General features: G+C 66.0%; 44 protein-coding genes (1 of these 44 only partly in view). 9 read left to right on the plus strand and 35 right to left on the minus strand.

The genetic code is table 11. The features are described 5' to 3' along the window. Window positions 1-1,193: the 3' end of an efflux RND transporter permease subunit gene (locus tag ASD15_RS16045; protein WP_057155936.1), read on the plus strand. The gene continues 1,945 nt to the left of window position 1, outside the view; the window shows 1,193 of its 3,138 coding nt (coding positions 1,946-3,138); the start codon falls outside the window, past its left edge; it ends in the stop codon at window positions 1,191-1,193. Here the strand turns inward: ASD15_RS16045 and ASD15_RS16050 are convergent. From ASD15_RS16050 to ndk, 17 genes are all read right to left on the minus strand, one after another. Continuing rightward, window positions 1,190-2,233, minus strand: a complete 1,044-nt coding sequence (locus tag ASD15_RS16050; RefSeq protein ID WP_057155937.1) for a DUF4034 domain-containing protein — start codon at window positions 2,231-2,233, stop codon at window positions 1,190-1,192. The genes ASD15_RS16045 and ASD15_RS16050 overlap by 4 nt on opposite strands. Before the next feature lie 189 nt (window positions 2,234-2,422). Then, window positions 2,423-2,968, minus strand: coding sequence for a phosphoribosyltransferase (locus tag ASD15_RS16055; protein WP_057155938.1), 546 nt, complete (start codon window positions 2,966-2,968; stop codon window positions 2,423-2,425). 14 nt (window positions 2,969-2,982) lie between these two features. After that, window positions 2,983-4,296: an adenylosuccinate synthase gene (locus ASD15_RS16060; RefSeq protein ID WP_057156118.1), complete on the minus strand. Its 1,314-nt coding sequence runs from the start codon at window positions 4,294-4,296 to the stop codon at window positions 2,983-2,985. 4 nt (window positions 4,297-4,300) lie between these two features. Then, on the minus strand, window positions 4,301-5,470 hold the full coding sequence (locus ASD15_RS16065; protein ID WP_057155939.1) for an ATP phosphoribosyltransferase regulatory subunit: 1,170 nt from the start codon (window positions 5,468-5,470) through the stop codon (window positions 4,301-4,303). Window positions 5,471-5,674: 204 nt separating this feature from the next. Next, window positions 5,675-6,574, minus strand: coding sequence for a protease modulator HflC (gene hflC, locus ASD15_RS16070; protein ID WP_057155940.1), 900 nt, complete (start codon window positions 6,572-6,574; stop codon window positions 5,675-5,677). After that, the gene (hflK, locus tag ASD15_RS16075) at window positions 6,574-7,869 is read right to left on the minus strand and encodes an FtsH protease activity modulator HflK (RefSeq protein ID WP_057155941.1); all 1,296 of its coding nucleotides are present in this window, start codon (window positions 7,867-7,869) and stop codon (window positions 6,574-6,576) included. The genes hflC and hflK overlap by 1 nt, the downstream gene beginning before the upstream one ends. Window position 7,870: 1 nt before the next feature. Further along, window positions 7,871-9,052, minus strand: coding sequence for a GTPase HflX (hflX, locus tag ASD15_RS16080; protein WP_057155942.1), 1,182 nt, complete (start codon window positions 9,050-9,052; stop codon window positions 7,871-7,873). Window positions 9,053-9,096: 44 nt separating this feature from the next. Then, on the minus strand, window positions 9,097-9,333 hold the full coding sequence (hfq, locus tag ASD15_RS16085) for an RNA chaperone Hfq (RefSeq protein WP_008450615.1): 237 nt from the start codon (window positions 9,331-9,333) through the stop codon (window positions 9,097-9,099). Window positions 9,334-9,507: 174 nt separating this feature from the next. Continuing rightward, the gene (gene der / locus ASD15_RS16090; protein WP_057155943.1) at window positions 9,508-10,851 is read right to left on the minus strand and encodes a ribosome biogenesis GTPase Der; all 1,344 of its coding nucleotides are present in this window, start codon (window positions 10,849-10,851) and stop codon (window positions 9,508-9,510) included. A gap of 4 nt (window positions 10,852-10,855) precedes the next feature. Then, the gene (bamB, locus tag ASD15_RS16095; protein ID WP_057155944.1) at window positions 10,856-12,013 is read right to left on the minus strand and encodes an outer membrane protein assembly factor BamB; all 1,158 of its coding nucleotides are present in this window, start codon (window positions 12,011-12,013) and stop codon (window positions 10,856-10,858) included. Between the two features lie 123 nt (window positions 12,014-12,136). Next, window positions 12,137-12,793: a tetratricopeptide repeat protein gene (locus ASD15_RS16100; RefSeq protein WP_057155945.1), complete on the minus strand. Its 657-nt coding sequence runs from the start codon at window positions 12,791-12,793 to the stop codon at window positions 12,137-12,139. A gap of 43 nt (window positions 12,794-12,836) precedes the next feature. Continuing rightward, window positions 12,837-14,195 (minus strand): histidine--tRNA ligase, encoded by a 1,359-nt coding sequence (gene hisS / locus ASD15_RS16105; RefSeq protein WP_057155946.1) that lies wholly within the window; start codon window positions 14,193-14,195, stop codon window positions 12,837-12,839. Continuing rightward, window positions 14,188-15,447, minus strand: coding sequence for a flavodoxin-dependent (E)-4-hydroxy-3-methylbut-2-enyl-diphosphate synthase (ispG, locus tag ASD15_RS16110; protein WP_057156119.1), 1,260 nt, complete (start codon window positions 15,445-15,447; stop codon window positions 14,188-14,190). Before ispG ends, hisS begins: the two co-directional genes overlap by 8 nt. A gap of 40 nt (window positions 15,448-15,487) precedes the next feature. After that, window positions 15,488-16,519 carry a RodZ domain-containing protein gene (locus tag ASD15_RS16115; RefSeq protein WP_057155947.1) on the minus strand — a complete coding sequence of 344 codons (1,032 nt, stop codon included), beginning with the start codon at window positions 16,517-16,519 and terminating at the stop codon, window positions 15,488-15,490. A 13-nt stretch (window positions 16,520-16,532) separates the two neighbouring features. Then, the gene (gene pilW, locus ASD15_RS16120) at window positions 16,533-17,357 is read right to left on the minus strand and encodes a type IV pilus biogenesis/stability protein PilW (RefSeq protein ID WP_057155948.1); all 825 of its coding nucleotides are present in this window, start codon (window positions 17,355-17,357) and stop codon (window positions 16,533-16,535) included. Then, window positions 17,357-18,529 (minus strand): 23S rRNA (adenine(2503)-C(2))-methyltransferase RlmN, encoded by a 1,173-nt coding sequence (gene rlmN / locus ASD15_RS16125; RefSeq protein WP_057155949.1) that lies wholly within the window; start codon window positions 18,527-18,529, stop codon window positions 17,357-17,359. Before rlmN ends, pilW begins: the two co-directional genes overlap by 1 nt. A 103-nt stretch (window positions 18,530-18,632) precedes the next feature. Beyond that, window positions 18,633-19,058 carry a nucleoside-diphosphate kinase gene (gene ndk / locus ASD15_RS16130; protein ID WP_057155950.1) on the minus strand — a complete coding sequence of 142 codons (426 nt, stop codon included), beginning with the start codon at window positions 19,056-19,058 and terminating at the stop codon, window positions 18,633-18,635. A 208-nt stretch (window positions 19,059-19,266) separates the two neighbouring features. Here ndk and ASD15_RS16135 point away from each other — a divergent pair, with 208 nt between their 5' ends. After that, complete coding sequence (locus ASD15_RS16135; protein ID WP_057155951.1) at window positions 19,267-19,950, plus strand: Bax inhibitor-1/YccA family protein; 684 nt, start codon at window positions 19,267-19,269, stop codon at window positions 19,948-19,950. A 57-nt stretch (window positions 19,951-20,007) separates the two neighbouring features. On the opposite strand, the gene pbpC is transcribed toward ASD15_RS16135, so the two are convergent. Continuing rightward, the gene (pbpC, locus tag ASD15_RS16140; RefSeq protein ID WP_229418212.1) at window positions 20,008-22,167 is read right to left on the minus strand and encodes a penicillin-binding protein 1C; all 2,160 of its coding nucleotides are present in this window, start codon (window positions 22,165-22,167) and stop codon (window positions 20,008-20,010) included. Further along, the gene (locus tag ASD15_RS16145; RefSeq protein WP_057155953.1) at window positions 22,164-27,881 is read right to left on the minus strand and encodes an alpha-2-macroglobulin; all 5,718 of its coding nucleotides are present in this window, start codon (window positions 27,879-27,881) and stop codon (window positions 22,164-22,166) included. The genes pbpC and ASD15_RS16145 overlap by 4 nt, the downstream gene beginning before the upstream one ends. 172 nt (window positions 27,882-28,053) lie before the next feature. Between ASD15_RS16145 and ASD15_RS16150 the strand changes: the two genes are divergently transcribed. Beyond that, entirely contained in the window at window positions 28,054-30,744 is a 2,691-nt protein-coding gene (locus tag ASD15_RS16150; protein WP_057155954.1) for a TonB-dependent siderophore receptor, read from the plus strand. Window positions 30,745-30,757: 13 nt separating this feature from the next. On the opposite strand, the gene rlmD is transcribed toward ASD15_RS16150, so the two are convergent. From rlmD to ASD15_RS16185, 7 genes are all read right to left on the minus strand, one after another. Then, window positions 30,758-32,191, minus strand: coding sequence for a 23S rRNA (uracil(1939)-C(5))-methyltransferase RlmD (gene rlmD / locus ASD15_RS16155; RefSeq protein WP_082551870.1), 1,434 nt, complete (start codon window positions 32,189-32,191; stop codon window positions 30,758-30,760). A 110-nt stretch (window positions 32,192-32,301) separates the two neighbouring features. Then, complete coding sequence (gene rpoS, locus ASD15_RS16160) at window positions 32,302-33,324, minus strand: RNA polymerase sigma factor RpoS (protein ID WP_057155955.1); 1,023 nt, start codon at window positions 33,322-33,324, stop codon at window positions 32,302-32,304. 5 nt (window positions 33,325-33,329) lie between these two features. Continuing rightward, complete coding sequence (locus ASD15_RS16165; RefSeq protein WP_057155956.1) at window positions 33,330-34,292, minus strand: peptidoglycan DD-metalloendopeptidase family protein; 963 nt, start codon at window positions 34,290-34,292, stop codon at window positions 33,330-33,332. Between the two features lie 32 nt (window positions 34,293-34,324). Further along, a complete protein-coding gene (locus tag ASD15_RS16170) occupies window positions 34,325-35,242 on the minus strand; it encodes a protein-L-isoaspartate(D-aspartate) O-methyltransferase (RefSeq protein ID WP_057155957.1) in 918 nt (305 codons plus the stop codon). Beyond that, the gene (surE, locus tag ASD15_RS16175) at window positions 35,239-35,976 is read right to left on the minus strand and encodes a 5'/3'-nucleotidase SurE (RefSeq protein ID WP_057155958.1); all 738 of its coding nucleotides are present in this window, start codon (window positions 35,974-35,976) and stop codon (window positions 35,239-35,241) included. The genes ASD15_RS16170 and surE overlap by 4 nt, the downstream gene beginning before the upstream one ends. Before the next feature lie 126 nt (window positions 35,977-36,102). Continuing rightward, window positions 36,103-38,052, minus strand: a complete 1,950-nt coding sequence (locus ASD15_RS16180; protein ID WP_057155959.1) for a KGGVGR-motif variant AAA ATPase — start codon at window positions 38,050-38,052, stop codon at window positions 36,103-36,105. Between the two features lie 8 nt (window positions 38,053-38,060). After that, complete coding sequence (locus ASD15_RS16185) at window positions 38,061-38,669, minus strand: toll/interleukin-1 receptor domain-containing protein (protein ID WP_057156120.1); 609 nt, start codon at window positions 38,667-38,669, stop codon at window positions 38,061-38,063. 198 nt (window positions 38,670-38,867) lie between these two features. On the opposite strand from ASD15_RS16185, the gene ASD15_RS16190 reads away from it, so the two are divergent. Then, complete coding sequence (locus ASD15_RS16190) at window positions 38,868-39,848, plus strand: NADPH:quinone oxidoreductase family protein (protein ID WP_057155960.1); 981 nt, start codon at window positions 38,868-38,870, stop codon at window positions 39,846-39,848. A 285-nt stretch (window positions 39,849-40,133) separates the two neighbouring features. On the opposite strand, the gene ASD15_RS16195 is transcribed toward ASD15_RS16190, so the two are convergent. Both ASD15_RS16195 and ASD15_RS16200 read right to left on the minus strand, forming a co-directional pair. Further along, window positions 40,134-42,191: an ATP-dependent DNA helicase gene (locus ASD15_RS16195; protein WP_057155961.1), complete on the minus strand. Its 2,058-nt coding sequence runs from the start codon at window positions 42,189-42,191 to the stop codon at window positions 40,134-40,136. Between the two features lie 41 nt (window positions 42,192-42,232). After that, a complete protein-coding gene (locus ASD15_RS16200) occupies window positions 42,233-42,433 on the minus strand; it encodes a YdcH family protein (RefSeq protein ID WP_056394845.1) in 201 nt (66 codons plus the stop codon). A 139-nt stretch (window positions 42,434-42,572) separates the two neighbouring features. Here ASD15_RS16200 and ASD15_RS16205 point away from each other — a divergent pair, with 139 nt between their 5' ends. Beyond that, the gene (locus ASD15_RS16205; protein ID WP_057155962.1) at window positions 42,573-43,379 is read left to right on the plus strand and encodes a PP2C family serine/threonine-protein phosphatase; all 807 of its coding nucleotides are present in this window, start codon (window positions 42,573-42,575) and stop codon (window positions 43,377-43,379) included. Window positions 43,380-43,399: 20 nt separating this feature from the next. Here the strand turns inward: ASD15_RS16205 and ASD15_RS16210 are convergent, their stop codons facing one another. From ASD15_RS16210 to ASD15_RS16240, 7 genes are all read right to left on the minus strand, one after another. After that, window positions 43,400-44,119, minus strand: a complete 720-nt coding sequence (locus ASD15_RS16210) for a hypothetical protein (protein ID WP_082551888.1) — start codon at window positions 44,117-44,119, stop codon at window positions 43,400-43,402. A 13-nt stretch (window positions 44,120-44,132) separates the two neighbouring features. Next, entirely contained in the window at window positions 44,133-45,230 is a 1,098-nt protein-coding gene (gene zapE, locus ASD15_RS16215; protein WP_057155963.1) for a cell division protein ZapE, read from the minus strand. Between the two features lie 83 nt (window positions 45,231-45,313). Continuing rightward, on the minus strand, window positions 45,314-46,747 hold the full coding sequence (gene lpdA / locus ASD15_RS16220) for a dihydrolipoyl dehydrogenase (protein ID WP_057155964.1): 1,434 nt from the start codon (window positions 46,745-46,747) through the stop codon (window positions 45,314-45,316). Window positions 46,748-46,782: 35 nt separating this feature from the next. Beyond that, window positions 46,783-47,118: a PspC domain-containing protein gene (locus tag ASD15_RS16225; protein WP_057155965.1), complete on the minus strand. Its 336-nt coding sequence runs from the start codon at window positions 47,116-47,118 to the stop codon at window positions 46,783-46,785. 59 nt (window positions 47,119-47,177) lie between these two features. After that, entirely contained in the window at window positions 47,178-48,431 is a 1,254-nt protein-coding gene (gene odhB / locus ASD15_RS16230; RefSeq protein WP_057155966.1) for a 2-oxoglutarate dehydrogenase complex dihydrolipoyllysine-residue succinyltransferase, read from the minus strand. Between the two features lie 72 nt (window positions 48,432-48,503). Beyond that, on the minus strand, window positions 48,504-51,359 hold the full coding sequence (locus ASD15_RS16235) for a 2-oxoglutarate dehydrogenase E1 component (protein WP_057155967.1): 2,856 nt from the start codon (window positions 51,357-51,359) through the stop codon (window positions 48,504-48,506). A gap of 211 nt (window positions 51,360-51,570) precedes the next feature. Beyond that, complete coding sequence (locus ASD15_RS16240) at window positions 51,571-52,512, minus strand: LysR family transcriptional regulator (RefSeq protein ID WP_057156122.1); 942 nt, start codon at window positions 52,510-52,512, stop codon at window positions 51,571-51,573. A 103-nt stretch (window positions 52,513-52,615) separates the two neighbouring features. On the opposite strand from ASD15_RS16240, the gene ASD15_RS16245 reads away from it, so the two are divergent. The 4 genes from ASD15_RS16245 to ASD15_RS16260 all read left to right on the plus strand — a co-directional run bounded on the left by ASD15_RS16245 (window position 52,616) and on the right by ASD15_RS16260 (window position 57,533). Next, entirely contained in the window at window positions 52,616-53,479 is an 864-nt protein-coding gene (locus tag ASD15_RS16245; protein WP_057155968.1) for an MBL fold metallo-hydrolase, read from the plus strand. A 117-nt stretch (window positions 53,480-53,596) separates the two neighbouring features. Then, the gene (locus tag ASD15_RS16250) at window positions 53,597-54,895 is read left to right on the plus strand and encodes a leucine-rich repeat-containing protein kinase family protein (RefSeq protein ID WP_057155969.1); all 1,299 of its coding nucleotides are present in this window, start codon (window positions 53,597-53,599) and stop codon (window positions 54,893-54,895) included. Window positions 54,896-54,928: 33 nt separating this feature from the next. Beyond that, window positions 54,929-55,309: a BlaI/MecI/CopY family transcriptional regulator gene (locus tag ASD15_RS16255; RefSeq protein WP_082551871.1), complete on the plus strand. Its 381-nt coding sequence runs from the start codon at window positions 54,929-54,931 to the stop codon at window positions 55,307-55,309. A 157-nt stretch (window positions 55,310-55,466) separates the two neighbouring features. Continuing rightward, window positions 55,467-57,533, plus strand: coding sequence for a bifunctional diguanylate cyclase/phosphodiesterase (locus ASD15_RS16260; protein WP_057155970.1), 2,067 nt, complete (start codon window positions 55,467-55,469; stop codon window positions 57,531-57,533). Window positions 57,534-57,671 lie beyond the last annotated feature (138 nt).

A 57,671-nucleotide genomic window follows, 5' to 3' on the forward strand; every position in this document is an offset into this window, starting at 1 on the left:
AGGCGGCCATCCGCGCCAGCGTGGAGCAGCTGCCCGGCAACAGCTACGAGTTCTCGCAGCCCATCCAGCTGCGCTTCAACGAGCTGATCTCGGGCGTGCGCAGCGACGTGGCGGTCAAGGTGTTCGGCGACGACATGGCGGTGCTGAACGGCACGGCGGAACGGATTTCGTCCGTACTGGAAAAGGTGCCGGGCGCCAGTGAAGTGAAGGTGGAGCAGACCAGCGGCCTGCCGGTGCTCACGGTGGCCGTGGACCGCGCCAGGCTGGCGCGCTACGGCCTGAACTCGGCCGACGTGCAGGAGACGGTGGCGGCGGCCGTGGGCGGCCAGCAGGCCGGCGACGTGTTCCAGGGCGACCGCCGCTTCGACATCGTGGTGCGGCTGCCGGAGCAGATGCGCAGCGACCTCGATGCCATCCGGCGCCTGCCGATCGCGCTGCCGGGCAAGGGTTTCATTGCGCTGGGCGAAGTGGCGGCGCTCGACATTGCGCCGGGACCGAACCAGGTCAGCCGCGAACAGGGCAAGCGGCGCGTGGTGGTCAGCGCGAACGTGCGCGGGCGCGACATCGGCTCCTTCGTGGCGGAGGCCGGGCAGGCCATACGGGAGCAGGTGAAGCTGCCGCCGGCCTACTGGATCACCTGGGGCGGGCAGTTCGAGCAGCTGCAGTCGGCCGTGCAGCGCCTGAAGCTGGTGGTGCCGGCGGCGCTGCTGCTGGTGCTCGGACTGCTGTTCGCCATGTTCGGCAACCTGAAGGACGGCCTGCTGGTGTTCAGCGGCATTCCATTCGCGCTCACCGGCGGCATCGCGGCGCTGGCCATGCGCGGGCTGCCGCTGTCGATTTCGGCAGCGGTCGGATTCATCGCGCTGTCCGGAGTGGCGGTGCTGAACGGGCTGGTGCTGATTTCCTTCATCCGCAGCCTGCGCGAGGAAGGCAGGACGCTGGACCAGGCGGTGCGCGAAGGCGCACTGGGGCGCTTGCGGCCGGTGCTGATGACGGCGCTGGTGGCCGCACTGGGCTTCGTGCCGATGGCGCTGGCCACCGGCACCGGTGCCGAGGTCCAGCGGCCGCTGGCCACGGTGGTCATCGGCGGCATCCTGTCCTCCACCGCGCTGACCATGCTGGTGCTGCCGCTGCTGTATCGGCTCGCGCACGGCGGCAAGGCGGGCGGGCCGAAGGCCGCCGCCGAGGCTTAGGCAGGCTTGCCAAAGCGCCTGTCGCACACGTCCATGGAGTAGGACGCGGGCCACAGCGCTTCGTAGACTGCGCCCTGCAGTGCGGTGCGCAGTTTCAGGTAAGTTTCCTTGTCATTCGCGCGACAGGCGAAGGAAGCGAATTTATTGGCGTTCCACGTGCTGTTCGGATAGCGCTTCAACAAGTCCTCGAAGCCGGCCTTCATCACCTTCCATTCCGGGCCGGTACCGTCGCTAGCGAAGGGCGGCGCCGAGTCGCAGTTGCAGTCCTCGCCCCAATACAGGCGCGCGTACATGCCCTGCCCTTCGGCACTGCGCGTGATGGCGGCGGCACGTCGCGCGAAGGCATCGAACTCGCGCGCGCTGCCGCCCCAGCGCGGACTGTAGACGCGCGCCATTTGCGCATGGATCTGCAGGTCGAATGGGAAAGCGGCCACGGCCTGCTTGTAGGCAGCCTCGATGACCGCGCGCGGCGCGCCCGTTTCCATCAGATTGGCGATGCGCAGGCTGTGCCACAGCGGACAACTGTTCGATAGCGCCTTGCTCTCTTCCAGCCGCGCGCTGGCCATGGCCATGCGCTCATGGAACAGCTGCCAGGCTTCCTGCGGCACCCTGTGCGCGTAACCGCCACCGCGCGCTTTCCACGCGTAGGCACTCCAGTACATGGTTTCCGCCAAGGCCTGCGCCAGCGAATCGGGATACTGTGTGCGCCACTCCTGCAGCTGCCTGGGATACGCGTCCCAGGCGTTCCACGCGCCGAAATAGTGGTTCAGCGCCGATTCGTAGATCATTATTTTCGGCTGGCCGTCAGAGAAGCGCTCGCTGGCGCCGCACAGCGACTTGAAGCTGGCCTCCAGGCCACCATGGTCGCGTTCCTGCCATTGCGCCTCGATCGGCAGCACGGCCAGGTTCACGATCGTCTGCATGTTCTGCGACGCCGCATCCGGCAGCGGCGCCGGCCGCTGCCCTGCGGCCCCGGCGCTGCAGGCCGCTCCAAGCAAGCCCGCAATCGCACCCGCCCGCCACACGTTCATCCAGTCCATGCGCTCTCCCTGTGGCGGCACAGCGCCGCGTCAGGAGCAGTATAGGATAATTTCCCTTCTGCAATATACCCAATTGTCACGGGCGAAAAAAAACCGCCGCAAGCGCCGTGCGGCGAAACACCATCCCGGAAATCCGCGATGAACCAAAAAAAAAGCGGCCCGCAGGCCGCTTTGTACCGGGAACGCCGATTACTTCGACGCTTCGCCCTTCTTGATCCAGGCCGCCAGCTGGTGCGGGCGGATGCCGTCGTAGTCTTCGAACGGCTGGTGGATCCATGGATTGTGCGGCAGTTCTTCCATCTGGTAGTCCGGACGGAATGCCGAGCTGCCCTTGGTCCAGATCACAGCCGACTTCACCTCGGTCACGCCTTCGAAGTTCTGCTTCAGGTGCTCCATGACCTTGATCAGGGTCACGCCCGAATCGGCCAGGTCGTCCACCAGCAGGATGCGGCCCGACAGCGGGCCCTTGGTCATCGTCATGTATTTGGCAATGTCCAGGTCGCCCTGCACGGTGCCCTTGTCGGCGCGGTAGGAGCTGGTCGACAGGATCGCCAGCGGCACGTCGAAAATACGCGAGAACACGTCGCCGGGACGCACGCCGCCGCGCGCCAGGCACAGGACCATGTCGAACTTCCAGCCCGATTCATGCACCTTGAGCGCCAGGCGCTCGATCAGGCGGTGGTATTCATCCCAGGACACCCACAGGTGCTTGTCATCGGATTGAGGGGTGTTCATCAGTTCTATCCTTCTTACTCGTACGGATGGCGCAGTACGATGGTCTCTTCGCGGTCCGGGCCGGTCGACACCATATCCACTGGCACGCCAACCAGTTCTTCGATGCGCTTGATATAAGCGCGCGCGTTTGCAGGCAGCGCGGCCAGCGATTTTGCGCCGACCGTGCTTTCGCTCCAACCAGCCATCTCTTCGTAGATAGGCTGGCAGCGGGCCGCGTCCTCTGCGCCGACCGGGAAGATGTCCACGGTGCGGCCGTCCAGCGTGTAGCTGGTGCAGATTTTGATGGTTTCCAGGCCGTCCATGACGTCCAGTTTGGTGATGCACATGCCCGACACGCCGTTGATCTGGACCGAGCGGCGCAGCAGCGCGGCGTCGAACCAGCCGCAGCGGCGGGCGCGGCCCGTCACGGTGCCGAACTCGTGGCCGACCGACGACAGGTGGTGGCCAACGCCGGCATCGGTAGGCAGTTCCGACGGGAACGGGCCGGAGCCGACGCGGGTGGTGTAGGCCTTGGTGATGCCCAGGATGTAGTGCAGCATGCCGGGACCGACGCCGGCGCCGGCGGCGGCGTTACCGGCCACGCAGTTCGACGAGGTGACGAACGGATAGGTGCCGTGGTCCACGTCCAGCAGCGAGCCTTGCGCGCCTTCGAACAGCAAGTTGCCGCCGGCCTTGTGCGCGGCGTACAGGGCGCTCGACACGTCGGTGACCATCGGGCGCAGGCGCGGCACGTAGGCCAGCGCATCGTCCAGGGTCTTCTGGTACTCGATCTTCGGCGCCTTGAGGTAGTTCTCCAGCACGAAGTTGTGGTAATCCAGGTTTTCCTTCAGCTTCTCCGCGAAACGCTCTTCGTTCAGCAGGTCGGCGATGCGGATGGCGCGGCGCGCCACTTTGTCTTCATAGGCCGGGCCGATGCCCTTGCCGGTGGTGCCGATCTTGGCGGCGCCGCGGGCCGCTTCGCGGGCCGCGTCGAGCGCGCTGTGGTACGGCAGGATGACCGGGCAAGCCTCGGAGATCTTCAGGCGCGAAGCCACTTCCACGCCGACCGCTTCGAGCTTGTCGATTTCGCGCAGCACGTCCGGCACCGACACCACCACACCGTTGCCGATGTAGCAGGCCACGCCTGGACGCATGATGCCCGACGGGATCAGCTGCAGCGCGGTCTTCACGCCGCCGATGACCAGCGTGTGGCCGGCGTTGTGGCCGCCCTGGAAGCGCACCACGCCCTGGGCGTGATCGGTCAGCCAATCAACGATTTTACCTTTGCCTTCATCGCCCCATTGGGTGCCGATGACAACCACGTTCTTTGCCATATTTTTTTTCGACATCACACTAACCTAAGTTTTTAAGAATCCAGTTGCTACCACTATCGTCGAGCACCAGCGCGCGGTCGCACTCGAACTCGTCCTGTTCATTGCTGTGACCCGGCAGGCTCTGGATCACAACTTCGCCGGCTTTGCGCAGCTCGGCAATCTTGTCTTTCAGTTCAGGCGCATTGCCCCACGGCGCGCGGATCGAGTGCTTGCGCTCGGCCGTGGGCAGCAGGCGCGCCAGTTCGCGCAAGTCCATCGAGAAGCCGGTGGCGGGACGGGCCCGGCCAAACGCTTCGCCGACGTGGTCGTAGCGGCCGCCGCGCAGCACCGCGTTCGGCAGGCCCGGTACGTAGACGGCGAACATGGCGCCGCTTTCGTACTGGTAGCCGCGCAGGTCGGCCAGGTCGATCGCCACTTCGCGGCCGGTGGCCGGGTTGTCGGCGGTGGCGGCCAGGGCGGCCAGCTCGGCCAGCGCCTTGCTGATGCCCGGCAGTTCCGGCAGCACTTCGCGGGCGCGCTTGAGCACGTCCACGTCGCCGTACAGGTTCGGCAGGGCCAGCAGCGCGGCGCGCGCGGCCGGCGCGTAGCCGGCGGTTTGCAGCTCCAGGCCGGGCACGTCCTTGGCGCGCAGCAGCAGGTACAGCGCGGCCTCGTCCTTGGCCGCGTTGGCGTCCTCGGCCAGGATGGCGCGCAGCACGCCCACGTGGGACAGGTCCAGGCGCACGTCGGTGAAACCGGCCAGCGCCAGCGAGGCCAGCGCCAGTTCCTGGATCTCGGCGTCCGCTTCCAGGCCGGCGTGGCCATAGATTTCGGCGCCGATCTGCAGCGGCTCGCGGGTGGTGTGCAGGCCCGACGGACGGGTATGCAGCACGCTGCCGGCGTAGCACAGGCGGGTGACGCTGGCGCGGTTGAGCAGGTGCGCGTCGATGCGGGCCACTTGCGTGGTCATGTCGGCGCGCAGGCCCAGCATGCGGCCGGAAATCTGGTCGACCAGCTTGAAGGTGCGCAGCTCGGTATCCTGGCCGGCGCCGGTCATCAGGGACTCGACGTATTCCAGCAGGGGCGGCATGACGAGTTCGTAGCCGTACAAGCGGAAGTTATCCAGCATCAGGCGGCGCAATTCTTCAATCTTGCGCGCTTCGGACGGCAAAACGTCCGCAATATGTTCGGGCAATAGCCAATTCGGCATGGAGAAAACCGGAAACGGTGTTGTTGAGATATCGATCATGCGTCCCGGCGGGAACGCACACGGCAATCGGAGGGCCGAACCGCATATTTTACGCGAAAATGCGGGCGGATGGAAATAAAAGCTGGTCGGGCGGCGCTGGCGGGTTACGCGGGCAGGCCGCCAACCCGCCCTGCGGGGTGTGCAGGGCGGGTGGCGTGGGACAGCTTACTTTTTGGCGGGCGCCGGAGCGGCAGCGCCGCCGGTGCCGCCTTTGAAGTACTTGAAGAACTCCGAGCTCGGGTCGAGCACCAGCACGTCGCTGCGGTTCTTGAAGGACTCGCGGTAGGCGCTCAGGCTGCGGTAGAACTTGTAGAACTCCGGATTGCGGCCAAACGCGTCGGCATAGATCTGGCTGGCCTTGGCGTCGCCCTCGCCCTTGATGGTTTCGGCGGCGCGGTAGGCTTCGGCCAGGATCACGGTGCGCTGGCGGTCGGCGTCGGCGCGGATTTTCTCCGAGTCGGCGGTACCGGTGGAGCGCAGTTCGTTGGCCACGCGCACGCGCTCGGCCTTCATGCGTTCGTACACGGAGTTGTTGATCTGCTCCACATAGTCCACGCGCTTCAGGCGCACGTCGATGATCTCGACGCCGATCTGCTTGGCTTCCACGATCACCTTGGTGCGCAGCGCTTCCATGACCTTGCCGCGCTGGCCGGAGATCACTTCGCGCACGGTGCGCTTGGTGATCTCGTCGTTCAGCGCCGCTTTCACGATCTGGTACATGCGGTCGCGGGCGCGGCTCTCGTCGCCGCCGAAGGACACGAAGTACAGGCGCGGCTCGACGATGCGCCATTTGACGAAGGCGTCGACCAGGATGTTCATCTTCTCGGCCGTGATGAAACGGTCGGCATCCGGCGAATCGATGGTCATGATGCGCTTTTCCAGGTACAGCACGTTCTGGAACGGCGGCGGCAGCTTGAAGTGCAGGCCGGGCTCGGAAATCACCTGCTTGACTTCACCCAGCGCGAACACGATGGCGTACTTGCGCTGGTCGACCACGAACACGGTCGAGGACAGCAGCATCAATGCGATGAAGCCGCCGATCAGGATGGTAACTATGCGATTCATTAACGGCTCTCCCGATCACGTGAGGACTCGCGCGTACGGCTGTCGCGCGGGCGGGTATCGACCGGCGGCAAGCCATCGGATGGCAGCATCACGGCGGTGGGCGGCGGCGGCGTCGCATTCGCTTTCGCGGCAGCGTCGGCGGCGGCCGACTGGGCGATCAGTTTATCGAGCGGCAAATACAGCAGGTTGTTGCCGGCGCGGGAATCGATCATCACCTTGCTGGTGCTGCTGAAGATCTGCTGCATGGTGTCGATGTACATGCGGTCGCGCGTGACGCCGGGCGCCTTCGCGTACTCGGCCTGCACCGACTTGAAGCGCGCCGCGTTACCCTCGGCGTTCTCCACCACCTGCGAGCGGTACGCCTCGGCGTCCTGGGTCAGGCGCGAGGCGGCGCCGCGCGACTCGGGAATGACCTTGTTGGCGTAAGCCTGGCCTTCGTTCTTCAGGCGCTCGCGGTCCTGCCCTGCCTTGACGGCGTCGTCGAAGGCCGCTTGCACCTGCTCCGGCGGCTGCACGCCCTGCATGGTCACGTTGGTGATCTGGGCGCCGGACGCGTAACGGTCCAGGATCTGCTGCATCAGCTGCTGGGTTTCAAACGCCACCTTCTCGCGGCCCTCGTACAGCACGAAGTCCATCTTGCTCTTGCCGACGATTTCGCGGATGGCCGTCTCGGCCACCTGCATCACCGTCTCCTCGGGATTGGTGTTGCTGGTGATCCAGGACACCGGGTTCTTCAGCGTGTACTGCACCGCGAACTGGATGTCGATGATGTTCTCGTCGTCGGTCAGCATCAGCGATTCGCGCAGCTGCTTGTTCTTGACGTTGTTGCGGTAACCCACTTCCACCGTGCGCACCTGCGACACATTGACGGTGACGTCGCTCTGGAAGGGATACGGCCAGCGCCAGTTCAAGCCGGCGGGCGTCACGTGCGAGACTTTGCCGAAGGTGAACACCACCCCGGTCTGGCCTTCCTGCACGATGAAGGCGCCACTGGCCAGCCACACCAGCGCGGCGATCGCACCGACCGCGCCCATGGTGAAGCCGGCGCCGCGCATGTCGCCGCCGCCGCTGCTGCCGCCACCGCCGCTGCCGTTGTTGTTGTTGCGCTTCTGGCCGAACAGGCCGTTCAGGCGCTGGTTGAAGTCGCGCCAAAGCTGGTCCAGGTCCGGCGGACCTTCACCGGGTTTCTTGCCTTCTTGGGCCTGCTTGTTGCCGTCCTTGCTGTCCGAGCCCCAGCGGGGATCGTTCAAGTTCAGCTTCAAGCCTATTCTTTTTTTTAAGGAGGAGAAAGGCATACTAATGTGATCCAACTTGGGTGAAAGTGGAATGGCCATCGGAGTCCGGGTCCTGATCTTCATCGTGCAGATCCGGTTCCTCGTCGGGCGCCTCGTACAGATAAGCCTTGCCGGGTGCGGCCTTGGCCGCTTCGGTGATCGCGCTGCGCAGCAGGTCCAGCCCAGCGCCGGTGCGGGCGCTGGTGAAAACGCGAGAAATTTTAGCATATTCATCACGCTCGACCGCCGGCTCCAGGCCGGCCGCATCGATCTTGTTCCAGACCAGGATCTGGGGAATATGATCGGCGCCGATTTCGCGCAGCACCAGGTTGACCTGCTCGATCTGCTCCATGCGCACCGGGCTGGCCGCATCGACCACGTGCAGCAGCAGGTCGGCATGGATGGTTTCTTCCAGCGTGGCGCGGAATGCCGCCACCAGCTGGTGCGGCAGTTCCCGCACGAAACCGACCGTGTCGGAGACCACCACATTGCCCACTTCCTCGCCCATGTAGACGCGGCGCGAGGTGGTGTCCAGCGTGGCGAACAGCTGGTCGGCGACGTACACGCCGGCCTTGGTCATCGCATTGAACAGGGTGGACTTGCCGGCATTGGTGTAGCCGACCAGGGACACGGAAAACGTCTGGCTGCGCCCGCGCGAACGGCGCTGGGTTTCATGCTGCTTGCGCAGCTTGGCCAGGCGGGCCCGCAGCGCCTTGACGCGCTCGCCGATCAGGCGGCGGTCGGTCTCGAGCTGGGTCTCACCCGGACCGCGCAAGCCGATACCGCCTTTCTGGCGTTCCAGGTGGGTCCAGCCGCGTATCAGGCGGGTGGCCAGGTGCTGCAGCTGGGCCAGCTCGACCTGCAGCTTGCCCTCGTGGCTTTGCGCGCGCTGCGCGAAGATATCCAGGATCAGGCTGGTGCGGTCCAGCACGCGGACCTGCAGGCGCTTTTCCAGGTTGCGCTGCTGCGCTGGCGACAAGGCGTGATTGAAGATGACGATCTCAAGCTTGAGATCCTGGACGGCAAAGCCGATCTCGTCGGCCTTGCCGCTGCCGACGAAATACGCTGCGTCCGGACTGGAGCGCTTGCCGGTAATCGTGGTCACCGGGTCCGCTCCCGCCGAACGCGCGAGCAGCATCAGTTCCTCGACGCTGGCGGCAAAATCGCCCTGACCGAAGTCGACCCCGACTAAAGCTGCGCGCATGCGACCGCCAGGCAAGGTGGGAGGCGAAAATCAATACTCAATGATTATTCCGCTTCGGATTCGATGTTCAGGTTGACGGCACGGGCCGGCACCACGGTCGAAATGGCGTGCTTGTACACCATCTGGGTCACGGTATTGCGCAGCAATACCACGTATTGGTCGAACGATTCGATATGTCCCTGCAGCTTGATGCCGTTGACCAGGTAGATCGAGACAGGAACGTGTTCCTTGCGCAGCGCGTTCAGGAATGGGTCTTGTAACAGTTGCCCTTTGTTGCTCATAACAGCTCCGTTTTATGTTGTTGTGTGTGAATTGGAGGCGACTCGCTGTATTTCAAGTGCCAAGCATCAATCTCTGCCTGGAGAATGATGCCTTCAAGCTACTGTAACCTGTTTTTGACATTCGTGCAGGGCGTACCGTGCAGAAATGTCAACGAACCAGCAATAAGCGGCCTTTTATTTTTCGCGCTTGTCAAACGGGTTTTTACCGGTGCGCAATTCAATGCGCAGCGGCGTGCCGACCAGGTTGAAGGTATCGCGGAAATGCTTTTCCAGGTAACGCTTGTACGGGTCCGAGACCGCGTCCAGCGCATTGCCGTGGATCACGATCACCGGCGGGTTCATGCCGCCCTGGTGCGCATAGCGCATCTTCGGACGGATCGAGCCCTTGCGCTTCGGCTCCTGCTTCTCCACCGCCTCCTGCAGCGCGCGGGTCAGCTTCGGGGTGGACATGTCGGCCATGGCGGCGGCGTAAGCCTGGTCCACCGACTTCATCAGCGGGCCGATGCCGGACGCCTTCAGCGCCGAGATGAAGTGCATCTTGGCGAAGGACAGGAAGTCCAGCTTGCGGTCCAGGTCGATCTTGATCTCGTCGCGGTCGTCCGACTGCAGGCCGTCCCACTTGTTGACGGCCACCACCAGCGCGCGGCCCGTTTCCAGCACGAAGCCGGCGATGTGGGCGTCCTGCTCGGAGATGTCCTGCTGGGCATCCAGCATCAGGATCACGACGTTCGCTTCCGAAATCGACTGCAAGGTCTTGACCACCGAGAATTTCTCGATGGCTTCGAACACGCGGCCGCGGCGGCGGATACCGGCCGTGTCGATCAGCGTGTACTGCTTGCCGTCGCGCTCGAACGGGATCTCGATCGAGTCGCGCGTGGTGCCCGGCATGTCGAAGGCGATCACGCGCTCTTCGCCCAGCAGGGTATTGATCAGGGTCGACTTGCCGACGTTGGGACGGCCCACCAGCGCGATTTTCACGCCGCGCTCGGCCGGCTCCAGTTCCTCGGCATCTTCCGGACGCTGCTCGAAAGCCTTGTCCAGCGCTTCCTGCACCAGGTCGTGCACGCCGTCGCCGTGGGCGGCGGAAATCACATACGGGTCGCCCATGCCCAGTTCGTAGAAGTCGGACACCACGGCGGTGTAGCGCATGCCTTCCGACTTGTTTACCACCAGCAGCACGGGGCGGCCGGTCTTGCGCAGGAAGTCCGTGATGGTCTTGTCGTGCGGCGTCAGGCCTTGGCGGCCGTCGACCAGGAACACCACGATGTCGGCCTCCGCGACAGCCTGCTTGGTCTGCAGCGCCATCTGGTACATGATGCCTTCCTTGGCGACCGGCTCGAAACCGCCGGTGTCGACCACCAGGAAGGGGCGTTCGCCGACGCGGCCCTCGCCATAGTGGCGATCGCGCGTCAGGCCTGGCAAGTCCGCCACCAGCGCGTCGCGCGAGCGGGTCAGACGATTGAATAAGGTCGATTTCCCGACGTTCGGGCGACCTACGAGTGCTATTACCGGCTTCATTGTATTACTCGACCGCGAGCGCGGTCACTGTCCCTGATTGGGTTTGGAAAATCAAATTCGGACCAGCGATGACCGGCGACGATTTGATCGCCGAGCCGTCGGTGCTGACCCGACCTATTAGTGCGCCATCTTCGCGCGACAGGAAATGGATGTAGCCCTGCATGTCGCCCACGGCCACGCTGCGGCCGACCGAGGCCGGCGTGGACAGGCGGCGGAATGCCAGCTTGTCGTTCTTCCAGGCGCTTTGGCCGCCTTCGCGCGAGAAGGCCGCCACGGCGCCCTTCTCGTCGGCCGTGAACACGAAACGCTGGTCCACCGCCACGCCGACGTCGGAAGACACTTCCTTGGTCCAGCGCGCCTGGCCGGTGGCCAGGTCGAAGCAGCCCACGCGGCCCTGGTAGGTCACGGCGCAGATGTCTTTCTCGAACACCACCGGCGAGCCGGCCACGTCGGCCACGCGCTCCAGTTCGGTGGCGCCCTTCGGCTCGCCCACCGACACTTCGAAACGCGGCACGCCGGTGGCCAGGGTCAGCGCCAGCAGCTTGCCGCCGGGCTGGCCGACGTAGACATTGCTGCCGTTGATGACCATGCCCGGCGCATTGCGCAGGGTCAGGGCTGGCGTGGTGCGCAGCACCGACCAGCGCTTGGCGCCGGTCTTGGCTTCGAAGGCCGTGATGCGGTTATCCACCGACCGCACCACCACCACGTCGTCCGCCGCCACCGGCGAGGACAGCACTTCGCTCGAGGCTTGCGCCTTCCACAGCTGCTTGCCGCTGCCGTCGAAGGCGATGATGTTGCCCTTGACGCCGCCCACCACGACGATTTCGCCGTTCGGGCTGGCGCCCACGCCGGCGGTCAGGTCGCTGCCGGCCTTGACGCGCCACAGCTGCTTGCCGCTGGCCGCGTCCAGGCGCGCCACGCCGCCGTCGGCGTCGGCCACGAACACGCTGCCGGCCGCAGCCGCAGGGCTGAAGCTGTTGGCGCCGGATTTGCCCAGCGAGTACTTCCACGCGGTTTTCACCGCCATCGGGTTTTTCAGTTCCACCAGCGCGGCTGGCTTGTCCTTCGGCTCATCCGCGAACGGATTGATCTTGTCCAGGGTGCTGCAACCCGCGGCCAGGGCCAGCAGGCTAACTCCAACAACTTTTCCGGCAATACGCATAAATGTCCTTAAACCCGTAGGGCGGGTCAGCGCTTGCGCGCAACCCGCCATGCATGCATTGCGGCGGCGCCAGCGGGTTGCGCGCCATGCGCCAGCCCGCCCTGCCACCCCCGATTCCCTTCGTTACGCGGCGGCCTTAGGCTCGGCCGGCACGGTGCCGCCGATCGCCTCGAGCTTGAGCTGGATCAGCTGGCGGCCCGGGTTCTTCTTGTCGATGGCGTTCAGCGCGGCCAGGTAGGCGGTGCGCGCTTCGGCCAGCTTGTTCTGCGCCGCCAGCACGTCGCCCTTGCGGTCGGCCACGGAACCTTCGAACTGCTTCGGCACGGCCACGGCCAGCACCTTCAGCGCCTCGTCGTAGGCTTTCTCGTCCAGCAGCACGCCAGCCAGGCGCACGCGCGCGATCGCCTTGTGCTCTTCCTCGCCGTGCTCGATGGCCCAGTTCAGCTGGGCCTTGGCGGTCTTCAGGTCGTTCGCGTCGAAGGCATGCTTGGCGGCCGCCAGCGCCGCCATGGTGGCGTAGCTGGTGCTGGCGAACTTGCTCTGCATGTCGGCGGTGGCGCGCTGCACCTTGGCCGCGTCCTTGGCGGCGACGGCGGTCTGCAGCTCGTCGTACAGGGCCGAGGCCGACGCGGCCTGGGTGCGCTGGTAATACTGCCAGCCGTTCCAGCCGGAATACGCCGCCAGGCCCGCGATCAGTACCCACGACGTCAGGTTGCCGTACTTGGCCCACCAGGCCTTGAAGTTAGCTAGTTGTTCTTGTTCTTCGAGATCGTATGCCATGAGATTCGGTCAGGTTAAAAAGGTTGATCGGTTACGGTACGGATTAGTGCTTGCAGTTTTCATCGTGCACGTGGAAATGGTGGTGCTCCTCGCCATCGCCCGTGATGTGGTCCACGATGTAGTCCACCACGTCGTCGAACGCAACGGTGGCTTGCTGGTGCTCGCCCTCTTCGCCGCGCATGGCTTTCACGTTGGCGGTGGCGTTGGCCACCTCCGACTCGCCGATGATGACGGCGAACGACGCGCCGCTGCCGTCGGCCTTCTTCATCTGGCTCTTGAAGGAGCCGGCGCCGCTCAGCGCGGCGCAGTGCAGCACCACGTCCAGGCCGGCGTCGCGCAGGCGCTCGGCCAGCACGAAGGCTTGCATCTGGGCTGGCTCGCCCTGGTGCACCATGTACACGTCGCACTGGTTGGGCTCGGCCGGTTCGCCGGCCACCTTCATCAGTTCCACCAGGCGCTCGATGCCCATGGCGAAGCCCACCGCAGGGGTAGGCTTGCCGCCGAAGGTTTCGATCAGCGGGTCGTAGCGGCCGCCGGCGCACACCGTGCCTTGCGTGCCCAGTTCGTCCGTCACCCACTCGAACACGGTGCGGTTGTAGTAGTCCAGGCCGCGCACCAGGCGGGTGTTGATGGTGAACGGAATGTTGTTATGGTTCAGGATCTTCTGCACGCCGTTGAAGTGCGCCAGCGACGCTTCGCCCAGGTAGTCCAGCAGCTTGGGCGCCTGGTTTACCAGTTCCTGCATGGCCGGATTCTTGGTGTCCAGAATGCGCAGCGGATTGCTGTGCAGGCGGCGCTGGGCTTCCGCATCCAGCAGCTCGCTGTGCGACTCCAGGTAGGCGATCAGGTCCACGCGGTGCGCCGCGCGCTCGGCCGCGTCGCCGATGGAGTTCAGTTCCAGGCGGATGTTTTCCAGGCCCAGGTCGTCCCACAGGCGGCGGCACATCATGATCATTTCAGCGTCCACGTCCGGGCCGGTGAAGCCCACCGCTTCGCAGCCGAACTGGTGGAACTGGCGGTAGCGGCCGCGCTGCGGCTTCTCGTGGCGGAACATCTGGCCCTTGTACCACAGGCGCTTCGGGCCTTCGTACACCAGGTTGTTCTCGATCACCGAACGCACCACGCCGGCCGTGCCTTCCGGGCGCAGGGTCAGCGCGTCGCCGTTCATCGAATCGGTGAAGGAGTACATTTCCTTCTCGACGATGTCGGTGACGGCGCCGATGGCGCGCGCGAACAGGCTGGTGTTCTCGACGATGGGGGTGCGGATCTGCTGGAAGCCGTAGCTCTGCACCACGGATTGTGCGGTGTTCTCAAACAGTTCCCACAGGTGCGCGTCCTGCGGCAGCAGGTCGTTCATGCCCTTGATGGCGGTGATTTTTTCAGCTTTTTTATTGTCAGACATATGCTTTGCCGTAGTTCTTTTTAACGTAATCCAGCACGATGGCCTGGAATTCCTGGACGATATTGTCGCCGCGCAAGGTGGCGAATTTCTGGCCGTCGACAAACACCGGCGCGGCCGGCGATTCGCCGGTGCCGGGCAGGCTGATGCCGATATTGGCGTGCTTGGACTCGCCGGGGCCGTTGACGATGCAGCCCATGACCGCCACATTCATCGCTTCTACGCCCGGGTAGTCCTTCTTCCATTCCGGCATCGAGTCGCGCAGATAGGTCTGGATGTCGTCGGCCAGCTCCTGGAAGGTGGTGGAGGTGGTGCGGCCGCAGCCCGGGCAGGCGATCACCATGGGGGTGAACTTGCGCAAGCCCATGGTCTGCAGGATTTCCTGGCCGACCACCACTTCCTTGGTGCGGTCGCCGCCCGGTTCCGGGGTCAGCGAAATGCGGATGGTGTCGCCGATGCCTTCCTGCAGCAGCACCGACAGCGCGGCGGTCGAGGCCACGATGCCCTTGCTGCCCATGCCCGCTTCGGTCAGGCCCAGGTGCAGCGGGTAGTCGCAGCGCTTGCCCAGCTCGCGGTACACGGCGATCAGGTCCTGCACGCCGGAGACCTTGCAGGACAGGATGATCTTGTCGCGCCCCATGCCCAGTTCCTCGGCGCGCACCGCGTTTTCGATGGCGGACGTGATCAGCGCCTCGTACATGACGGCTTGCGCCGACCACGGGTTCTCGCGGGCCGCGTTCTCGTCCATGATGCGCGCCAGCAGCGCCTGGTCCAGGCTGCCCCAGTTGACGCCGATGCGCACCGGCTTGTCGTACTTGACGGCCACTTCGATCATCTGCGCGAACTGCGTGTCGCGCTTGGCGCCCTTGCCCACGTTGCCGGGGTTGATGCGGTACTTGGACAAGGCCTGGGCGCAGTCCGGGTAGTCGGTCAGCAGGGTGTGGCCGTTGTAATGGAAATCGCCCACCAGCGGCACGTCGACGCCCATCTTGTCCAGCTGGTCGCGGATGTAGGGCACGGCGGCGGCCGCCTCGGGGCGGTCCACCGTCAGGCGCACCAGCTCGGAACCGGCGCGCGCCAGTTCCTTGATCTGGATCGCGGTCGCCACGGCGTCGGCCGTGTCGGTGTTGGTCATCGACTGCACCACCACGGGCGCGTCGCCGCCGACCCAGATCTTGCGGTCGCCATGGGCCACCAGCACGCTGCGGCTGCCACGGCGCGCTTGCGGGCCTGAAGGGATTGCGGTGTTCGACATCGGGACGTCCATGTTGTTCAATGAGCTTTACTTAACTTATTTACTTGATATTTACGCGTGCAATTGTACCGCCTGGCACTTCCGGCAAGGCCAGCGGCTGGCCGCGCAGCGTGGCTTGCACGTGGCCGGGCTTGCCGACGATCAGCAGCGCCGCGTCGTTGATCTCGAACTGCTCGGTGCTGCCGGCCTTGACCAGGCGCGCGATCAGCGACGGCTTGCCGGGGCGGCGGATTTCCACCCACGAGTCGTCCGTAAACTTGAGCACCAGCGTGGCCGCGCCGCTTGCCGCGGCCGGGGCAGCCGGAGCCGCCGCCGGCGCAGGCGCGGCGGCCGCCGGGGCCGGGGCCGGAACGGCCGGCGCCGGAGCGGCGGCGGCCTGGGCCGCTGCGGTGCCGGCCGGCGCGCCGCTTGCCGGTGCGGCGCCCGGCACGACCGGATTGACGCCGGCCGTGGTGCTGGCGCCGGCGGCGCTATCGGCCGGCGGCACGGAAACCAGCGGCACGTTCGGCGAAATCAGCGGCGCGGTATCGGCGCCCGGCTTGGCCACCGTCTCCAGCGCAGGCGTGGCGGCGGCTGGCGCGCTGGCCGCCGACGTACCATCCTTCACGGCGTTCAGCACGTTCGGCAGCAGGCCGGCCTGGTAAGCGCCGGCCACGGCCACCACCACCGCCACCACGGCGGCGCCCATCAGCCAGCCCGCAGGCTTGGACGAGCGCTCCGTCAGCGACGGGAAGCGCGACTCCGAGAACGTGGCCGAGATTTTCTCGCGGCGCGCCGGCGCGGCCGTCTCATGGGTGGGGGCCGGGTTCACTTCTATCATGGCCACCAGCGGCGCGGCGTCCAGCTTCACCACCTTGGCGTAGGCGCGCACGAAACCGCGCGTGACCGCCATATTCGGCAGCGCGGCGTAGTCGCCCGCTTCCAGCGCCGCCACCTGGCGCGGGGCCAGCTTGAGCTGGTCCGCAATCTGGTCCACCGTCAGGCCCATTGCCTCGCGCTGCGCTTTCAGCTGCGCACCGGGCGTGCCCTGCTGCTGTTGCTTCTCAGGCTGATCCGCCCGTTCTGAATTCATAGGTATACCTGTCTCACTCATCAAACGCCCCACGTTGATAGGCAGCATACTCCGGCGAGCCGGAATGGTGGCGGCGCAATTGCGTCACCCAGGCCGATTCCGCGCCCGTGTCGCCGAGTTTATGCTGCACCCTGATTGCAAGCCACAGCACGTCAGCCGACAGGCTGTCCATCTTGGCCAGCTTGCTCAGCCGGGTAATGAAAAAACCGGCGCGCACATAGTCGCGCCGCTCGTAATAGATGCGCGCCAGGTTGGCGCTGGTAGCCGGCACGTCCGGCGCAATCTTCAATGCCGGCAGCAAATACTTCTCTGCCGTGTCGTAATCTTTCTGTTTCAGCGCGCAACTGCCCGCGTTGTTGTAGGCATCGGCCGGCGACTGGTAGGAGCGCACGGCCAGCGCCGCGTCGAAATACTTGAACGACTCGGCCACGCGGCCATGGCGGCACAGGAAGGAGCCGTAGTTGTTGTTCACTTCCGGGCTGTTCGGCGCCAGCTTCAGGGCGCGCACGAAGTTGTCCTCGGCCAGCTCGCGCTCGTCCATGGCCATATAGGTCAGGGCGCGCATGCTGTAGGCGTCGGCCAGTTCGGGATCGGCCGCCAGCGCCTTCTTGATTTCGTCCAGCGCCACCGCGTACTGGCCCTGCTGGTAGTAGCCGATGGCCAGCTGCATGCGGATTTCGGCGCGCTTTTGCGCCGCCGTCTGGTCCGACGCCGTGGCCAGCTCGGCCTTGCCGCTGTGGCCCGGCGTGCTGCCCGGCGCCGACGCGCAGCCGCACAGCAGCCCGGCCAGGCCGAGGGCGGCCAGGCGCAGCAGGCAGCGGTGGGCTAGCACGGTCATCAGGAACGGATCTCCACGATCTTGCCGAACTCGGGGCCGAATTTCTTCTGGTATTCGGCCATCTTGCCCATGCGCTCCTGCACCTTGGTGCGGTCCTGCACTTCGCCGGCCAGCTGGCCGCAGGCCGCGTCGATGTCGTCGCCGCGCGTCTTGCGGATGGTGGTGACGATGCCGGCGTCCATCAGGATCTGGGCGAATTGCTTGATGCGCTCGTTCTTGGAACGGAACAGGCCCGATTCCGGGAAGGGATTGAACGGGATCAGGTTGAACTTGCAGTTCACGCCGAATTCGCGGTGCTTGACCAGCGCCACCAGCTCGCGCGCGTTCTCGTCGCTGTCGTTGAAGCCGTCCAGCATGCAGTACTCGAAGGTGATGAAGTCGCGCGGGGCGAACTCGAGATAGCGCTTGCAGGCGGCCATCAGCTCGGCCAGCGGGTATTTTTTGTTCAGCGGCACCAGGCCGTCGCGCAGCGCGTCGTTCGACGCGTGCAGCGACACGGCCAGCGCCACCGGCACCACCTGGGACAGCTTGTCCATCATCGGCACCACGCCGGAGGTGGACAGGGTGACGCGGCGGCGCGACAGGCCGTAGGCGTTGTCGTCCAGCATGAGTTTCAGCGCGGTGGCGGTCGGCTCGAAGTTCAGCAGCGGTTCGCCCATACCCATCATCACCACATTGGTGATCTGGCGCTCGCCTTTCGGACCGGGCTCGATGCCCTTGGTGCGGCGCAGTTCGAATTCGGCCATCCACAGCTGGCCGATGATCTCGCCCACCGTCAGGTTGCGCGAGAAGCCCTGCTTGCCGGTGGAGCAGAAGCGGCAGTTCACGGCGCAGCCGGCCTGGGTGGAGATGCACAGCGTGCCGCGGTTTTCTTCCGGGATGAACACGGTTTCGACGGCGTTGCCGTTGCCGACGTCGACCAGCCATTTGCGGGTGCCGTCGGTGGACGTATGGTCGCTGATGATGGCCGGCGCCGTGATGTGGGCGCGGGTTTTCAGCTTGTCGCGCAGCGACTTGGCCAGGTCGGTCATCGAATCGAAGTCCGACGCGCCGAACTGGTGGATCCAGCGCTGCAGCTGCTTGGCACGGAACGGTTTCTCACCCAACTCCGCACAGTAGGCGATCAGCTGTTCCGGATCGAAGTCCAGAAGGTTGGTGAGGGTCGTGTCCATACTTGTACTCAATTCATTCTAAAAAAAGGCTGCGCCCCGGACGAGGCCGGGGCAACAGGTACAGCTCAAATCAACGTGCTACCGTGCTTCGCCGAAGCGAAGATTAACGGGAGTAAACGTTCAGTGCTGGGAAGTAGTAAGCGATTTCCACAGCAGCGGTTTCAGCGGCGTCGGAGCCGTGCACGGCGTTGGCGTCGATGGAGTCAGCGAAATCGGCGCGGATGGTGCCGGCTTCTGCTTTCTTAGGATCGGTAGCGCCCATCAGATCGCGGTTCTTGGCAATGGCGCCTTCGCCTTCCAGAACCTGGATCATGACTGGACCGGAGACCATGAAGTCAACCAGGTCTTTGAAGAATGGACGGGCAGCGTGCACAGCGTAGAAGCCTTCGGCTTCAGCGCGCGACAGTTGAGCCATACGCGCAGCGACGATCTTCAGGCCAGCGCCTTCAAAACGGCTGTAGATCTGGCCGATAACGTTTTTAGCGACTGCGTCTGGTTTGATGATCGACAGGGTGCGTTCGATTGCCATGTAAAAAACTCCAATAAAAAGAAAGGTTTAAAACGAAATTGATGATTCAATCAACCCTTGATTTTACCATAGAACCCCATTCCGGACCGAGATTCGGTGCCATGGGCCGATTTTAAGGCCCCTCTAAGCCGGTTTTTGCTCCTTTTACGCAGAGCATGCTATGCTTTTAGCAAGCGGTGCTCCGCACCTATCCTTTGGAGGCAACATCATGAGCAACTTGCAGCAAACCTACGACTATTCAGGCAAGGGCGTAGCGGTACGCCACAATGTCCTGCGCAACACCTACTGGCTGCTGGCGCTGTCGATGATCCCGACCGTGCTGGGCGCAGCCGCCGGCGTGGCTTTGCACGTGCCGGTGCCGACCGGCATCATGGGCTTCATCGTCTTCATGGCGATCGCCTACGGCTTTATCTGGGGCATTGAAAAGAACAAGAACAGCGGCCTGGGCGTAGGCCTGCTGCTGGGCTTCACTTTCTTCATGGGCCTGATGCTGACGCCCTTGCTGACGCGTACCCTGGGCTTTTCCAACGGCGGCTCGCTGATCATGCTGGCCTTCAGCGGCACGGCGGCCGTGTTTGCCACGCTGGCCAGTATCGCCACCGTGTCCAAGCGCGACTTCTCGGCCATGGGCAAGTGGCTGTTCGCCGGCGTGATCGTGGTGATCGTGGCCAGCGTCGCCAACATCTTCTTCCAGATGCCGGCGCTGCACATCGCCATCTGCGTGATGGTGATCGGCATCTTCTCCGCCTACATCCTGCATGACGTACAGCAGATCGTCAACGGCGGCGAAACCAACTACGTGAGCGCCACGCTGTCGCTGTACCTGAACGTGTACAACATCTTCAGCAGCCTGCTGAGCCTGCTGGGCATCGCCGGCGGCGACCGCGACTAAGCTAAGCAACCTCCCTGAAAAAGCCGGCGCATGCCGGCTTTTTTTTCGCCGGCTGGTTTATTGCGCGTTCCCGCGCACCTGGAAACGGGTGGTGGCCACGGGGGCGCCGGCGGCGTCGACCAGGGCCAGTTCGTGCTGGCCCGGCTCCGGGCGCCAGGCCAGGCTGCCGGCGGCCGGGCCGAGGGTGGCGCCGTCCAGCTGCCAGCGCAGGCCCTGCCCGGCCTGCGCCTGGAAGAACACGCGCTGGCGGGCGTCCGGGATGTCGGGGTCGATGGCGATGATGCTGGCGTCGGCCGGGTACAGGATGCGCGGAACGCGGCGGGTTTCCTGCAGCAGCGCCACTTCGGCGCTCTCCGTGCCGGCGATGAACCATTCCGCGCGCGGCGGCTCGAAGGCCGGCTGCCAGGCCACGTCGCGCCGCAGCACGCCCGGCGGCGCGGCCGGGGCGCGGCTGGGCACGTGCTGGTGCAGGTAGTCCATCACGTCGCGCCAGACCGGGGCGGCGCCGGTGACGCCGGACACGTCCCACATCGAACCGCCGTCGAAATTGCCGACCCACACCCCCACCGTGTAGCGCTCGCTGTAGCCCACGCACCAGTTGTCGCGCATGTCCTTGCTGGTGCCGGTCTTGACCGCCGCCCAGAAGGTGGTGGCCAGCTCGTTCTTCAGGCCGAAGGTGACGCTGCGCGCGGCGCGGTCGGACAGGATGTCGCCGACGATGAAGGCGGCGCGCGCATCGAGCACGCGGCGCCTGGCCTCGGGCGCGCGCGGCAGCAAGGTGGCGCTGCCATGCAGGCCGCCGCTGGCCAGTGTGCGGTAGGCGTTGGCCAGGTCCAGCAGGCTGACATCGGCCGAGCCGAGCGCCAGCGAATAGCCGTAGTAGTCGGCCGGCTCGGTGAGGCTGTCCAGGCCCAGCTCACGCAGGCGGCCGTGAAAACGGTCCAGGCCCACCATCATCAGCGTGCGCACGGCGGGAACGTTGAGCGAACCGGCCAGGCTGGTGCGGGCGCTGACATAGCCCTTGAATTCCTTGTCGTAGTTCTGCGGCACGTACAGGCCGGTGGCGGTGGAGATGTCGACCGCCGTGTCGTCCAGCAGCGAGGCGGCGGTAAGCTGCTTGCGCTCCAGCGCCAGCTCGAACAGGAAAGGCTTGAGCGTCGAGCCGGCCTGGCGCAGCGCCGCCACGCCATCGACTTCGCTGCCGCCGGCGTTGCCGACATAGGCCAGGATCTCGCCGCTGGCATTGTCCAGCACCACCAGGGCGCCATCCTTCACGTTGCGCTCGCGCAGCGAAATGATCTGCTGCCGCAGCACCGCCTGCGCGTGGCGCTGCAAACCGGCGTCCAGCGTGCTGCGCACTTGCTGCGACGGCGCCGTCAGCAGCTTCTGCGCTACCTGCGGCGCCGGCGCCAGCACGGCCATGGCGGCCGAGCGCGTGAAAGCGTTGGCGGCGGTGGTCTCGATGGCCGCGCAGTTCGCGTGGGCCTTCAATTCCCTGGCCAGTGCGCAGGCCCGCCGCGCCACCAGCTTGGGCGCGGCCGAAGGCGCGCGCAGCAGGCTGGCCAGCACCGCCGATTCGGCCACGTTCAGGCCGGACGGCGCCTTGCCGAACAGGCCGCGCGCGGCCGCCCCCACGCCTTGCAGCTCGCCCCGGAAGGTCACCAGGTTCAGATAGGCTTCCATGATCTGCGGCTTGCTCCATGCCTGGTCCAGCGCCCTGGCCGCTTTCACCTGGTCCCATTTCTGGGTCCAGCTGCGGCCTGCCGCCGCCGGCTGCAGGGCCGGGTCCAGCTGGGCCGCCAGTTGCATGGTGATGGTGGAGGCGCCGCGCGGGCGGCGGCGGAACAGGTTGTCCCAGGCCGCCTTGCCGAGCGCTTCCAGGTCCACGCCGTCGTGCTGCATGAAGCGCTGGTCCTCGGCCTGCATCACCGCCGCCCCCAGGGCCGGCGAAATGTCGTCCAGCTTTACCCACGGCAGGCGCCGCGCAGCCAGGTCAACACGCATCGATTGGATCGGCGCACCGTTCCGGTCCAGCAGTGTCGACTCGGAAGCGCGGTAGGCCGCCTGCACCTGCTCCGGCGTGGGCGTCGCGCCGGGCGCAGGCGCGGCTGCGGCGGCAGCCGGGCCGCCCACCAGCAGGACGGCGATACCCAGCGCCAGCATCGGCATCGCCACGGGGCGTGGATGCGGCGCGGAGTGGATCGGGACAACGCTCATTTCACGCTCACGGCGGCATTCGGCAGCTCGGCGAAGGCTTCGGGGCTGTACATGGCTTCAACGCGCGTAGGCGGCAACTGGAACTGGCCGGCGTTGTTCAGCCGGACCGTATACTCGACGCTCCACTTCCCTTTCGGCACGAACTCGTAGTAGGAACGGAACGCCTCGAAAGTGCGCTCCTGGAAGGCGGGCCACACCCAGCCCTGGCTCTTCTCGCCCGCCGTCAGCAGTTGCGAATCCTTGCCCAGCCCCGTGCCGAGCACGGAGGCGCTGGCGGGGATGGGGTCGTCCACCACCACCCAGGTCATGTCGGCCTGCGCTTCCAGGTCGAGCCGCACGCGGTAGACGTCGCCGCGCGTCCAGGCGCCCTTGACGGCCTGCTCGACCGGCGTGATGGTCTTGACGATCTTGTAGCCGGACGACACCGGCGCCTTGAGCGGAATGGCCGCCAGGCTCTGCACCGTCACCCAGGGCTTGCCGCTGCCCGCATGCTTGAGCGAGAGCTCGGCGGCCCCGCGCGGCCAGGCCAGCAGCGCGCTGCCGCTGGTCGCCTTGGCGTCCAGCGCCACGCTCTTGCTGGCATTGCCGATCGACGCCGTGCTGCTGCCGGCCACCGGTTCGCGCTCGAACTTGTCGGAGAATTTGTCCAGCGCCAGCACGCCCCAGGCGTTGGCCACCGTGGTGTTCCAGCGCCCCTTGTGCTGGCGCCCCAGCGCGCCGCGCGCGAGGCGCCCGATGTCGGACTGCCAGGACGGGTTGTCGGTCATGGCCAGCAGCAGGCGGTTGGCGTTGACGTCGCCGGACACCATCAGCCACCACCAGTTGTCATTGCGCTCGGTGGAGAAGCCCATGGTGGTGCCCTGCAGGTTCAGGCGCGAACGCAGGATCTGCTGCGCCTGCGCCAGCCGCTTGTCGCGCTCGGGCAGCCCCTGGACGCGCTGGTGGATCAGGTACCAGTCGATGACGGCCGAGGTCGGCCACAAGTTGGGCTCGGGCGAGAATGATTCCAGCTCGGCGCCGGTGACGCGGTTGACGCGCGACAGCGCTTCCAGCGCGGCCACCTTGCGCACCGCCAGATCGGCCGTGGCCAGCGGCGAGCCGCGCGTGATGCGGCCCTGCACGAAGTTGAGCAGCGCCTCTTCCATGCGCGCCTTGGCGTCGCCCGGAATCGGGAAGCCGGCTTCCTGGACGGCGGACAGCACATAGGCGGTCAGCGTATCGCTGCCCTGCTCCATGACGGGGAAGTACTTCAGCAGGCCGTCGTGGTCCAGATAGGCGGGCAATTGCGCAGCCAGATGCTGCCAGCGCTCGCGGTCGCGCAGCGCGATGGCGCGCGAGGTGTTTTGCTCGAAGCAGGTGTAGGGATAGGCCTGCATGTAGTCGCGCACGCCCGGCAGTTCGCTGCCCAGCCGCGCGGCGAACAGCGTCCGCACCCCGCCGCGTCCGGGCAGCGCGTCGGCGGGAATTTCCACTTTCATCGTTTGCGGCTGGTCGAGCTGCAGCAGCGTGGCCTGCAGGGTGCGCACCGGCACCGCCGTCCTGACGGCCTGCTTCACGCGCAGCCGGTCCGACGACGCGGCCGGCGCAGCGCCGGGTTCCGCGGCCAATGCCCCGGCTGCCGGCATGCCGCTGGTGTGCGCGGTCACGTCCCATGCCAGTTCGCTGGCGCCGGAGGGCACCTGGTAGTCCCAGCCGATTTCCTGCGCCATGCCGGCCGCGATGGCCACGCTCTGGCGCGGCAAGGCCTTGCCGGACACCTGCGCGCCCAGCTCCACCTTCAAGTCGCCCGCCGTGGCATTGCGCAGCGTGAAGCCGGCGCGGAACTTGTCGCCTTCGCGCACCACGGCTGGCAGGCCGGACAGCAGCATCAGGTCTTGCGTGCTGCGGATCTCGGCGCGGCCGCTGCCGAACAGGCCGGTATTGGCGCTGGCGATGGCGACGATGCGGAACGCGGTCAGCGAGTCGTTCAGCGGCACCTGCACGCTGGCTTCGCCGTTGGCGTCCAGCTTGACGCGGCCCTTCCAGAACAGCAGCGTGTCGAACAGTTCGCGCCCGCCGCCCTTGCCGCCGCCGCCGCCGTGCGGCACCGCCTTGCGCCCGAAATGGCGCTTGCCGACCACCTGCATCTGCGCGGTCGAGGTCTCCACCTGCAGCCCGCGCTGGCGCATCATCGTTTCCAGCAAGTCCCAGCTGGCGTTCGGCATCAGCTCCAGCAGGCCGACATCGACCGCCGCCAGCGCCACTTCGGCGCCGGCCGGCGCGGGCGTGCCGTCGGCCCGCGTGACCTTCACCGACACTTGCGCCTTCTGGCGCACCTTGTAGGTCTGCTGGTCGGTGTTCACCGCCACCTTCAGCTCGTGCGCGGCCCAGCCCACCTTCAGCTGCGCCACGCCCATCTTGTAGGCCGGTTTGCCCAGATCGACCAGCGCGGTCGGCTGCACGCCGGCCACGCGGCCGCGCACCACCAGTGCGGAAACGAACATATTTGGCGCGTAGTTCGGCTTGACGGGGATGCTGAACACCGGCGAGGCGCCCGACAGGTGCTTCACATACGTGTCGAGTATGCCCTCGCGCTCCACGGTCACCAGCGCGGTCGCTTCGCGGAAAGGCATGCGCAGCTGGAAGCTGGCCGTTTCGCCCGGCTCATAGCGCTTGCGCTCGGGCAGCAGGTCGATGCGGTCGTCGTCGCTGGCCTTGAACCACCAGGCGTCGCCGTCGGCCACCCAGGTTTCGCGGCTGGTGACGGCCGCGCGCTGTTCGCCGTCCTGCGTGCGGGCGCGCAGGATCAGGTTGCCCGCCTCCGGCGCCGCCACTTCGCAGATCAAGAGGCCCTTGGCGTCGGTCTTGCCTTCGCAGGCCTTGCCGAGCGCCTTGATCTCGCTGTTGTTCTCATAGGCGTAGAAACCGCCGACCAGGCGCCGCCGGTGCGAATAGTTCAGGCGCTGGAAGAAGTCCACGTCCACCGGCGCGCCGGCCACCGGCTTGCCTTGCGTGTCCAGCACGGCCACCTGGAACTTGAGCGCGGTCTTGCTCAGCACCCAGTTGTCCGGCTTGATGCCGATCACATAGTTCGATGGCCACAGCGCTATGGTGGTGGCCGAGGACAGCGTTTCGCCGTTGGCATCCTGGTAGGACATCTCGGCCAGCAAGGTGGCCGGCTGCTCCAGTTTGGGCAGCTTGTCGACCACGAAGCGCGCGCCGCCGGCACGGTCCAGGGTCAGATTGCGGGTCTGCACCGGCGCGCCAGCCTCGCCCTGCCCTTCCTCTTCGGCCATGCCCGGCTCTTCGCCGTCATCGCCGTCGCCCTCGAAGGACGCGGACTGCTCCACCTTGCCGGCCCGCACGTCGCCCATGGCAAAGGCGAAATCGTCGTAGTCCTCGAAATGCACGCCGCGGGGCTGCTGCGTGGTACGCAGCTTGACCTGGGCGCCGGCCGCACCACCGCCCGACAGATAGCTGAGCTGCAGGTCGAGCGCCACCTGCTCGGCCTGCACCACCGGCGCCGGCGGGCCTTGCAGCAAGGCCTTCATGGTCGGGACGCGGAACTGTTCGACCCGGAACACGCCGCCGACGCGGCCTTCATACAGCACGTCGTACTCGCCCTGCTTGGCATCGGCCGGTATGGTCCAGCTGCTCTCCGCCACCCCGCCGCTGGACCAGACCAGCGGCAGCTCGTATTTCTGCGCGCTGCCCTGGTGCGTGATCACCAGCCGCGTCTCCTTGCCCGGCTGCGTGGCATAGGCGAAGCCGTCCGAACTGCGGCGGCGGATGAAATGCTTCATGTGCACCGTTTCGCCGGCGCGCAGCAAGGTGCGGTCGAACACGGTGGTGGCGATGGTCTTGTCGGCGCGCAGATCGTCGGTGGGCACGTTGAAGCGCCACGGTTCGATGCCCTCGGACCAGTTGGACAGGGTGAATGTCATGTCGGCGCCGCTGCGGGCGCTGACGAAATAGCCTTCGCTGTACGGGCAGCCGTCGTGGAACAGTTCCTCGCGGATGCTGGCCACGCCGTTGGCGTCGGTCTTGCCCTGCCAGAGCAGCTTGCCGGAGCAGGCGCGCACCGCCACCTGCGCGTTGGGCACCGGCAGCCCCTTGTCGAGCGAGGTGACCCACACCAGCGAGGACTCGGCGCCGTGCTTGAAATGGGCCACCATATTGGTGACCAGGGCTGCCGCGCTGACATAAGCCATGCTGGGCTTGCCCTGCAGCGCCAGCCCGAGCTTGGGGCTGGCCAGTTCCACCACGTGGAAGCCGGGCTTGCGCAGCGGGATGCCGATCACCTCGAAGGCCTTGCCCCCGCCCGGCTTGGGCAGCGTGAAGCGCTCGGTTTTCGGTTTCGGGCTGCCTTTCGGCTCCGTGAAGACCGATTCCTTCAGGCCCCACAGCTCGCCCGGCACCCAGCCCGCGCTGCGCTTGGCGCCATGCAGGCGGCGCAGCCAGTCCATCACTTGCCGGTCCTGCTGTTCGTCCGGGCCTTCCACGGTCAGCATGGCGCCGGCCGCACCGCTGGCCTTGGCCATGCGCCCGGCGATGCCCGCTTCCACATTGCGCACCGTGACCGGCAGCAGCCTGTCGCCGCGCGCCTCGATGATGCCGAAGCGGGCCGGAAATTTCACCAGCGGCGGCATTTCGCCGGTCTGCACGGCCAGCGGGAAGCGGGCCTGGTTCAGCAGGCTGCGGCCGGCGTCGTCCTTGAGCGCGTCCGGCAGCACCAGGCGCAGCCTGGCTTTCTCGGGGAAGGGGCCGACGATCAGCACCCCGCTCACGTACTCGGCCCGCTCGTCCTCCTTCGACAGTTTCGGCCCCCAGCGCTTGCCGCCCGGGCCGGTGATGGCGATGGCGCGCGCGTCCGCCGTGCGCACCATGGCGCTGAAACTCACGCGCACCGGCTGGAACGGAATGCAGTGGCCCTTGGCGGAGGGACGCTCGCAATGGAAGGTGGCGGTGAAGTCGGGGCGCGTCTTGAAGCTCAGCACCTGGTCGTGCGCGTTGGCCAGGCCGCCGGGCGTGGCGATGGCGGCGCCCCACACCAGCGTCACCTTGGCGTTCTGCGGCAGGCTGCGCTTGCACTGCACAACGCTGACCGGGGTTTTCCCGTCCCGGCCGGGGCGCATTTTGCGTCCGTCCAGCACCTGCTGGCGCTCCTTGCCCGTCAACAGCCGCACCGCGATTTTTTCGTTGATGCCCTCCGCCGTGCAGTAGGCGTGCTGCGCGATATCCGCCTCGCGCGCCGGCGCGTCGAGGGTCAGCACGAATATCTGGTTCTCGTCGAGATACCCGGCCCCTTCGTGCGGCAGCGAGGTCACGATGGACGGCCCGCCGGTGTTGAAGCTGTAGCTGCGCGCACCGCCCAGCCGCCTGCCTTCCACGTCCGCCAACCCGGCCTTGAGCGTAAAGCGGCAGGCCACGCCGGCCGGCAGATCGCGCTCGAAGTCATACACCCAGTTGCGCCCATCGACCCAGCGCCCTTTGCCGGCCGCCACCGGCGCCGGCTCGCCCGCACCCGTGCCGGCGCCCTGCCCCGCGCCGCAATCGGCGTCGAAGGGATCGCTCAGGCGCGGCTCGCCGAACGGCACCATCTGGGCGCTGAAGCGCGCCTTCACCTGCCGCACGCCTTTCACGGCATCCTGCGGTGAAAAAGCTTCCACCAGCGTCTGCGCCTGCACGGCAACAGGCAGCAGGCACAGCAGGGCTAAGGTCGATATGGCGCGCATTTGAACTCCCGGGGCTGGATACAGCCCCCAGTGTTGCAAAGAGAATAATAGTTGTCAACCAGCGAGCGGCAATACCACTCACAAAACGCATATCGAAGCGCGAATCCATTCGTTCCCGGCATGAGGGTGCGCTTGCTATGGTGCCAACTCTTTCAAAAAAAGAGATAACGCAATGACCACTACCCGATGCAAATTGAAACCGTTGACGGCCTGCCTGCTGGCAGCGCTGGGCAGCGCATCCTGGCAGGCGAACGCGCAAACCACGGCGGCTGAACCGGCTGCCGTGATCGTGACCGGCTCGCGTATCCCGCGCGCCAGCCTGGAAGGACCGTCCGCCGTGACCGTCATCAGCGGCGAGGACATCACCCGGCAAGGTTACAAAAACGTCTTCGACGCCCTCAGCAACCAGGTGCAGAACAGCGGCTTCGTGCAAGGCGCCGACTTCGGCAACACCTTCACGCCGTCCGCCAACGCCCTCAGCCTGCGCGGCCTGGGCCCCAACCACACGCTGGTGCTGCTCAACGGGCGCCGCCTGGCCGACTTCCCGATCGCCTACGAAGGCACGGTCAACTTCACCAACCTGGCCAACATCCCCTCCTCCATCGTCGAACGCATCGAAATCCTGAACGGCGGCGCCTCGGCCATCTATGGATCGGACGCCATCGCCGGCGTGATCAACGTGGTACTGAAGAAAAAGAGCGACGGCTTCGACGTCAACCTGAAGGCCGGCAGCACCGAGCGCGGCGGCGGCGGCGACAAGCGCGTGCAGTTTAGCGGCGGCAGCAGCGGCGAGCGGCTCAATACCGTGTTCAGCCTGGAGCTGAGCAAGCGCGATCCCTTGTGGAGCAAACAGCGCGACTTCATGGCCAGCAAGGCCGGCACGCCCTCCACCGTGCTGGCGCGCAAGGACGTCAAGACCGGCAACTACCTCAGCCTGGGCAACGCCTGCGCCGCTTTGGGCGACCTGTTCGACGGCAGCACCATCACCTACACGGTGAAGAAAGGCAGCTACTGCGCCAGCCCGCAAGTGGGCCCGACCCACTGGACCGTGCAGACCGAAAACGTCAGCAAGAACGCCTTCGGCAGCGCCACCTATGCGCTGGCAGGCGCCACCACGCTGTTTGCCGACGTGCTGGTGGGCCGCAACGGGAGCGAAAACAACACGCGCGGCCCGTCGTGGGCGGCCAACGCCACCGGCGTGTCCTACTTCGCCAACCAGCACACCGGCGCCTACGAGGCCTGGAACAAGTTCATCGCACCGGAAGAATACGGCGGCGTCTCGCGCTTCAACCGCAGCTGGGAAGACACGGCGGTGGCCACCACCCTGGGCCTGAAGGGCCGCCTGCCCGGCACGCAGTGGGACTACGAAGCCGCCTACAACGCCTCCTTCTACCAGAGCAAGAACCAGGTGCCGCGCGCGCTGGCCAATATCGACAGCTTCTTCCTCGGCCCCAAGCTGGGCGTGGATGCGGCCGGCGTGCCGATCTATGCGCCCGATCCGGCGCGCCTGGCCAGGCGGCTGACGCCGGCCGAGTTCGACAGCATCATCGGCGCCTCGCACAGCGACGACGAATCGTGGACCAACACGCTGAGCTTTACCGCCAACGGCGAACTGCTGCAGCTGCCGGCCGGCGCGGTCAAGCTCGCCACCGTGGCCGAAGCGGGCCGCCAGGGCTACACCAACACGCCGGACGCGGGCATCAACGCGGGCCTGTTCAACACTGCCGCGCGCTCGGACCCGAACGGCGGCACGCGCACCCGCTACGCGCTGGGCGTGGAGGCCAGCATCCCGCTGCTCAAGCAGCTCAGCTCCACCGTGGCGGGGCGCTACGACCGCTACAGCTTCGCCGGCCGCAACGAGGGCAAGTTCACCTACAACGGCGGGCTGGAGATCCGGCCCGCGCGCGACGTCCTGGTGCGCGGCAACTACGCCACCAGCTTCCGCGCGCCGGACATGAACTACATCTACAAGTCGCGCGGCACCGGCTACTACTCGTCCACCACCGACTACTACCGCTGCCAGCTGGCCGGCCAGAAGATCGAGGACTGCGACTACGCCAATGTGTCGCCGGGAGCCGACTACGTGCAGCTGGGCAGCAAGGACCTCAGTTCCGAGAAAGGCAAATCGTGGGGCGTGGGCGTGGTGTGGTCGCCCAGCGCCAGCTTCGACGCCTCGGCCGACTACTGGAACGTGAAGATCGACGACCTGGTGACCAACCTGAGCGCGGGCAAGCTGCTGCGCGACGAGGCGGCCTGCCGGCTGGGCGGCGCGGACATCAGCTCGCCCAGCTGCGTGGACACCATCAACCGCATCAAGCGCTATCCGCTGACGGCGCTGAACAAGCCGGGCGAGATCCAGGAAATCACGGTCAACCCGATCAACGCGGCGCACCAGAGCACCAGCGGCTTCGACCTGACGGCGCGCTACGCCTTGCGCGGCACGCGCTACGGCGACTTCGTGCTGCGCGGCAGCTACGCCAAGACGCTGACCAAGCGCTACAAGCAGTTCGAGGGGGACGAGGTGCAGGACGAGCTGCATGCACTGGACAACACCGACTGGCCGGACAAGCTGAACGCCAGCCTGGCCTGGACCATCCGCGACTGGACCAGCACGGTATCGGTGAACCGCTACGGCAAGCTGCCGAACGGCGCGCAGGACGGCTACCTGACGCCGACCGCGCTGGTGAATTTGAGCACCGTGTACCGCCTGAACAAGCGCACCACGCTGTCACTGATCGTCAACAACGTGTTCGACAAGATCAAGCACGACAGCACGGGCGGCTGGCCGAACTACCCGGTGGGCAGCTACAGCCCGGCCGGACGCGCCGGCTGGGTGGAGCTGAACTACCACTTCGGTTCTTGACGTAAACAGCAGCTTAAGCGGCGGCGCCGAGCGGGTTGACGGCGCCGTCCGGCTCCACGGCGGCCGGCATGTCGCGGCCGTCGGCCAGCTGGGTCACCGGCGCGTCGATGTTCAGGTCGAACACCGCCATCGATTCCACGTGCGAGGTGTGCGGGAACATGTTCACCACGCCGGCCTTGTTCAGCACATAGCCGCACAGGTGCACCAGCACGCCGGCGTCGCGCGCCAGCGTGGACGGGCTGCACGAGACGTACACGATGCGCTTCGGCAGCAGCGCCGGGTTGGTCTTCTTCAGTTCCGCCAGCGCCAGCGACAGGGCCAGCGCGCCGTCGCGCGGCGGATCGATCAGCATGCGGTCGAACTTGCCGAGCGCGATCAGGTCTTCCTTGCTTACCTCGAACAGGTTGCGCGTCATGAAGCTGGTCTTTTGCGACACGCCGTTGACGACGGCGTTCGACAGCGCGCGCTCGGTCAGCGCGGTGCTGCCTTCGATGCCGACCACTTCGCGCGCCTGGGTGGCCAGCGGCAGGGTGAAGTTGCCCAGGCCGCAGAACAGGTCGGCCACGCGGTCCTGCGGCTGCACTTCCAGCAGACGCAGCGCCTTCGACACCAGCACGCGGTTGATGTGGTGGTTCACCTGCGTGAAGTCGACCGGCTTGAACGGCATGCGCACGTTGAACTCGGGCAGCAAATAATGCAGCTGCTTGTCCAGCGGGTAGAACGGATAGGCGGTGTCCGGGCCTTTCGGCTGCAGCCACCACTGGATCCGGTACTGGTCGGCGAAGGCCTTCACCTTGGCTTCGTCATCGGCCGTCAGCGCCTCCATATTGCGCAGCACCAGCACGGTCAGGTCTTCGCCGATGGCCAGCTCGATCTGCGGCACCTTGTCGAAGATGCTCAGCGAGCCGACCAGCGCGCGCAGCGGCATCATCATGTCCGACACGTGCGGCGGCAGGATCTGGCAGCTCTGGATGTCGGCAACGTAGGACGATTTCTTTTCGTGGAAGCCCACCAGCACCGTGTTCTTCTTGGCCACGTGGCGCACCGACAGGCGCGCGCGGTAGCGGTAGCCCCAGGTCGGGCCGTACATCGGGCGCATCACGTTGCCGGCCTTGACCTTGCTCAAGTGCCACAGGTTGTCCTCCAGCGTGCGCTGCTTGATGGCCACCTGCGCGCTCGGCTCCAGGTGCTGCATGGAGCAGCCGCCGCAATAGTCGAAGTGCACGCACTTGGGCTGGATGCGCATGGCCGACTCCTTGCGGATCTCGACCAGGCGGGCCGCTTCCCAGTTTTTCTTTTTCTTGAACGTTTCAAAGGTGACGCGCTCGCCCGGCAGCGCGCCTTCCACAAATATCACCTTGCCCGGCGTACCGTCTTCGTTTTCAAGGTGGCCGACGCCGCGGGCGTCCATGTCGAGCGATTTGATGTCGATGATAGTGTCTTGCATAACGTTCAAGAGTATGGGGAAACGAAGCAAGGCTGCCGGGCGCGAGGCCGGCAGCCTTTCGGAAGGGCGTTATGATAGCAGATCGGCGGGTGAGCCTTGCCTGGCCCGCCCTACAACAGCGAGTCGCGCACCACGCCGCGCGCGGCCATCGCGCGTTTCAGCTTGACCAGCGCTTCCTGCTGGATCTGGCGCACCCGCTCGCGCGTGACGCCCATCTCCTCGGCCAGCGTTTCCAGCGTGGCAGGATCGTCGTTGTCCAGCCCGAAGCGGCGCATGATGACGATGCGCTGCTTGTCCGGCAGCTTGGTGAGCCAGTCGCGCACCAGCACCGTCATTTCGTGGTGCTCGGCGCGCGCGTCCGGCGCATCCTCGCTGTCGCCGGGCAGCATGTCCATCAGCGACGACTGCGGGTCGTTGTCGAGCGGCGCGTCGAGCGAGGTGGCGTGCTCGGACAGCGCCAGGATGTCCTGCACCTCCTCCACCGGCCGGCCCACCAGTTCGGCGATATCCTCGGCGGTGGCGTCCTTGCCGTTGTGGTGCTGCGCTTCCAGGTGGTATTTGCCGCGCAGGATCTGGTTCAGTTCCCGCACCATGTGCACCGGCAGGCGCACCGTGCGGGCCTGGTTCATGATGGCGCGCTCAATGCTCTGGCGTATCCACCAGGTGGCGTAGGTCGAGAAGCGGAAGCCGCGCTCCGGCTCGAACTTGTCGATGGCGCGCATCAGGCCGATGTTGCCCTCCTCGATCATGTCGAGCAGGACCACGCCGCGGTTGATGTAATGCTTGGCGATGGACACCACCAGCCGCAGATTGTGCTCGATCATGGTCTGGCGGGCGGAGAAGTCGCCGGCCTTGGCCAGGGTGGCGAAATGCACCTCCTGCGGCGCGGTCAGCAGCGGCCGGGTGCCGATCTGGTTCAGATAGTGCTGGGTGGTGTCGGTGGACAGTTCGGCGGCCAGCACCTTTTTCAGTTCATCGACGCTTTCCAGCACCGCGCCCACTTCCGGCGCGGCCGCGCCCTCGCCGCCTTCGCCCTCACCCTCGCCGTCGACAACTGCATCGTCGATCTGCTCGTCCGGAAAATCGTCCGGCAGGGCATCGTCATCCAGGCGGTCGTGCGGCGAGTGTGTCATGGTAGCTAGCGGTTAGGCAAAAACTTCGATGGATCGACCGGTTTGCCCTGCTGCCTGATTTCAAAGTGCAGCTTGACGGCGTCCGTGTCCGAATCCCCCATTTCTGCAATCATCTGGCCCTTGTTCACGCTCTGCCCTTCCTTTACCAGGATGGTCCGGTTGTGCGCATAGGCCGACAGCAGGCTATTACTGTGCTTCACAATAACGAGATTACCATATCCACGGATGCCGCTGCCGGCATACATCACTTTTCCTGCACCGGCGGCCATCACCTGTTGCCCGGCTTTCCCGGCGATGTCGATGCCCTTGTTCTTGCCTTCGTCGAAGGTGGCGATGACGCGGCCTTCGGACGGCCAGGCCCAGCTCAGTTCACGGTCCTCGGCGCTCAGTTGCACGGCGGCGGCGGCGGGCGCCGCAGGCGCGGCCGCCGGGGCGGCGGCCTGGGCCGGACGCTCGCTGCGCGCCGGCGGCGGCTTGACCGCGCCGTTGACGGCGCCGCCCTCGTCGCCGCGCTGCAGCTCGGCCAGCGCCCCCTCGCTCCACGGCCTCTTCTCGCCGCGCGGGCCAGTCTTCTTGGGCACCGGCTCGGGTTTCACTTCGGTGGTGCCCGGCTGGGGCACGGCCACGGTCTGCACGCCGCCCACCGATTCGGGCGGCTGCACGCGCAGCACCTGGTCCACCTTGATGTCGTTCGGGTTGGTCAGGTTGTTCCAGGTCACCAGGTCGCGGTAATTCTGGCCATGGTCGAGCGCGATGCGGATCAGGGTGTCGCCTTTTTTCACGGTATACAGGCCGCGCTCCTCGCGCTCCTTCTGCGCGTCTTCGCTGGGCGAAGGCGGCCTGGCGGGCGGCGACGTCACCATGGGCGTGGTGCGGTCGATCACGGGCGCCTGGTTCGGCACGGTGGTACAGGCGCTCAGCACGCACAGGGAAATGCTCAGCAGTAACAGGGAACTCTTATTCGTCATACTCATCTTAGTTTGTCTTCTTCAGCCGGACCTTACACGGTTCCGGAGCGCAGGGGCACGAAATGGCAGTCTTCCAGCGTCTGGCTGGTCCATTCGGCCTTGCCCAGCCGCGTCACCAGCTCCAGGTGCTGGGCGCGGGCGCCCACCGGGGCGACCAGGCGGCCGCCGATGGCGAGCTGTTCAAGCAGCGCTTGCGGCACTTCCAGGCCGGCTGCGGCCAGGATAATACCGTCGAACGGGGCGGCCTGAGGCAGCCCTAGCATACCATCTCCGTAATGCAAGCGTAGATTCGGTAGCCGCAGCGGCCGCAAATTGCCCTTGGCAAGCTCGTGCAGCGGCTTGATGCGCTCGATGGAAAACACCTCCTGCGCCAGGCAGGACAACACCGCCGCCTGGTAACCGCAGCCGGTGCCGATCTCCAGCACGCGCTTGAGCTGGCCGCCGTTGCGCATCACCTCGATCATGCGCGCCACGATGTAGGGCTGGGAGATGGTCTGGTGGTGGCCGATCGGCAGGGAAGCGTCGATATAGGCTTGCGCAGCGAGCGCCTCGTCCATGAACATATGGCGCGGCACCGCTTCCAGCGCGCCCAGCACCACCGGGTCCTTCACGCCCTGCTTGGCCACGCGCGCCACCATGGCGCGCCGCACCGCGTCCGACACCAGCGGATTCTGGCGCGGCGCGGCGGCCGGCGCGGCCTGCGCGCGCTCCAGCGCATAGGTGTGCGAGCGCGACGGCATGGCCGTGGGCGCACTGCCCGGGCGCACCGGCGTCCCCGGCACCGCCCCTACCCGCACGCCCGGATGCGTGCCGCCCAGCGCTGCGTTGCGGGCGGCGTTCTGCGTGGCCGTCTGCGGCGTGGCCACAGGCGAGAACACGGCGGGCTTTTTCTGCGCCTTGTCCACGACAGAGGACAGCGGCAGCGGGAAGGTGCGGTGTTTATCGGTCATGCCAGGCCCTTTGCCAGCGTCTCGAGTTGGGTACGGTGCGTCAGGTCCACCTGCAGCGGCGTCAGCGACACCTGGCCGTGGGACACCGCGTGGAAATCGGTGCCCGCGCCGGCGTCCTTGCAGGCGCCGGGCGGGCCGATCCAGAAAATTTCGCGGCCACGCGGATCCTGCGAGCGGATCACCGGTTCGGCCTGGTGACGCCGGCCCAGCCGGGTTGCCGTGAATGGCCCCATGTCGGCATACGGCCGGTTCGGGATATTGACGTTGAGCAAGTACGGCTTGGCCAGCGCATCGACATAGCGCTGCACGATGTCGCGCGCCACTTTGGCCGCGTCCTCGATGTGTTCCCAGCCGTAGGCGCCCTGCGAAAAGGCGATGGCGGGAATACCGAACAGATAACCCTCGGTGGCGGCCGCCACGGTGCCGGAGTACAGGGTGTCGTCGCCCATATTGGGGCCGTTGTTGATGCCGGACACCACCAGGTCGGGCTTTTCGGCCAGCATGCCGGTCAGCGCGATGTGGACGCAGTCGGTCGGCGTTCCGTTGACAAAATAGAATCCATTGGCCGCCTGCTGCACCGACAGCGGCCGGTCCAGCGACAGCGAATTGGAGGCGCCGGAGCGGTTGCCTTCGGGCGCGACGACCACGATGTCCGCTATGGGCGCGAGCGCTTCCGCCAGGGCGTTGATGCCGGGCGCCAGATAGCCATCGTCATTACTAATTAGGATACGCATGGCTGGGATTTTACCCGAAGCAACGGCACGCCAGCACATGCCGGCGGCCGCCCGGGTCAAATTTAGTGCCCCTGCCGCGACGCCGGGCGGCGCTCCCGCGCGCGGTCCGCAGGCCGCGCCGGTCCGCTAGCCGCGCGGCGCGGAGGACGCCTCCGGCAGCGGCTCGCCGCAGGGCGCGTCGGCGCGCTGCAGCAAGTACGGCTCCGCATGGCAGGCCTGCACTTGCTGCTCCACGCCGGGCGTGCGAACTGCCGGGTCCGCCGCCGGCCCGGCGGCCAGCTCGGCCGGCATGGCGGCCGGCCGCGCCGCGCCGCGCCGGCGGACCTGGGCCGGCGCCAGCGGCGGCGACCCGTAGTGCGCCGCCTCCTGCTGCGCGCCGCGCTGGCCGGGCAAGCCCGGCTGCGCCAGCGGTCCACGCTGGCCGGCCGCGCACGCCTGCTGCCCGCTGCCCTCCATTTTGGCCAGGGTCTGGCCCAGCGCCGCCGCCACGCGCAGCGTGTCTTCGTGCTCGGCGCCCAGCAGCCGCGCGCGCACCGCCAGCACCTGCTCCTGCGCCTGCCGCGCCAGTTCCAGCTCGCCCGACAAATAATGCATGCCGGCCCGCGCCGCCAGGCTGGCCAGGGTCAGCACATGCTCCGGTCCCAGCAGCCGCATCTGGATCTGCAGCACTTCTTCCTGCCGGTCCAGCGCGGCCTCGAAATAGCCCTGCCGCGCCAGCGCGCCGGCCTGCGCCGAGCACGCCTCCAGCACGTCCGGATGCTCGCCGCCCAGCAGCCGCGTGCGCGTTTCAACCACGCAGCGCAGCAGCATGCGCGCCTGGTCCAGCTCGCCTTCCAGCAACAGCACGCGCGCCAGTTGCGCCTTGACGGCAGCCGTCTCCAGATGCGCCTCCCCCACCACCTTCACATGCAGCGCCAGGCTCTCGCGCAGGGCCAGCACGGCGGCGGCGCTGCGGCCCTCGTCCGCGTACAGCAGGCCCAGCCGGAACAGGTCGCGCGCCAGCGTCATGCTGTAAGCGCTGCCGCCCTCCAGGGCCCGGCGCGACTGCGCCACCGCCGCCAGCAGCGGTATCTCGCGCCGCGAGTGCCAGGGCGGATGGCCGCCGGCCAGCCAGCCCAGCAGCGCCTCGTACGAGCGCGTGACGGAATAGCGGTCGGCCAGCGGCTCGCCGCGCACCGCCAGGCGCTCGCCGCGCGCCAGGCTGTGCGACTGCGGCAGCTGCACCTCGTCGAAGTAGCTTTCCAGCGACAGTTGCTGCAAACCGTAGGCCTCGCCCAGCGCCTGCTCGAACACCGGCTGGTAGCCCGGCAAGCCGGTGGCCGGGTCGCCGCGCCGGCACAGGGCGCGCTGCGCGCTGTTTTCCATGTCGGTGCGGGTCGGCAAGGGGTAGATCAGCAGCGGACGCTGCTCGTCCTCGTGGCTGCGGCGGTAGGTGGTGGCGCGCTGCACCAGTGCCTGCAGCCCGTCCAGGCTCTGGCGGTTCGCTTCGAACAGCAACACCAGCCGGGTCGGCAGCAAGGTGGTGCAAATACCGCTGATGTCGTTGCGGCCGCTGCGCGCATCCACCAGCACGTGGCGGAACTGGCGCGCCAGCATGTCCGCGAAGCTGCGGAACAGGGCCGGGCACAGGTGGAACAGCGCCTCCCAGTTGAACGCGGCCACGCGCTCGGCGTAGCCGGCATCGAGGCAGCCGGCGCGCATCAGGTACAGCGGGCGGCTCTGGTCCACCCGCACCACGTAGCGCTCCCAGCCCACCGCGTCGAGCACCTGCCTGGCCAGCGCCGCGTCGTCCAGCGCGGCGCCGCGGCGGCTGCGGCGCTGCAGCTGGTCGCGGCAGGCGGTAAACAGTTCCAGCACTCCCGGCCCGTCCGCCGCCGGTGCGACATACTGGTGCAGGCCGGGAGCGTCCAGGTCCCAGTCCACCATCAGCACCGGCACCGTGGCCTGGCTGCGCCCGGCCAGCAACATGGCCAGGTTGGCCACCGCCATGCTGCGGCCGGCGCCGCCCTTATGCGAGTGAAAGGTAATGACGTCGCCGGGCGTGGCCAGCGGCGGCAGCAGGTGCGGAAGTTCCATGGTTCACCTTAGCGGGGAAAGTGGGGCGGCGGAGTGGCGCGCCACTCCTCGGGGATGGGCGGCAGCACGAAGCGGCTGCAATCATGGCCGGGCGGGATGCTGGACTTCAGGTAATGGTAGTGGGCGGCGATGCGATGGACGATTTTTTCGATGTCGGGCAGGAAGTCGGGATTGGTCTTCAGGTCGCCGCTGGCCAGCGTGTAGCGCGAAAAGTCCACATACATGCCGGGGTCCGTGATCTGCGGCGGCAGGCTGAATGGGTGGCGCGTCATGATCACGGGGATGATCAGGTGGCTGGGCAGCGGATACCACAGGCGGCGCTCGCTCTCGATCTGCTGCATGGCGGCGAACTCGCGCCGGGTATAGCCGTGCGCCTCGTACTTGGGTGTATAAATGACGATCATGCACACGCTTTCGCACAGCGCGGTGGCGATGCGCCGGTCCAGGTCGTCTCCGCCGCCGAGTTGCTCGGTGTCGATGAACAGTTCGCTTTCGTTGTCAAAATGCGGCTCCAGGTAGCACTTGAGGGCCTCGGCCAGATCGTTCTTGAAGCGGATCATATGGGGATGACGCCCGTGCGCGTAACTGAAGAAACAGCCGTAGCGGATAGTCGACATGGCAGCCTCCTGCTTGCTCATTGAATCCACTGTAGCGCGCTGGCCGCACCGCGCTTTGCGAAAACGCAAACGCGCATCCCGCCGTGTCAGCTCCGGGTAAGCAAGCGCGCGGCGGCAAAGTAAGCGCCACGGCCGCGCGGAACCGGCGTAGAATAAAACGACCGTACTATTTAATAACGATTACACACTGGAGACCGCATGAAAGCCATCGTATGCAAAGCCTGGGGCCTGCCCGACACCCTGGTTGTGGAAGCGTTGCCGGACCCGCAAGCGGCGCCCGGCCACGTGGTGCTGGACGTGCAAGCGGCCGGCGTCAACTTCCCGGACGTGCTCATCATCCAGGGCAAGTACCAGTACAAGCCGGCCCTGCCCTTCACGCCCGGCAACGAAGTGTCGGGCGTGGTGCGCGCGGTGGGCGAAGGCGTGAGCGGCTACCGGGTGGGCGACAAGGTCATTGCGTTCGCGGCGCACGGTGCCTTCGCCGAGCAGCTGGCGGTGCCGGCGCAGGCCTTGATGCCGATGCCGCCCGGCATGGACTTCGACACGGCGGCGGCCATCACCCTCACCTACGGCACCTCGCACCACGCGGTGGTGGACCGCGCCGCGCTGCGGGCGGGCGAAACCATGCTGGTGCTGGGCGCGGCCGGCGGCGTGGGGCTGGCGGCGATCGAGATTGGCAAGGCGCTGGGCGCGCGCGTGATCGCGGCCGCCTCCACGGACGACAAGCTGGCCGTGTGCAAGGCGCACGGCGCCGACGCGCTGATCAACTACAGCAAGGAAGACTTGCGCGAGGCAGTCAAGGCGGCCACCGGCGGCAAGGGGCCGGACGTGGTGTACGACCCGGTGGGCGGCGACTACGCCGAGGCCGCGTTCCGCTCCATCGCCTGGCGCGGGCGCTACCTGGTGGTGGGCTTCGCCAACGGCGAAATCCCCAAGCTGCCGCTCAACCTGGCGCTGCTGAAAGGGGCGTCGCTGGTGGGCGTGTTCTGGGGCGAGTTCGCCAAGCGCGAGCCGCAGGCCAACCTGGCCGGCATGATGCAGCTGCTGGGCTGGCTGGCCGAAGGCAAGATCAAGCCCCACATCTCGGCCCGCTACGCGCTGGCCGACACGGCGCAGGCGCTGAACGACATGGCCGCCCGCAAAGTCACCGGCAAGGTCGTCATCAATCCCCAGGCCTGACCAGCCTGAGCCGCACACCCCAAAATCGGGGTCAGACCCCGATTGAGGCTGCGTGCGGCAGAGGCTGCTTGTAAGCATCGCGGCAACTGGGAAGGAATTGACTGACGCCGATTGCGGACAAGGCTGATTGCAAGCGCACGGTGTGCCATGCCGCATCGAATCCGCCATCCTGGACGCCGCGCTTCGCTGCCTGCCGGCCTGAGCCGCAATCCCGTCCATTCGGGGTCTGACCCCGAATGAGGGAAAATGCGGCTCAGGTGGCTTGCGGGGTTGGCGGGAGGGATGTCAGGAGGGGCTGGCTTGGGCGTCGGCGGGCGGGACGCCTTTGAAGAAGTCGATCACGACTTGGGCTTCGCGGGTGCGCTTGAAGGGGGGCAGACTTTGCCAGACGCGGCGGCCGTAGGGCTTGGTGATCACGCGCGGGTCGCACAGCATCAGCACGCCGCGGTCGCCTTCGTCGCGGATCAGGCGGCCGGCGCCCTGCTTGAGGTTGATGATCGCTTCCGGCAGCGTGTGGTGCATGAAGCCGTTCAGCCCCTGCTTTTCCATCACTTCGATGCGCGCGGCCAGCACCGGGTCGTCCGGCGGGGCGAACGGCATCTTGTCGATAATCACCAGCGACAGCGCTTCGCCGCGCACGTCCACCCCTTCCCAGAAACTCTGGCTGCCGATCAGCACGCCGTTGCCGGATTTGCGGAACTGGTCCAGCAGCTCGGTGCGGCCCTTGTCGCCCTGCACGAACAGCGGATACGGCAGGCCGCGCTGCTCGAATTCGCCGCGCAGCCGTTCGGCGGCGCGCTTGACGGCGCGCAAGGTGGTGCACAGCAGGAAGGCCCGCCCCTGCGACGCTTCGATGATCGGCAGCGCCGCGTCCAGCACGGCGTCGGTGTAGCCCATGGAATTTGGGTCCGGCAAGCCCTGCGGCACGTACAGGATGCCCTGCTGCTCGTAGTTGAACGGGCTGGGCCAGGTGCGGGCCGGCTCGCCGGTCAGCCCCATCTGCTCGGCGAAGTGCTTGAAGTCGTTCTTCACGGCCAGCGTGGCCGAGGTGAAGATCCAGCTGCGCGGCACGCCTTCGCGCTGGCCGTTGAAGATGGGCGCGATGGACAGCGGCGTCTTGTGCAGCTGTAGCGAACTGGTGTAGGCCTCCACCCAGTAGACCGCTTCCTCGCCCTTGTCCACCTTGGCCTTGGGATCGAATTTCCAGTCGCGCAGCGCGGTCATCAGCTCGATGCCGCGCATGCGGCACTGGTCCAGCGTCTCGGCCCGCTCGCCCTGCTTTTCCAGCACGGCCAGCATGCCGTCCAGCTCGTCCTTCAGGGTTTCCAGCGCCGGGAAGAAGCCGCTCGACGGGGCGATCTGCGGCAGCGACAGGCGCACGATATCCTGCGGGAAGGTCAGGCGCAGGTCGCGCGCGGCCTTCTCCACCACCGTCACCACCTTGCCCCAGTCGGCGCCGTCGCGCGCGTGCGCCAGGCCTTCTGCCAGCACGTCGCGGCACAGCTCCAGCACCTGCGAAGTGGAAAACGTGTCGCCGAAGAACAGGGTGGCGGTGTCGGGCAGCTGGTGCGCCTCGTCGAAGATGATGGTGTTGGCCGACGGCAGCAGTTCGGCCACGCCGGTGTCCTTCAGCGCCACGTCGGCGAAGAACAGGTGGTGGTTGACCACCACCACGTCGGCCTGCTGCGCTTCCTTGCGCGCCTTCATCACGAAGCAGTCCTGGTAGTACTGGCACTCGGCGCCCATGCAGTTGTCGCGGGTCGAGGTGACCAGGTTCCAGATGGTGGCGTTTTCCGGCACCCGCGCCAGCTCGGCCTTGTCGCCGGACGTCGTCATTTTCAGGAAGCGCGAGATCTCGCGCAGATAGCCGACATCCTCGCGCGAGGTCATGCGGCCGTTCTGCAGCGTGCGTTCCAGGTGGTAGTGGCACAGGTAGTTGCCGCGCCCCTTGAGCAGCGCCACCGACACCGGCGCCTGCAAGGCCGCGCGCACGGTGGGGATGTCGCGCAGGAACAGCTGGTCCTGCAGGTTCTTGGTGCCGGTCGAGACGATGGTCTTGCCGCCCCACATCAGCGCCGGCACCAGGTAGGCGAAGGTCTTGCCGGTGCCGGTGCCGGCCTCGGCCATCAAGGTGCTGCGCCCGTCGATGGCGGCCGCGATGGCCTTCGCCATCTCGGTTTGCGAACGGCGCGGCCGGAAGCCGCCCACTGCCGGGCTGAGCGGTCCGCCGGGACCGAACAGGCGGTCGATCTCGGCGTCGTGCTTGCCGGGTTCGGCGTGCTGGTCGGTGGCGGGCGGGGCGCCGGGCGCGGATGCGTCAGCCGTGAGTCGGGGATCGGTCAAAATAAGCTAAGATGGGGCTGCCGCACGCGATACAGTGCGGTTCAGGCGGGTACGTCGGGCACCAATTGCATTTTCAGCAAGGTGATGTAGTCTTTGAGCTGCAGCTTGCGTTTCTTCAGGCGGCGCAACTGGAGCTGGTCGTGGTGGCCGTCCAGGGTCAGCATGTCGATGACCGCGTCCAGGTCGCGGTGTTCCACGTCGAGCTCGATAATGCGGCGCTTGATTTCTTCTACGTCTGTCATAGGGTACAGGATCTCGGTTCTGCTCAGTTCTGTTATATTTCCCAACAGTTTCGCCTGGTCAACAACCCTACGCTTGCAACAAAACTGCTTACCGGTGCATAGTTTAACTCAGCGCACAGATGCAGGCTAGCCAGTCCATATGAGCAATTACAAAATCGAAGCCGGTACCGCCCAGCATCTGGGCAACCGGCCGCAACAGAATGACCGCGCCGCGCTCTACACGGCGCCGAGGGCACCGGGCTACGTGATGGCGGTGCTGGCCGACGGCATGGGCAGCGGGGCCACGGCGCCCGAGCAGGTGCTGCACACCAGCAAACAGCTGTTCGACGACTACCGCGCCGGCGACACGGCCAACCTGGGCCGCCTGCAGGAACTGCTGCGCAGCATTGCGCAGGAGACCCACGAAGTGCTGGCCATGAATCCGCTGGGCGCCAGCGGCGAGCCGCAAACCACGCTGGTGCTGCTGGTGCTCACGCCGCAGGGCCAGGCCGTGTGGGCCCACGTGGGCGACTCGCGCCTGTACCGCTTCGCCGGCGCGCAGTGCGCCGAGCGCAGCGGCGACGCGGCCTATATCGAGCACCTGGTAAACGTCGACCGGCTGCCGCCCGAGGCGGCCAAGAAACACCGCAGCGCGCGCCTGCTGGTCAACGTGCTGGGCAACCGGCAGAAGGCGCCGTTTGTCACGCTGGGCGTGTACGAGGGGCTGCAGCCGGGCGATGCCTTCCTGCTGTGCTCGGACGGGCTGTGGCAGTACTTCACCGAGACGGAAATGGCCACCGTGGTGGCGCGCGGCACGCCGCGCAAGGCCGCGGAAATGCTGATCAACAAGGCCATCGAACGCGCCAAGGGCCAGGGCGACAACTGCAGCATGGCCATCATCAAGCTGGTGGCGCCGCCCACCGAGGCGCCCTCGTATACAGTGCAGAAGATGGGCAAGGCGGTTTAAAGCCGGCCTGGCGTGGCCGCTTACCTGGCTTTGGCGGCCTTGGCCGCAGCCGCCTCGGCATCCTTGGCGGCCTGGGCGGCCGCATCGGCCTCGCGCTTGCGGGCTTTTTCCGCCTTGGCGGCCTTCTTGGCCGCAACCTCGGCCTGGCGTTTCTCGGATTCGGCCTTTTTCTTCTCGAACGCGGCCACGCTGGCGGCGCGTTTCGGCGCCTCGGCCGCGTCCCTGGCCGCCTGCGCCTTCAGCTTGGCGTCGTGCCCGGCCTGGCGCTGCTCCTGGCTGGGGCCCGGCTTGGCGGCCGGCTTGGCCGGCTCGCGCTCGGCCGGCGGCGCGGGCGGGTTGGCGAGCCGGCCGGCCAGTTCTTCCTGGTCCTTCTTCATGCGTTCGGCCAGCTCGGCGTCGCGCTTGTCCACGGCGGCCTTGCGCTTGTACTGGTTGGCCTCCACTTCGACCGCGCGCAGCCCGGCCAGCGCCACGCGGCGCTTTTCCTTGACCGCATCCAGGCAGTAATTGACGAAGAACTTGGCGTTGCAGACCTGCTCGGCGGCGTCGTATTCGGCCTGCACGGCGGCACGGCCCTTGGCCACCTCGGCCAGGCGCGCGTCGGCCTGCTCGACCGAGTGCGACTGCGGGACGGCCGGTTCGCCCAGCGGCGCCTGCCCGATTTTCTGGGCCTGTGCCGGCAGCGCCGCCGCCAGGGCGGCGCTTGCGAGCAGCGCCGCCAGATTGAAGTACTTTGCCATGTTCATCCTGTCGTTACGACAGCGCTTCGGCTGCGCCGCGCTGTTCCTTGTCCATGTACTCGCGCGACTGCATCTCCACGATGCGCGACACGGTACGGTGAAATTCATTGGCCAGCATGCCGCTGGTGTACAGCTCCTCCGGCTCGACTTCGGCCGACATGATGAGCTTGACCTTCTGGTCGTAGAAGACGTCGATCAGCCAGGTGAAGCGGCGCGCTTCGGACGACTGGCCGGCCGACATCATCGGTATGCCGGACAATATCACGGTATGGAACTGGCTGGCGATCTCCAGATAGTCGTTCTGCGAGCGCGGGCCGCCGCACAGGGTGGCGAAGTCGAACCAGATGATGGTGCCGGCGCGGCGCAGCGCGCGGATCTGGCGGCTTTCAATGGTCACGTGCGGATCGTCGTCGGCGGTTTCGGCGATGCGGGCATAGGCTTCGCGCAGCTTGCGGTCGGTCTCGGCGCCCAGCGGCGTGTAGTAGGAATCGACCTGTTCCAGCGCGCGGCCGCGATAGTCCACGCCGGCGTCCACGTTCATCACGTCCATCTTCTGCTTGAGCAGGGCGATGGTGGGCAGGATGCGGTCGCGGTGCAGGCCGTCCGGGTACAGCAGCTCCGGGTCGTAGTTGGAGGTCATGATGAAGGACACGCCGTTGTCGAACAGGGCCGACAGCAGGTTGTACATGATCATGGCGTCGGCCACGTCGGAAATGTGGAATTCGTCGAAGCAGATCAGGCGGTACTTCTTGGCCACCTTGCGCGCCACTTCCTCCAGCGGATTGGCCACGCCCTTGAGCTCGTCGAGCTGGCGGTGGATGTCGCGCATGAATTCGTGGAAGTGCAGGCGCGTCTTGCGCACCAGCGGCACCACCGAATAGAAGCTGTCCATCAGGAAGGACTTGCCGCGCCCCACCCCGCCCCACATGTACACGCCGCGCGGCACGTCGGGACGGTTGATGAAGCGCTTGAAGCTGTTCGAGCGCCGGGCCTTGTAGTCAACCCACTCGTCGTAGCAAAGCTGCAGGCGGTCGACGGCGCGCTGCTGGGCGGCGTCGGCCTTGAAGTCGCGCTGCGTCAGCGCGTGCTGGTAGAACTCTTGGACATTCATGATGGTGTCGCTTTAATCGGCCGCCTAAAACGGCAAAAGGCCGGACGGCGCGTGCGCGCCCGTCCGGCCGTGGAAGCACTACCTTAGAAGTTCAGCGTGCGCTTGTCGATGGCCAGCGCGGCTTCTTTGGTTGCTTCGGACAGCGATGGGTGGGCGTGGCAGATGCGGGCGATGTCTTCGGCCGAGGCCTTGAACTCCATCGCCACCACGGCTTCGGAGATCAGCTCGGAAGCCATCGGGCCGATGATGTGCACGCCCAGGATTTCGTCGGTCTCGGCGTGCGCCAGGAACTTGACCATGCCCGAGGTGTCGCCCAGCGCGCGTGCGCGGCCGTTGGCCAGGAACGGGAAGGTGCCTGCCTTGTACGGCGTGCCGTCGGCCTTGAGTTGCTGCTCGGTGCGGCCTACCCACGCGATCTCCGGCGAGGTGTAGATCACCCAGGGAATGGTGTCGAAGTTGGTGTGGCCGTGCTGGCCGGCGATGCGCTCGGCAACGGCAACGCCTTCTTCTTCGGCCTTGTGCGCCAGCATCGGGCCGCGCACCACGTCGCCAATCGCCCATACGTTCGGCAGGTTGGTCTTGCAGTCGCCATCGACGGCGACGAAGCCGCGCTCGTCCAGCGCCAGGCCGGCCTTGTCGGCGCCCAGGCCGTTGGTGTTCGGGGTGCGGCCGATCGACACGATCAGCTTGTCGAACACGGCGGTCACGGCTTCGCCCTTGGCGTCGTTGTACTCGACGGTGACGTTGTCGGCGCCCTTGGTGACCGAGTTGATCTTGCAGCCCAGGGAGATTTTCAGGCCCTGCTTGGTAAACAGCTTGTTGGCTTCCTTGGCGATCTGCTCGTCCACGGCGCCCAGGAAGGTCGGCAGGCCTTCCAGCACGGTCACTTCGGAACCCAGGCGGCGCCATACGGAACCCATTTCCAGGCCGATCACGCCAGCGCCGATCACGCCCAGCTTGGCCGGCACGGCGTCGATTGCCAGGGCGCCGGTGTTCGACAGGATCAGTTTCTCGTCGAAGTCCGCACCCGGCAGCGCGCGCGCGTTGGAGCCGGTGGCGACGATGACTTGCTTGGCGTTAATGGTCTCGGGCGCCTTGCCGGTGATGGCGATCGGGTAGCCGTCGGCGGTCGCTGCACCTTCGAAGGCGGCACGGCCGTGGAAGAAGGTGACCTTGTTTTTCTTGAACAGGAACAGGATGCCGTCGTTGTTCTGCTTGACCACGGTGTCCTTGCGCTTGACCATCTGGCCCAGGTTCAGCGACAGGCCGGAGACGTCGATGCCGTGTTCCTTGAAGGAATGGCCGGCGTGCTCGTAGTGCTCGGACGACTGCAGCAGCGCTTTCGACGGGATGCAGCCGACGTTGGTGCAGGTGCCGCCAGGTGCCGGGCCGCCCTTTTCGTTGCTCCACTCGTCCACGCAAGCGACCGAGAAGCCCAGCTGCGCTGCGCGGATTGCGGCGATGTAGCCGCCAGGGCCGGCGCCGATGACGACGACGTCAAATTGTTTGTTGCTCATATTTATTCCTAATGAATTGGCTTGTTAGCGCTTTTTCAGGACTCGTCCGGGACGAAGATCCAAAGCAGCAGGTAAATCACCAGCCCGAAGCCGAAGCAGATCGTAAACAGCGTGAACACCAGGCGCCAGATCCACGACTCCATGCCGGACACCTTGCCCAGCCCGCCGCACACGCCGCCCAGCCAGCGGTCGCTGCGCGAGCGCCGGAAGCGGTTGAATTCGCTGGCGAAGTCGCTGGCGCCGCTGTCCTTGCTGAGCGACACCGGCGTGGTGTCGAGCAGCTTCTGTTTGGCGCGGGCGAATTCTTCGTCGCTCAGCGCGCCAGCCTGGTTGAGTTCGTGCAAACGCTTGATTTCTTCGGAAACGCTCATCGACACCTCGGGCTAAGGACTCCCCGGCCTCGAACGAGGCCGGGGGCATTACCAGTGAATTACAGGTCCAGCAGCAGGCGCGCCGGATCTTCCAGTGCTTCCTTCATGGCCACCAGGCCCAGCACGGCTTCGCGGCCGTCGATGATGCGGTGGTCGTAGGACATGGCCAGGTAGTTCATAGGACGGATCACGATCTGGCCGTTTTCCACCACGGCGCGGTCCTTGGTGGCGTGCACGCCCAGGATGGCCGACTGCGGCGGGTTGATGATCGGGGTCGACAGCATGGAGCCGAAGGTGCCGCCGTTCGAGATCGAGAAGGTGCCGCCGGTCAGGTCTTCCAGGGTCAGCTTGCCTTCCTTGGCTTTGGCGCCGAATTCGCCGATTTTCTTCTCGATGTCGGCAATGCTCATCTGATCCGCGTTGCGCAGGATAGGCACCACCAGGCCGCGCGGCGAACCGACTGCGATACCGATGTCGAAGTAGCCGTGGTAGACGATGTCGTTGCCATCAACCGACGCGTTGATGATCGGGTACTTTTTCAGGGCGGCCACGGCGGCCTTGACGAAGAAGGACATGAAGCCCAGCTTGACGCCGTGCTCTTTCTCGAACTTGTCTTTGTACTTGTTGCGCAGGTCCATCACCGGCGCCATGTTCACTTCGTTGAACGTGGTCAGGATGGCGTTGGTCGACTGCGATTCCACCAGGCGCTCGGCGATACGTGCGCGCAGACGGCTCATCGGCACGCGCTCTTCCGGGCGCTCGCCCAGGTTAGGCGCGGCTGGCGCGGCGACTTTCTGCAGCGCAGGCTTGGCGGCGGCCGGCGCCAGCGGGGCCGGTGCGGCAGGCTTCGGCGCGGAGGCTGCTGCCAGGGCGTCGCCCTTGGTCACGCGGCCGTCTTTGCCGGAACCGGCAACGTCGGAAGCGGACAGGCCGGCTTCGGACAGGATCTTGGCGGCGGCCGGCATGGCCACGTCGCCTTTCGAACCGCCGGCAGCGGCAGCGGCCGGAGCAGCGGCGGCGGCAGGCGCGGCGGCAGCGGCGGCAGGTGCCGATGGGGTGGCGCCGGCGGTAGCTTCGGTATCAATGATGGCGATAACCTGGTCGGCAACCACGGTGGCGCCGTCCGGCTGGATGATCTGCACGATCACGCCGGCGGCTGGTGCTGGCAGTTCCAGTACCACTTTGTCGGTTTCGATGTCGATCAGGTTCTCGTCGCGCGCGACGGCTTCGCCGACTTTCTTGTGCCAGGTGAGCATGGTCGCTTCAGCGACGGATTCCGACAGTTGTGGGACTTTAACTTCGATTTGTGCCATGAAAAAACTCCGTATTTTGTATTCTTTGATGCCCTCTGCCTGGGCCACATGCCTTAGCAGAGGGCGGGCCTATTACTTGGTGAGGATGAAGCCCTTCAGCTTCGAGAACGCGGTTTCCAGCAGGTCTTTTTGCTGCGCGTAGTGCTTGTCGTAGTAACCGACGGCTGGCGATGCCGAGGCCGGACGGCCTGCATATGCCAGGCGCTGGCCTGCGTCCATGCTTTCGAAGATGTTGTGCTGGATCTGGAACCAAGGGCCTTGATTCTGCGGCTCGTCCTGGGCCCATACCACTTCCGCCAGGTTCGGGAACTTCTTCAGTTCGGCAGCGAACGATTTGTGCGGGAACGGATACAGCTGTTCCACGCGCACGATGGCGGTGTCGGTCTGGCCGCGCGTTTTGCGCGCATTGACCAGATCGTAGTAAACCTTGCCCGAGCAGGCGATCACGCGCTTGACCTTCTTGGCGTCGATCTTCTCGTCCACTTCGCCGATCACGGTCTGGAACGCGCCTTTCGACAGTTCGGTCAGCGGCGAGCCGGCGTCCTTGTTGCGCAGCAGCGATTTCGGCGTCAGGATGACCAGCGGCTTGCGGAACTGGCGCACCATCTGGCGGCGCAGCAGGTGGAAGATCTGCGACGCGGTGGTTGGCTGCACCACTTGCATGTTGTTGTCTGCGCACAGCTGCAGGAAGCGCTCCGGACGCGCGGACGAGTGCTCGGGACCCTGGCCTTCGTAACCGTGCGGCAGCATCATCACCAGGCCGGAAGCACGGCCCCACTTCACTTCGCCGGAGCTGATGAACTGGTCGATCACCACTTGGGCGCCGTTGACGAAGTCGCCGAACTGGGCTTCCCAGATGGTCAGCGTGTTTGGCTCGGCGGTCGAGTAGCCGTATTCGAAGCCCAGGACGGCTTCTTCGGACAGCACGGAGTCGATCACGGTAAACGGCGCCTGCGATTCGGACACGTTCTGCAGCGGCACGTAGGTGCCGGCGTCCCAACGCTCGCGGTTCTGGTCGTGCAGCACGGCGTGGCGGTGCACGAAGGTGCCGCGGCCGGCGTCCTGGCCGGTCAGGCGCACGGCGTAGCCGGACGATACCAGCGAGGCGTAGGCCAGGTGTTCACCCATGCCCCAGTCCAGGTTCACTTCGCCACGGCCCATGGCGGCGCGGTCGGCCAGTACCTTCTCGACCAGCGAGTGCACTTTGAAGCCTTCCGGCACGGTGGTGACGCGGGTGGCCAGGCGTTTCAGTTCGGTCGACGGCACGGCGGTGTCGGCCGAATCGGTCCACTTGCGGTTCAGGAACGGCAGCCAGTCGACGGCGTACTTGTTCTTGAAGTTGGAGATCACTGGATCGACGGTGTGCTTGCCGGCGTCCATGGCGTCGCGGTAGGCGGCCACCATCTTGTCGCCGCCGTCGGCAGGAATCACGCCTTGTGCGCTCAGCTTGTCGGCGTACAGGCGGCGGGTGCCCGGGTGGGTGGCGATCTTCTTGTACATCAGCGGCTGGGTCAGCGCTGGCGTATCCTGCTCGTTGTGGCCCAGCTTGCGGTAGCAGATGATGTCGACCACGATATCTTTCTGGAACTGCAGGCGGTAGTCCATGGCGATCTGCGATGCCAGGACCACGGCTTCAGGATCGTCGGCGTTCACGTGCAGCACCGGCGCTTCGATCATCTTGACGACGTCCGAGCAGTAGATGGTGGAGCGCGCGTCGCGCGGATCGGAGGTGGTGAAGCCGATCTGGTTGTTGATCACGATGTGAACCGTGCCGCCGGTGCCGTAGCCGCGGGTTTGCGCCAGGTTCAGCGTTTCCATCACGACGCCCTGGCCTGCGAAGGCGGCGTCGCCGTGCACCAGGATAGGCAGCACTTGCGCGCCGGCCGCGTCGCCGCGGCGGTCCATGCGGGCCTTGACCGAGCCTTCAACCACCGGGTTGACGATTTCCAGGTGCGACGGGTTGAACGCCAGCGACAGGTGGACCGGGCCGCCTGCGGTGGAGATATCGGACGAGAAGCCCTGGTGGTATTTCACGTCGCCGGCCGGCAGGTCGTCGCCATGCTTGCCTTCGAATTCTTCGAACAGGTCTTTGGGTGCTTTGCCCAGGGTGTTGACCAGCACGTTCAGGCGGCCGCGGTGGGCCATGCCGATAACGATCTCCTGCACGCCTTTTTCGCCGGCGCGCTGGATGATTTCATCGATCGAGGCGATGAACGTTTCGCCGCCTTCCAGCGAGAAGCGCTTCTGGCCGACGTACTTGGTGTGCAGATAGCGTTCCAGGCCTTCAGCAGCGGTCAGGCGCTCCAGGATGTGCTTCTTCTTCTCTGCGGTGAAACTCGGGGTGGAGCGGATCGATTCCAGGCGCTCCTGCAGCCAGCGCTTTTCGGCCGGGTCGGAGATGTACATGTATTCCGCGCCGATGGAGCGGGTGTAGGTGTCGCGCAGGAAGTTGGTCAGATCGCGCAGGGTCGCGGTTTCAGGACCGAAGTAGGTGTTGCTGATGTTGAAGACGGTGTCCAGGTCGGCGTCGGTGAAGCCGTAGAAGCTCGGTTCCAGTTCCGGGATCGACGGACGTTCCTGGCGCTGCAGCGGGTCCAGGTTGGCCCAGCGGGAACCCAGGTAGCGGTAGGCGGCGATCAGCTGGGTGGCTGCCACGCGCTTGCGGCCCATTTCAGCGTCGGCGGAAGCGACCACGGTGCGGATCGGGCCGGCTTTGGCGCGTTCTGCGAAGGAGGCGATCACGGAGGCGTGGGCGACGTCCGGCTTGTTGGAGCCGTCGACTGCTGGCACGTGCTGCATGGAATCGAAGTACGCGCGCCAGTTATCGGGCACGGAACCTGGGTTGTCGAGATAGGCCTCGTACAGTTCTTCAACGTACGGTGCATTCCCACCGAACAGGTAGGAGTTGGACGACTGCTGCTGCATCATATTGCTCACCTTTCTTCGCGCTTCGCGAGATTAGCGGGTTAATCTAACCTTCCGCGACACGGCCTGACCGGTTAGCGGATTGCACATCAAGTTGTGGGGAAGGACTCGGTAATACGGTAGTTAAAAAAAAACGGTCGCTAAGGATAGCACGCGGTATTGTGTTCGAACAACCATACAAACACGAAAAATTGCGGGATAGGCAGGGTGTCAATCATGTCTTTTCCATAATTGGTATGCTGGCGGCGAGCCACGCCGGGTCGTGGGCGAACCAGCCCAGCAGGTGGTCGATCATGGCGCGCAGGGCCGGCGGCATGTGCTCGCGCGAAGTGTAAATGCCGTAAATCCCCATGCGTTGCGGACGCCAGCCCGGCAGCAGTTCCACCAGCCGGCCCGATGCCAGCAGCGGCGCGGCGGCAAAGCGCGGCTGCAGGGCAACGCCGGCGCCCTCCACCGCCGCCGCCAGCAGCGCCATCGACTCGTTGGCGGACAGATTCCCGCCAACGGGGACCTGCAGTCCGGCCCCGCCACCCTCGATCGGCCCGCCGGCCGGATCGAAGCGCCACACGCTCTTGCCGAAATAGCTATATGTCAGACAGTTGTGCTGCGCCAGCCCGGCCGGCTGCTGCGGCGCTGGCCGCTCAGCCAGGTAGGATGGCGCCGCCACCACCACGGAATCGCAGTCGCCCAGGCGGCGCGCGATCATATTGGCTTCCAGGCCGTTGGTGATGCGGATGGCCAGGTCGATGCGCTGCTCGACCAGGTTGACGGCGCGGTTGTCCACCTGCAAATCGATGGCGGTGCGCGGGTAGCGGCGCAGGAAATCGGTCACCGCCCCGGCAAGGGCGGCCTGGGCCAGCGAGTGCGAACTGGCCAGGCGCAGCAGGCCGTGCGGCGTTTCCGGCTCGCCGGCTGCGCTCATGCCGGCCGCCAGGGCCAGCATCTCGCGGCACCGCGCCAGCGTGACCTCTCCGGCCGCCGTCAAACTGACGCGCCGCGTGGTGCGGTGCAGCAGGCGCGCGCCGCACCATTCTTCCATTTCCGCCAGGTAGCGCGTGACCATGGCGCGCGACATGTCCAGCGCGTCCGCCGCCGCAATCATGCTGCCCCGTTCCGCGATCTCCTTGAATACCTGCGCCGCCGTCAGCCTGTCCATCATTGGTCCGATCCATGCAATTGAGAGTTGCAATTTACACTGTTTTTCAGACGAATGGATGGGCTTACACTGGCCTCATCAACTTCCCAACAAGGACTCCACCATGATCAAGCAGACCATCGCCGCCACCGCCATCGCGACCGCAAGCGCCGCCGTTTCCGCCGCGCCATTAACGCTGGAGGTATTCAATCCGGGCGAAGCCGCCATTTTCCCGGTTGCCTCCGTGCTGGTAAAAGGCCAGCAGGACGCGGTATTAATCGATGCCCAGTTTTCACGTGGCGAAGCGCAAAAACTGGTGCAGCAGATTAAAGCCAGCGGCAAGCGCCTGACCACCGTTTATGTCAGCCACGGCGATCCGGATTTCTATTTCGGCCTGGACGTGATTAAAGCCGCCTTCCCCGACGCGAAGATTATCGCCACGCCCGGCACCATAGCCGCCATGGAGAAAAAGGCCGCAGCCAAGGTTGCATATTGGGGCCCCATCCTGAAACAGCATGCCCCGCAATCCATTGTCATGCCGCAAGCGCTGCAGGGCGATACGATTAAACTGGAAGGCGAAAGCCTGAAAATCGAAGGCTTGACAGGCGCCACGCCCGACCGGACTTTCGTCTGGATACCTGCGATTAAAGCGGTGGCCGGCGGCGTTGTATTATTTAACGGCTTGCACGTCTGGACCGCCGATACGCAAACCGTTGAATCACGCAAGCAGTGGCTTTCCACGCTGGACCGCATCGCTGCACTGAAACCGGCGACAGTCGTGCCCGGCCATTTCGCGCCCGGCGTAGCAATGACCCCGGACAGCATAGCTTACACGGCGGATTATTTGCGCAAGTTCGAAACCGCCATTTCCCAATCCGCCGACTCCGCCGCATTAATCGCAGCAATGAAAACCGCCTACCCTGCCGCTGGCCTGGAAAGCGCCCTGGCCATCAGCGCCAAGGTCGCCAAAGGGGAGATGAAGTGGTGATTTGACGCAGTTCGTGCCAGCTTCTGGCTTGATCATGCCAGAGCTGTGCATGGACCGGCGTGCCGGGCCAGGCGCCGAGGTGGTAAACTCGGCGTTTCACCTGCACGAGTGCACCACATGCAAACCCTGGAACAGCTGCGCGCCGGCGAATTGCACGGCGCCAGGCGCCTGAAACTGGCCTGCGGCCTGACTGAATTCCCCACTGAGATTTTTGACCTGGCCGATACGCTGGAGATTCTCGATCTGTCCGGCAACGCCCTCTCCTCGCTGCCTGCCGATTTGCCGCGCCTTGCCCGCCTCCAGATTATCTTTTGCTCGAACAATCAATTTGCCGAACTGCCGGAAATATTAGGCGCTTGCCCGGAACTGCGCATGGTCGGATTCAAGGCCAACCGAATCAATTCAATTTCCTGCCACGCGCTGCCTGCGAAACTGCGCTGGCTGATATTGACGGATAATCGGATCGCCGATTTACCGTCCGAACTGGGCAACCGGCCTTTGCAGAAATTGATGCTGGCGGGGAATCAATTGCGCACGCTGCCTGCGACTATGGCCGCTTGCACCACATTGGAACTGCTGCGTATTTCGGCCAACAATTTTTCCGCGCTCCCGCCATGGCTGCTGGCATTGCCGCGCCTGAGCTGGCTCGCCTATGCCGGCAATCCTTTCAGCGCCGGGGCCGAAAAGGAAGCGGAAGATAATCCGATTGCGCACATCCCCTGGAATCAACTGGCATTGGAGAATAGGCTCGGCGAAGGGGCCTCGGGCCAGATCTATCGTGCGACGCACCTCGGCAAACCCGTTGCCGTCAAACTCTATAAAAGCGCGCTCACCAGCGATGGCTTGCCGGACTGCGAAATGGCGGCCTGTATCCGCGCCGGCACGCACCCGAGCCTGGTGCCGGTGCTGGGCAAGGTGCCCGATCACCCGCAAGGAATCGCGGCCCTGGTGATGCCGCTGATCGCCCCCGAATTCACCAACCTGGCCGGCCCGCCCAGCTTCGACAGTTGCACGCGCGACGTCTACCCGGCCGACCAGCGTTTCCTCCTGGGCCACGCGCTCGGCATCGCCCAGGGCGTGGCCGCGTCCGCGCGCCATTTGCACGCGCGCGGCATCATGCACGGCGACCTGTACGGGCACAACGTGCTGCATTGCGGCGAAGGATCTGCCCTGCTGGGCGACTTCGGCGCGGCCAGCTTCCATGAGCCCGGTTCGCCGCTGGCTGGCGCCCTGGAACGTCTCGAAGTCCGCGCTTTCGGCTGCCTGCTCGAGGAACTGCTGCAGCGCTGCGATGGCGCCGTGCCGGAGCAGCTGGCCCGGTTGCGGGATGACTGCCTGCAGCCCGCGCCGGCGCTCCGGCCGCCGTTCCACGAGATCGCGCAGCGCCTGCAATCGCTACCGGACAATCACTACTAGACAATCCGTTCTAGATATTTTATTCTAGACCGCATGACGACCACCGCCCCACCCAAACCGACCGCCTCCGAACTGGAGATGCTGCGCCTGCTGTATGCGCTCGGCCCGGCCACCGCCAAGCAAGTGCATGCCGCCGCCCTTGAAACGCGGCCGGACATGAACTACGCCACCGTGCTGCGCCTGTTGCAGGTAATGCACACCAAGGGCCTGCTGGCGCGCGACGAGAACCAGCGCGCCCACATCTACGCGCCGGTGCAGGAACAGGAATCGGTGCAGACCAGCCTGCTGAAAGAGCTGATCCAGAAAGCCTTCTCCGGTTCCGGCAAGGCCCTGGTGCTGGCGGCACTGCGGGGCGGCCACGTCACGCCGCAAGAACGCCAGGAAATCCAGGACTTGCTGGACAAGGAAGACTAGGCGTCACCGCAACACCCCCAGGCCGGATTTGCGAAAGCGTGCGCCATCGGGCTCTGCCTGAGCTAAACTACCTTATTGCAAGAGACTCAGGCCCAGGCTCGCCGGCAGCCCGGCCGCCCACATTGCCGGCCAACAATAACAAGGCAATGGGGGCGATATGAACAATGGCGGGCAGGTGGCGGCCCAAAAGGTCGCCGCCGCTTCCTTGCACGACGTGATCGAGCTGCTGGCCGATGCGTTCTACGTGCTTGACGACGCGGGGCAGTTTGTACTCTGGAACCATCGCGTCGAACTGGCCACCGGCCTGGCGCCGCAGCTCTTGCGGTCGATCCACATGCTGGACCTGTTCCATCCCGACGACCGGCCCGCTGTGTCGCGCGCCTTCTGCAGCGCACTCCAGGACGACGCCCCGGTCCACATCGAAGCCCGCCTGCTGTGCGGCGCCGCCGTCCTGCCCTACCTGTTCTGCGCCGCCCGCATGCAGGCGGCCGGCGGCAACTACCTGCTCGGCACCGCCGTCAACCTGTCCCACCTGCAGCAACGCGGCGAACTGGCGGAGCTGCGCGACCGGGCCTTGCACGCGGCCAACAACGGCATCGTCATCACGCGCAGCAGCGGCAAGGACAATCTCATTGAATACGTCAACCCGGCGTTCGAGCGCATCACCGGCTACAGCCGCGAGGAAATGCTGGGACAGGATTCCCGCTTCATGGCCGCCGACGAGCAGGATGCGGCGCAGCGCGCCGAACTCGCTGCCGCGATCGCGGCCAACCGGCCCGTCACGGTGGTGCTGCACAATGTGCGCAAGAACGGCGAACGGTTCTGGAACCGGCTGTCGGTGACGCCGGTGTCCGACGTCCAGGGCCACGTGACGCACTTCATCGGCATCATCGAGGACATCACCGAGCTGAAGGAGCGCACCGCCCAGCTGGAGTATCAGGTCACGCACGACCCGCTGACCGGCGTGGCCAACCGCACCTTGCTGCGCGACCGCCTGGAACATGCGCTGCACGCGGCGCGCCGCAGCGGCCACCTGGTGGCGGTGGTGCTGCTCGATCTGAACAAGTTCAAGGAAATCAACGACACCATGGGCCACGACGCCGGCGACCACGTGCTGTGCATGGTGGCGCAGCGCCTGCAGTCCGCGCTGCGCGACAGCGACACGGTGGCCCGCCTGGGGGGCGACGAGTTCGTGCTGGTACTGGCCGAACAGCCCTCGCTGCGCTTCACGCTGCGCATGATAGAACGCATCCGCGCCGCCCTGGCCGACGAACTGCAATTCGAAACCCAAAGCCTGCCGGTCGGCGCCAGCATGGGTGTGGCGGTCTACCCCAACGACGGCGACAGCTTCAGCGTGCTGCTGCGCGCTGCGGACGCCGCCATGTACAAGAGCAAGAGCGGCAGCCCGAACGCGGTGCACTTCCACTCGCCCGACATGGCCAGCGCCTCGGAGGCGCGGCGCCGCATGGAGCAGGCGCTGCGCGACGCGCTCACTGGCGACAGCCTGTATCTGAAATACCAGCCCAATGTGTGCGTGCAGACCGGGCGCGTGGTGGGCGTGGAAGCGCTGCTGCGCTGGCGCCATCCGCAGCTGGGCGAACTGCTGCCGGCCATGTTCCTGAACGAAGCCGAGGAGAACGGCCTGATCGTGCCGCTGGGACGGCGCGTGCTGGAGGAAGTCTGCGCCACCATCAAGCGGCTGCACCAGCTGGGCTACGCCGGCCTGCCGGTCACGATGAACGCCTCCTACCGCGAATTCGGCCAGCGCGACTACCTGCCGCACATTGCGCGCACGCTGGCGCACCACGGCATCGAGCCGGCCAGCCTGGAACTGGAACTGCGCGAAACGCAGCTGATGCGCAATCCGGACGTGGCGCGGCGCCTCAGCGCGGGGGTGCATGAAATGGGCTTGCGGATGGCGATGGACGAATTCGGCGGCGGCGCCTCCAACCTGACCTGCTTGCGCGCTTTGCGGCTGGACCAGCTGAAGATGGCGCCGGCCCCGGTGCGCGAGATCGGCGCGCAAGGACTCAGCGGCGCCCTGGCCAAGACCATGCTCGACATCGGCCGCAACCTGGAAATCAAGGTGGTGGCCACCGGCGTGGAAACCCGCGCCCAGCGCGACTTCCTGGCCCAGCACGGCTGCGCGGGCATGCAAGGGCATTACGTCAGCCAGCCCCTGACGCGCCCCAACTTCGAACAGTGGTTGCAGCGCCGCGCATGACCTGTGGACTGCTTGCCACGTTGCGTGCGTGCCGTGGAATCCGGTTTTGCGATAGTGCGGATGGGATCGGGCGGACACGGCATTGAACACCAGCCTGTCCGCATACTTTTGCAGCCTGCGCCGCGTCAAGCCCCGCGG

The sequence above is a fragment of the Massilia sp. Root351 genome (genome assembly GCF_001425045.1).
Taxonomy (GTDB): domain Bacteria; phylum Pseudomonadota; class Gammaproteobacteria; order Burkholderiales; family Burkholderiaceae_D; genus Rugamonas.

Coding starts and splice junctions, on each gene's coding strand:
- ASD15_RS16050 (WP_057155937.1), bottom strand. CDS start 2,233: ATGGACTGGATGAACGTGTGGCGGGCGGGTGCGATTGCGGGCTTGCTT.
- ASD15_RS16055 (WP_057155938.1), bottom strand. CDS start 2,968: ATGAACACCCCTCAATCCGATGACAAGCACCTGTGGGTGTCCTGGGAT.
- ASD15_RS16060 (WP_057156118.1), bottom strand. CDS start 4,296: ATGTCGAAAAAAAATATGGCAAAGAACGTGGTTGTCATCGGCACCCAA.
- ASD15_RS16065 (WP_057155939.1), bottom strand. CDS start 5,470: ATGCCGAATTGGCTATTGCCCGAACATATTGCGGACGTTTTGCCGTCC.
- hflC (WP_057155940.1), bottom strand. CDS start 6,574: ATGAATCGCATAGTTACCATCCTGATCGGCGGCTTCATCGCATTGATG.
- hflK (WP_057155941.1), bottom strand. CDS start 7,869: ATGCCTTTCTCCTCCTTAAAAAAAAGAATAGGCTTGAAGCTGAACTTG.
- hflX (WP_057155942.1), bottom strand. CDS start 9,052: ATGCGCGCAGCTTTAGTCGGGGTCGACTTCGGTCAGGGCGATTTTGCC.
- hfq (WP_008450615.1), bottom strand. CDS start 9,333: ATGAGCAACAAAGGGCAACTGTTACAAGACCCATTCCTGAACGCGCTG.
- der (WP_057155943.1), bottom strand. CDS start 10,851: ATGAAGCCGGTAATAGCACTCGTAGGTCGCCCGAACGTCGGGAAATCG.
- bamB (WP_057155944.1), bottom strand. CDS start 12,013: ATGCGTATTGCCGGAAAAGTTGTTGGAGTTAGCCTGCTGGCCCTGGCC.
- ASD15_RS16100 (WP_057155945.1), bottom strand. CDS start 12,793: ATGGCATACGATCTCGAAGAACAAGAACAACTAGCTAACTTCAAGGCC.
- hisS (WP_057155946.1), bottom strand. CDS start 14,195: ATGTCTGACAATAAAAAAGCTGAAAAAATCACCGCCATCAAGGGCATG.
- ispG (WP_057156119.1), bottom strand. CDS start 15,447: ATGTCGAACACCGCAATCCCTTCAGGCCCGCAAGCGCGCCGTGGCAGC.
- ASD15_RS16115 (WP_057155947.1), bottom strand. CDS start 16,519: ATGAATTCAGAACGGGCGGATCAGCCTGAGAAGCAACAGCAGCAGGGC.
- pilW (WP_057155948.1), bottom strand. CDS start 17,357: ATGACCGTGCTAGCCCACCGCTGCCTGCTGCGCCTGGCCGCCCTCGGC.
- rlmN (WP_057155949.1), bottom strand. CDS start 18,529: ATGGACACGACCCTCACCAACCTTCTGGACTTCGATCCGGAACAGCTG.
- ndk (WP_057155950.1), bottom strand. CDS start 19,058: ATGGCAATCGAACGCACCCTGTCGATCATCAAACCAGACGCAGTCGCT.
- ASD15_RS16135 (WP_057155951.1), top strand. CDS start 19,267: ATGAGCAACTTGCAGCAAACCTACGACTATTCAGGCAAGGGCGTAGCG.
- pbpC (WP_229418212.1), bottom strand. CDS start 22,167: ATGAGCGTTGTCCCGATCCACTCCGCGCCGCATCCACGCCCCGTGGCG.
- ASD15_RS16145 (WP_057155953.1), bottom strand. CDS start 27,881: ATGCGCGCCATATCGACCTTAGCCCTGCTGTGCCTGCTGCCTGTTGCC.
- ASD15_RS16150 (WP_057155954.1), top strand. CDS start 28,054: ATGACCACTACCCGATGCAAATTGAAACCGTTGACGGCCTGCCTGCTG.
- rlmD (WP_082551870.1), bottom strand. CDS start 32,191: ATGCAAGACACTATCATCGACATCAAATCGCTCGACATGGACGCCCGC.
- rpoS (WP_057155955.1), bottom strand. CDS start 33,324: ATGACACACTCGCCGCACGACCGCCTGGATGACGATGCCCTGCCGGAC.
- ASD15_RS16165 (WP_057155956.1), bottom strand. CDS start 34,292: ATGACGAATAAGAGTTCCCTGTTACTGCTGAGCATTTCCCTGTGCGTG.
- ASD15_RS16170 (WP_057155957.1), bottom strand. CDS start 35,242: ATGACCGATAAACACCGCACCTTCCCGCTGCCGCTGTCCTCTGTCGTG.
- surE (WP_057155958.1), bottom strand. CDS start 35,976: ATGCGTATCCTAATTAGTAATGACGATGGCTATCTGGCGCCCGGCATC.
- ASD15_RS16180 (WP_057155959.1), bottom strand. CDS start 38,052: ATGGAACTTCCGCACCTGCTGCCGCCGCTGGCCACGCCCGGCGACGTC.
- ASD15_RS16185 (WP_057156120.1), bottom strand. CDS start 38,669: ATGTCGACTATCCGCTACGGCTGTTTCTTCAGTTACGCGCACGGGCGT.
- ASD15_RS16190 (WP_057155960.1), top strand. CDS start 38,868: ATGAAAGCCATCGTATGCAAAGCCTGGGGCCTGCCCGACACCCTGGTT.
- ASD15_RS16200 (WP_056394845.1), bottom strand. CDS start 42,433: ATGACAGACGTAGAAGAAATCAAGCGCCGCATTATCGAGCTCGACGTG.
- ASD15_RS16205 (WP_057155962.1), top strand. CDS start 42,573: ATGAGCAATTACAAAATCGAAGCCGGTACCGCCCAGCATCTGGGCAAC.
- ASD15_RS16210 (WP_082551888.1), bottom strand. CDS start 44,119: ATGGCAAAGTACTTCAATCTGGCGGCGCTGCTCGCAAGCGCCGCCCTG.
- zapE (WP_057155963.1), bottom strand. CDS start 45,230: ATGAATGTCCAAGAGTTCTACCAGCACGCGCTGACGCAGCGCGACTTC.
- lpdA (WP_057155964.1), bottom strand. CDS start 46,747: ATGAGCAACAAACAATTTGACGTCGTCGTCATCGGCGCCGGCCCTGGC.
- ASD15_RS16225 (WP_057155965.1), bottom strand. CDS start 47,118: ATGAGCGTTTCCGAAGAAATCAAGCGTTTGCACGAACTCAACCAGGCT.
- odhB (WP_057155966.1), bottom strand. CDS start 48,431: ATGGCACAAATCGAAGTTAAAGTCCCACAACTGTCGGAATCCGTCGCT.
- ASD15_RS16235 (WP_057155967.1), bottom strand. CDS start 51,359: ATGATGCAGCAGCAGTCGTCCAACTCCTACCTGTTCGGTGGGAATGCA.
- ASD15_RS16240 (WP_057156122.1), bottom strand. CDS start 52,512: ATGGACAGGCTGACGGCGGCGCAGGTATTCAAGGAGATCGCGGAACGG.
- ASD15_RS16245 (WP_057155968.1), top strand. CDS start 52,616: ATGATCAAGCAGACCATCGCCGCCACCGCCATCGCGACCGCAAGCGCC.
- ASD15_RS16250 (WP_057155969.1), top strand. CDS start 53,597: ATGCAAACCCTGGAACAGCTGCGCGCCGGCGAATTGCACGGCGCCAGG.
- ASD15_RS16255 (WP_082551871.1), top strand. CDS start 54,929: ATGACGACCACCGCCCCACCCAAACCGACCGCCTCCGAACTGGAGATG.
- ASD15_RS16260 (WP_057155970.1), top strand. CDS start 55,467: ATGAACAATGGCGGGCAGGTGGCGGCCCAAAAGGTCGCCGCCGCTTCC.